The sequence below is a fragment of the Alistipes sp. AF14-19 genome (genome assembly GCF_003461645.1).
GTDB lineage: Bacteria > Bacteroidota > Bacteroidia > Bacteroidales > Rikenellaceae > Alistipes > Alistipes shahii.
In genome coordinates this window covers 1-57,671 of sequence record NZ_QTXM01000018.1, presented here as the reverse complement: position 1 = coordinate 57,671, position 57,671 = coordinate 1, and the positions used below count along the sequence as shown (strand labels likewise).

The 57,671-nt window shown below is 61.1% G+C and carries 47 protein-coding genes (1 of these 47 running past the window's edge); 23 read left to right on the top strand and 24 right to left on the bottom strand.

The features are described from left to right. A protein-coding gene (locus tag DWW03_RS13325) for a DUF6377 domain-containing protein (protein WP_022062078.1) crosses the window boundary here: on the bottom strand, positions 1 to 636 show its beginning. It extends 1,041 nt beyond the left edge of the window; the window shows 636 of its 1,677 coding nt (coding positions 1–636); the start codon lies at positions 634 to 636; its stop codon lies beyond the left edge, outside the window. A gap of 310 nt (positions 637 to 946) precedes the next feature. Here DWW03_RS13325 and DWW03_RS13320 point away from each other — a divergent pair, with 310 nt between their 5' ends. From DWW03_RS13320 to DWW03_RS13285, 8 genes are all read left to right on the top strand, one after another. Beyond that, positions 947 to 2,077, top strand: coding sequence for a hypothetical protein (locus tag DWW03_RS13320; RefSeq protein WP_022062079.1), 1,131 nt, complete (start codon positions 947 to 949; stop codon positions 2,075 to 2,077). Between the two features lie 21 nt (positions 2,078 to 2,098). Then, the gene (locus tag DWW03_RS13315) at positions 2,099 to 4,207 is read left to right on the top strand and encodes a DUF5689 domain-containing protein (protein ID WP_118406858.1); all 2,109 of its coding nucleotides are present in this window, start codon (positions 2,099 to 2,101) and stop codon (positions 4,205 to 4,207) included. A gap of 13 nt (positions 4,208 to 4,220) precedes the next feature. Continuing rightward, positions 4,221 to 5,177 carry an endonuclease/exonuclease/phosphatase family protein gene (locus DWW03_RS13310; RefSeq protein ID WP_015546008.1) on the top strand — a complete coding sequence of 319 codons (957 nt, stop codon included), beginning with the start codon at positions 4,221 to 4,223 and terminating at the stop codon, positions 5,175 to 5,177. Positions 5,178 to 5,185: 8 nt separating this feature from the next. Then, positions 5,186 to 8,290 (top strand): SusC/RagA family TonB-linked outer membrane protein, encoded by a 3,105-nt coding sequence (locus DWW03_RS13305; protein WP_118406857.1) that lies wholly within the window; start codon positions 5,186 to 5,188, stop codon positions 8,288 to 8,290. 11 nt (positions 8,291 to 8,301) lie between these two features. Next, positions 8,302 to 9,819 carry a RagB/SusD family nutrient uptake outer membrane protein gene (locus DWW03_RS13300; RefSeq protein WP_022062085.1) on the top strand — a complete coding sequence of 506 codons (1,518 nt, stop codon included), beginning with the start codon at positions 8,302 to 8,304 and terminating at the stop codon, positions 9,817 to 9,819. A 30-nt stretch (positions 9,820 to 9,849) separates the two neighbouring features. Beyond that, a complete protein-coding gene (locus DWW03_RS13295) occupies positions 9,850 to 12,285 on the top strand; it encodes a BACON domain-containing protein (protein WP_022062086.1) in 2,436 nt (811 codons plus the stop codon). A 63-nt stretch (positions 12,286 to 12,348) separates the two neighbouring features. Further along, complete coding sequence (locus DWW03_RS13290) at positions 12,349 to 14,565, top strand: DUF5689 domain-containing protein (protein ID WP_022062087.1); 2,217 nt, start codon at positions 12,349 to 12,351, stop codon at positions 14,563 to 14,565. A gap of 75 nt (positions 14,566 to 14,640) precedes the next feature. Next, positions 14,641 to 16,227 carry a beta-N-acetylhexosaminidase gene (locus DWW03_RS13285; protein ID WP_022062088.1) on the top strand — a complete coding sequence of 529 codons (1,587 nt, stop codon included), beginning with the start codon at positions 14,641 to 14,643 and terminating at the stop codon, positions 16,225 to 16,227. A gap of 149 nt (positions 16,228 to 16,376) precedes the next feature. Here the strand turns inward: DWW03_RS13285 and DWW03_RS13280 are convergent, their stop codons facing one another. From DWW03_RS13280 to DWW03_RS13250, 7 genes are all read right to left on the bottom strand, one after another. Further along, on the bottom strand, positions 16,377 to 17,012 hold the full coding sequence (locus DWW03_RS13280) for a hypothetical protein (RefSeq protein WP_022061201.1): 636 nt from the start codon (positions 17,010 to 17,012) through the stop codon (positions 16,377 to 16,379). 368 nt (positions 17,013 to 17,380) lie between these two features. Next, positions 17,381 to 18,643, bottom strand: coding sequence for an NADH:ubiquinone reductase (Na(+)-transporting) subunit F (gene nqrF / locus DWW03_RS13275; protein ID WP_044053950.1), 1,263 nt, complete (start codon positions 18,641 to 18,643; stop codon positions 17,381 to 17,383). A 25-nt stretch (positions 18,644 to 18,668) separates the two neighbouring features. Further along, entirely contained in the window at positions 18,669 to 19,277 is a 609-nt protein-coding gene (nqrE, locus tag DWW03_RS13270) for an NADH:ubiquinone reductase (Na(+)-transporting) subunit E (RefSeq protein WP_044053949.1), read from the bottom strand. A gap of 11 nt (positions 19,278 to 19,288) precedes the next feature. Then, the gene (locus tag DWW03_RS13265) at positions 19,289 to 19,936 is read right to left on the bottom strand and encodes an NADH:ubiquinone reductase (Na(+)-transporting) subunit D (protein WP_015546004.1); all 648 of its coding nucleotides are present in this window, start codon (positions 19,934 to 19,936) and stop codon (positions 19,289 to 19,291) included. A gap of 1 nt (position 19,937) precedes the next feature. After that, the gene (gene nqrC / locus DWW03_RS13260; RefSeq protein WP_118406854.1) at positions 19,938 to 20,789 is read right to left on the bottom strand and encodes an NADH:ubiquinone reductase (Na(+)-transporting) subunit C; all 852 of its coding nucleotides are present in this window, start codon (positions 20,787 to 20,789) and stop codon (positions 19,938 to 19,940) included. Positions 20,790 to 20,800: 11 nt separating this feature from the next. Next, positions 20,801 to 21,910, bottom strand: a complete 1,110-nt coding sequence (gene nqrB / locus DWW03_RS13255) for an NADH:ubiquinone reductase (Na(+)-transporting) subunit B (RefSeq protein ID WP_015546002.1) — start codon at positions 21,908 to 21,910, stop codon at positions 20,801 to 20,803. A gap of 20 nt (positions 21,911 to 21,930) precedes the next feature. Continuing rightward, positions 21,931 to 23,286, bottom strand: coding sequence for a Na(+)-translocating NADH-quinone reductase subunit A (locus tag DWW03_RS13250; RefSeq protein ID WP_022061169.1), 1,356 nt, complete (start codon positions 23,284 to 23,286; stop codon positions 21,931 to 21,933). 335 nt (positions 23,287 to 23,621) lie between these two features. On the opposite strand from DWW03_RS13250, the gene DWW03_RS13245 reads away from it, so the two are divergent. The 5 genes from DWW03_RS13245 to DWW03_RS13225 all read left to right on the top strand — a co-directional run bounded on the left by DWW03_RS13245 (position 23,622) and on the right by DWW03_RS13225 (position 27,569). After that, positions 23,622 to 24,242: a TatD family hydrolase gene (locus DWW03_RS13245; protein ID WP_118406853.1), complete on the top strand. Its 621-nt coding sequence runs from the start codon at positions 23,622 to 23,624 to the stop codon at positions 24,240 to 24,242. A gap of 9 nt (positions 24,243 to 24,251) precedes the next feature. Beyond that, complete coding sequence (locus DWW03_RS13240) at positions 24,252 to 24,989, top strand: ThiF family adenylyltransferase (protein ID WP_015546000.1); 738 nt, start codon at positions 24,252 to 24,254, stop codon at positions 24,987 to 24,989. An 87-nt stretch (positions 24,990 to 25,076) separates the two neighbouring features. Continuing rightward, positions 25,077 to 26,021, top strand: coding sequence for an NAD(P)-dependent oxidoreductase (locus DWW03_RS13235; RefSeq protein WP_015545999.1), 945 nt, complete (start codon positions 25,077 to 25,079; stop codon positions 26,019 to 26,021). A gap of 3 nt (positions 26,022 to 26,024) precedes the next feature. Continuing rightward, the gene (locus DWW03_RS13230; RefSeq protein WP_022061171.1) at positions 26,025 to 27,074 is read left to right on the top strand and encodes a glycosyltransferase family 2 protein; all 1,050 of its coding nucleotides are present in this window, start codon (positions 26,025 to 26,027) and stop codon (positions 27,072 to 27,074) included. Positions 27,075 to 27,077: 3 nt separating this feature from the next. Next, the gene (locus DWW03_RS13225; protein WP_118406852.1) at positions 27,078 to 27,569 is read left to right on the top strand and encodes a prolyl-tRNA synthetase associated domain-containing protein; all 492 of its coding nucleotides are present in this window, start codon (positions 27,078 to 27,080) and stop codon (positions 27,567 to 27,569) included. 51 nt (positions 27,570 to 27,620) lie between these two features. On the opposite strand, the gene gpmI is transcribed toward DWW03_RS13225, so the two are convergent. Next, positions 27,621 to 29,147 carry a 2,3-bisphosphoglycerate-independent phosphoglycerate mutase gene (gene gpmI, locus DWW03_RS13220; protein ID WP_118406851.1) on the bottom strand — a complete coding sequence of 509 codons (1,527 nt, stop codon included), beginning with the start codon at positions 29,145 to 29,147 and terminating at the stop codon, positions 27,621 to 27,623. 152 nt (positions 29,148 to 29,299) lie between these two features. Next, positions 29,300 to 31,924, bottom strand: a complete 2,625-nt coding sequence (alaS, locus tag DWW03_RS13215) for an alanine--tRNA ligase (protein ID WP_181989629.1) — start codon at positions 31,922 to 31,924, stop codon at positions 29,300 to 29,302. A 96-nt stretch (positions 31,925 to 32,020) separates the two neighbouring features. Here alaS and DWW03_RS13210 point away from each other — a divergent pair, with 96 nt between their 5' ends. The 3 genes from DWW03_RS13210 (at position 32,021) to DWW03_RS13200 (ending at position 34,723) form a co-directional block, all read left to right on the top strand. After that, the gene (locus DWW03_RS13210) at positions 32,021 to 33,043 is read left to right on the top strand and encodes a M23 family metallopeptidase (RefSeq protein ID WP_118406849.1); all 1,023 of its coding nucleotides are present in this window, start codon (positions 32,021 to 32,023) and stop codon (positions 33,041 to 33,043) included. 1 nt (position 33,044) lies between these two features. Beyond that, positions 33,045 to 33,995, top strand: a complete 951-nt coding sequence (locus DWW03_RS13205) for a M23 family metallopeptidase (RefSeq protein WP_022061567.1) — start codon at positions 33,045 to 33,047, stop codon at positions 33,993 to 33,995. A gap of 89 nt (positions 33,996 to 34,084) precedes the next feature. Further along, complete coding sequence (locus DWW03_RS13200) at positions 34,085 to 34,723, top strand: HAD family hydrolase (protein ID WP_022061568.1); 639 nt, start codon at positions 34,085 to 34,087, stop codon at positions 34,721 to 34,723. Between the two features lie 224 nt (positions 34,724 to 34,947). On the opposite strand, the gene DWW03_RS13195 is transcribed toward DWW03_RS13200, so the two are convergent. Then, entirely contained in the window at positions 34,948 to 37,788 is a 2,841-nt protein-coding gene (locus DWW03_RS13195; protein WP_022061569.1) for a PD-(D/E)XK nuclease family protein, read from the bottom strand. A gap of 99 nt (positions 37,789 to 37,887) precedes the next feature. Continuing rightward, positions 37,888 to 38,589 carry a GIN domain-containing protein gene (locus tag DWW03_RS13190; RefSeq protein ID WP_015545995.1) on the bottom strand — a complete coding sequence of 234 codons (702 nt, stop codon included), beginning with the start codon at positions 38,587 to 38,589 and terminating at the stop codon, positions 37,888 to 37,890. 95 nt (positions 38,590 to 38,684) lie between these two features. On the opposite strand from DWW03_RS13190, the gene DWW03_RS13185 reads away from it, so the two are divergent. From DWW03_RS13185 to DWW03_RS13170, 4 genes are all read left to right on the top strand, one after another. Then, positions 38,685 to 41,831 carry a UvrD-helicase domain-containing protein gene (locus tag DWW03_RS13185; RefSeq protein WP_118406848.1) on the top strand — a complete coding sequence of 1,049 codons (3,147 nt, stop codon included), beginning with the start codon at positions 38,685 to 38,687 and terminating at the stop codon, positions 41,829 to 41,831. After that, on the top strand, positions 41,828 to 43,525 hold the full coding sequence (locus tag DWW03_RS13180) for an ABC transporter ATP-binding protein (RefSeq protein ID WP_118406847.1): 1,698 nt from the start codon (positions 41,828 to 41,830) through the stop codon (positions 43,523 to 43,525). The genes DWW03_RS13185 and DWW03_RS13180 overlap by 4 nt, the downstream gene beginning before the upstream one ends. 129 nt (positions 43,526 to 43,654) lie before the next feature. Then, entirely contained in the window at positions 43,655 to 44,545 is an 891-nt protein-coding gene (locus DWW03_RS13175; protein WP_240046642.1) for a hypothetical protein, read from the top strand. Continuing rightward, entirely contained in the window at positions 44,542 to 44,994 is a 453-nt protein-coding gene (locus tag DWW03_RS13170; RefSeq protein WP_118406846.1) for a S24/S26 family peptidase, read from the top strand. The genes DWW03_RS13175 and DWW03_RS13170 overlap by 4 nt, the downstream gene beginning before the upstream one ends. A 216-nt stretch (positions 44,995 to 45,210) precedes the next feature. On the opposite strand, the gene tsf is transcribed toward DWW03_RS13170, so the two are convergent. The 12 genes from tsf to DWW03_RS13110 form a co-directional block, all read right to left on the bottom strand. After that, a complete protein-coding gene (gene tsf / locus DWW03_RS13165) occupies positions 45,211 to 46,041 on the bottom strand; it encodes a translation elongation factor Ts (protein WP_118406845.1) in 831 nt (276 codons plus the stop codon). Positions 46,042 to 46,077: 36 nt separating this feature from the next. Then, entirely contained in the window at positions 46,078 to 46,998 is a 921-nt protein-coding gene (rpsB, locus tag DWW03_RS13160; protein WP_022061028.1) for a 30S ribosomal protein S2, read from the bottom strand. Positions 46,999 to 47,211: 213 nt separating this feature from the next. Further along, the gene (gene rpsI / locus DWW03_RS13155) at positions 47,212 to 47,598 is read right to left on the bottom strand and encodes a 30S ribosomal protein S9 (RefSeq protein ID WP_022061029.1); all 387 of its coding nucleotides are present in this window, start codon (positions 47,596 to 47,598) and stop codon (positions 47,212 to 47,214) included. Positions 47,599 to 47,603: 5 nt separating this feature from the next. Beyond that, positions 47,604 to 48,059 carry a 50S ribosomal protein L13 gene (gene rplM, locus DWW03_RS13150; RefSeq protein ID WP_022061030.1) on the bottom strand — a complete coding sequence of 152 codons (456 nt, stop codon included), beginning with the start codon at positions 48,057 to 48,059 and terminating at the stop codon, positions 47,604 to 47,606. A gap of 224 nt (positions 48,060 to 48,283) precedes the next feature. Next, positions 48,284 to 48,937 carry an energy transducer TonB gene (locus DWW03_RS13145; RefSeq protein WP_138265530.1) on the bottom strand — a complete coding sequence of 218 codons (654 nt, stop codon included), beginning with the start codon at positions 48,935 to 48,937 and terminating at the stop codon, positions 48,284 to 48,286. Continuing rightward, complete coding sequence (locus DWW03_RS13140; protein ID WP_022061032.1) at positions 48,913 to 49,479, bottom strand: energy transducer TonB; 567 nt, start codon at positions 49,477 to 49,479, stop codon at positions 48,913 to 48,915. Before DWW03_RS13140 ends, DWW03_RS13145 begins: the two co-directional genes overlap by 25 nt. A gap of 138 nt (positions 49,480 to 49,617) precedes the next feature. Further along, positions 49,618 to 50,829 (bottom strand): sodium ion-translocating decarboxylase subunit beta, encoded by a 1,212-nt coding sequence (locus tag DWW03_RS13135; protein WP_022061033.1) that lies wholly within the window; start codon positions 50,827 to 50,829, stop codon positions 49,618 to 49,620. 4 nt (positions 50,830 to 50,833) lie between these two features. Continuing rightward, complete coding sequence (locus DWW03_RS13130; RefSeq protein ID WP_015545987.1) at positions 50,834 to 51,295, bottom strand: biotin/lipoyl-containing protein; 462 nt, start codon at positions 51,293 to 51,295, stop codon at positions 50,834 to 50,836. Between the two features lie 36 nt (positions 51,296 to 51,331). Beyond that, a complete protein-coding gene (locus tag DWW03_RS13125; protein ID WP_015545986.1) occupies positions 51,332 to 51,652 on the bottom strand; it encodes an OadG family protein in 321 nt (106 codons plus the stop codon). A gap of 30 nt (positions 51,653 to 51,682) precedes the next feature. Then, positions 51,683 to 53,248 (bottom strand): acyl-CoA carboxylase subunit beta, encoded by a 1,566-nt coding sequence (locus DWW03_RS13120; RefSeq protein ID WP_015545985.1) that lies wholly within the window; start codon positions 53,246 to 53,248, stop codon positions 51,683 to 51,685. A 4-nt stretch (positions 53,249 to 53,252) separates the two neighbouring features. Continuing rightward, the gene (mce, locus tag DWW03_RS13115) at positions 53,253 to 53,663 is read right to left on the bottom strand and encodes a methylmalonyl-CoA epimerase (protein WP_022061034.1); all 411 of its coding nucleotides are present in this window, start codon (positions 53,661 to 53,663) and stop codon (positions 53,253 to 53,255) included. A gap of 210 nt (positions 53,664 to 53,873) precedes the next feature. After that, positions 53,874 to 54,863, bottom strand: a complete 990-nt coding sequence (locus tag DWW03_RS13110) for a glycosyltransferase (RefSeq protein WP_022061035.1) — start codon at positions 54,861 to 54,863, stop codon at positions 53,874 to 53,876. 71 nt (positions 54,864 to 54,934) lie between these two features. Between DWW03_RS13110 and DWW03_RS13105 the strand changes: the two genes are divergently transcribed. The 3 genes from DWW03_RS13105 (at position 54,935) to DWW03_RS13095 (ending at position 57,453) form a co-directional block, all read left to right on the top strand. Continuing rightward, a complete protein-coding gene (locus DWW03_RS13105) occupies positions 54,935 to 55,399 on the top strand; it encodes a hypothetical protein (protein ID WP_015545983.1) in 465 nt (154 codons plus the stop codon). Between the two features lie 6 nt (positions 55,400 to 55,405). Next, the gene (gene meaB, locus DWW03_RS13100; RefSeq protein WP_022061036.1) at positions 55,406 to 56,530 is read left to right on the top strand and encodes a methylmalonyl Co-A mutase-associated GTPase MeaB; all 1,125 of its coding nucleotides are present in this window, start codon (positions 55,406 to 55,408) and stop codon (positions 56,528 to 56,530) included. Between the two features lie 83 nt (positions 56,531 to 56,613). Further along, positions 56,614 to 57,453 carry a hypothetical protein gene (locus DWW03_RS13095; protein WP_022061037.1) on the top strand — a complete coding sequence of 280 codons (840 nt, stop codon included), beginning with the start codon at positions 56,614 to 56,616 and terminating at the stop codon, positions 57,451 to 57,453. Positions 57,454 to 57,671: the final 218 nt, after the last annotated feature.

Here is a 57,671-nt window from a genome sequence, read left to right as displayed (position 1 = left end):
CGAAGCCTCGGACCAGTCCTTGCGGACGATGGCATCCATATACCCGTAGTACAGGCTCGTGAAGGTGTCCTCGCTGATTTCCGCCGCGCTGACCGCATAATAGTGCTCGCGCCGGCGGAAAAGGTCGCGGCGTTCGCCCGGCTCGGTCAGGGCGTAGAGTTCGCGGTTCATGCGATGCCGGGCGACATAATAGGATTGCAGCGCCCGGCGGCTGACGTGCACCGTGTCGCGGATACCGCTCAAGATCTCCTCGGCCTCGTAGAAACGTCCGCCCAGGCTGTAACAGAGCGCAATCCCGGAGCGGGCACGCATGATCAGGTCGTTGTCGCCGGTCTTCTCGGCCAGCGCAAGAGTTCGCCGGAGGTAGAGAAGCGCGAAGTCGCTCTGGTAGGAGTTGTAATTTTCGGCGAGCCGCTCGGTCAGGTCGAAACGCTCGCGCAGCGAAAGCCCGTCGCGGGCCAGGGCGCGCTTGAGCGAATCAATGCGGGATTCGCGCCGCGCCGTGTACTCGCCGCTGCGGGCGATCACCCGATCGAGACTGCGGAACAGCTCCTGCAGGTCGGTCTTTTCACCCGGGGAAGCCGGAGCCGCGGACAGCGCGGAGAACAACGCTGCGGCAAGAAGGAGGATTTTCATTTCAGGTTTCGGTTTAATGCAAACATAGCGTTTTAATAACACAAAAGCAAATCAGAAGAAAGGGCATGTGTATTACAAATGTATTAAAAAGTAAAATATCAAAGTTTCAGCATTTACATAACGCACGGGGGTGTAAAAATCGAACATGCTGACAATAAACAAGATAAGATTTACATTCATTTACATTTTCGGGCAAGGCCCTTTCCGCATATTTATTAAGGGCTATCTTTGTAATGAAAATATTTTCAATATTCACCCGAAATTTAGCTAAAATTTTCCAAACTTTTTCAGACCAATTAACCTAAATGCTATGAGAACAACTCTATCTCTGAAAATCCCGAAGAGGAGCGTCACCCCGCTGATCGCGGTACTGCTGCTGACCGGCACGGTATCTCTGGGCACAGCCTGCGACGACGACAAGGACTACTCCCGCAGGGAACACATCGAGTGGTCGAACTCGCCCGAGTTCGAAGAAGCGCTGACGGGAACCCTGCACATCCCCGTCAGAGCGTCGAAAGAGCAGGACGCCACTCCGTTCAAAAGGTCCATCTATATCAGAAGCAATGTGGCTTATCAGGTCGGATTCGAAGGCGAAAAGGAAGAGTCCGGAGAACTGCCGGCCGAGGAGTGGCTCAACGTCGACGAAATCAAACGCGGCGTCAGGCCCGGAATCGACGAACTGGTCCTGCTGATCACCCCGCACACGGAGTCCTACGTAGAACGGAAAGGGTGCATCTCGCTGCACACCGACGTCGAATTTCTCAATGAATTCATCGCTGTGGTGCAGGGATTCCCGAAATACACCAAAGATTACGAGGGCAACTTCGACTGGCTGAAGTACGGTTCGGCGGAACCTCTGGAGACCCGGGGCGAAACGCCGATCGACAGCTGGACCGCCGACCAGAAGAAAATGGGGCTGGAATCGACGCCCGCACAGGAGGGAGGCACGGCCTACTGCTACGGCAAAAACGGCTACGTCAAGCTCGGCGACGACGCCGGACACGGAGCCAACCTGCTGACCCCGTACGATCCGGGCATCCGGAACGACACGGCCGCCATGGTCCGTTTCAACGCCATCGCCTATGCGGCGGCCGACGGCACGAAAGACAACGACGAACTGACTGTGCGGATCACGGGAGGCGGGCAGTTCGCCGACGGAACCACCGAGAAAACCGTCCGTGTGGGACACCTCGATCCCACGGCTGCGGAGCTTCCGACGGCCATGTGGAAAAACTCCCAGCAGGAGTTCATCATCTTCTCCCACCCCAAAAATCCCTTTACGAGCAACACGCGCATGGAACTGATGGCCGGCAAATACGAGATGGAGAGCGGCAACACACGCATCTTCATCGACAACCTCTACGTGCTGCGCCTGAAATGGTACGATTTCGAAGACCTGTTCGGCAAACTCCCCTGGGAACAGAATGCCCCGCGACACTAAAAACCCAAACTACGACATACGATGAAAAAATTCTACACCAAGCGCTTCAGCCTGATCTGCGCCTTCGCCGCCTCGGCCCTATTGCTCGGGGGGGGGTGCAGCGAGGATGAAACGGAGCCGGCTATCGGCTCGAAAGGCGTCAGCAGCGAAGTCTTCGTCTCCAGCGACGCAGGCTCCCGCACCATCAAGGTAGAGACCTCCGGACCGTGGCAGGCGCGGCTCACGCCCGAGACCAGACTCTGGGTCTCGGTCGACGGCGCCGACAGCGGCGAAACGGGCGGCTCGCTCAACCTCAATTACCGGACCAACAACTCGCTTCCCCGCAAGGGAACCATCCTCGTCTCATCGGCCCGCCAGCAGGTCGTCGACACGATTTACCTGATGCAGTACGGCACGACGCCGCTCCTGGAGTTCAAGTACATCGGAAAACAATATTCGTCCGTTAGCACGATCGACTCTGTCGCAATAGACACCAACATCCCGTTGTCCAAGAAAATCTACTGGACGGTCGTTTACGACGAGAATTCCGCTGCCGAACCGTGGGCCGACAGCGTCAGCTACGCCCAGGATTTCAAATATTTCCGGTTCCGGATCGCCGACAACAAGAAATTCGAGCCTCGCACGGCGCGGTTCCGGCTCCGATTTCAGGACGACTGGGGCGAAGATCACACAACCTATTTCACAGCCTATCAGGGTATCCCGGGCGGTACGGCGGAGACCCGCGAGATGACCTTCGAGGAGCTGCGCGGGCTGATCGCGGAGGCGGAAGGCGAGATCACCCTCGATCAGGACATCGCCGTAAGCGGCACGGTCATCAGCGACTGGGCCTCGCCCAACATGGCCGGAAGCCCCATGCCCAAGGCCGCGGAGAAACCCGACCTGGGCATCAACGACTGCACGGCCTACATGCAGAACGCCGACGCCTCGCTGGGTCTCGCCCTCGTCACGACCGACGCCCAGCAGAACAACCTGCAACGATATGACAAACTCAAACTCTGGTGCAAGGGCCTCACGCTGACCAAGCGGAGCAACCCCGAGCGCTACACGCTCAGCGGCGTGACGCAGGACCACATCGTCACCAAAGAGGCCGGGACGGCCGAAGAACTGCCCGCGAAGCGACGCTTCATCGACCAGCTGACCGACGCCGACATCTACACCCAGGTGACGCTCAAACGCTGCCAGATGGCCGTGCGCACCGGACGTTTCATCCCCGTGCACATCAACTACACCAACAGTTTCAACAACTACTACCCCGCGGCCGTACTCGACCGTCACGGCGACATGATCTACCTGATGACCAACCACGGCTGCGACTGGCGTTTCAAGGAGATGCCCGACGGCGAGGGAACGATCACAGGCATCATCGTACACGAGCCTTACACCTTCTTCGAGCGGGGCGGCGACATCGGCCGTTACCAGATCCGCAACGTGACACGCGAGGACATCGCGCTGGACGAGTCGGCCGACAACGTCTTCTCGGCCGTGGCCGTGGAGTGGAGTCCCGACGGCAGCAAGGACCCCCGCGCCTACGCATTCCCGCAATATCCGCATCCGGCAACCGACAGCGGTCAGGCGCATTGCGTGGCTGCAACGACGGGTTCGGGACTCTCGTTTATGAGCACCTACGCCTGGCTGGCCGTCGGCAGCGCCTACCGGGCCGCCGAAAACGGGCTGACCATCAACAACGCCTCGTGGGGCCACAAACAGCTGTGGGACACGGCGAAGAACACGGGAAACTCCCTGATCTTCGAGTTCTCGACGCAGGGCGTCAGCTCCACGCAATGCTCCTTCGTCTTCACCTGCCGCTACCACTCGGCACAGGGCGGACTGCGCTACTGGACGGCGGAATATTCGCTCGACGGCGACAACTGGAAGAAGCTCACCGATTTCACGGTTCCCGACAACGGCAACTGGGGCAACATGCAGCTTGAGCAGCTTTCGGGCGACAAGAACGTGTGGATGCAGGTTCCCACCGAGATTCTGGGACAGAGCGTGGCATGGATCCGCCTGCGCCCCGTGCAGAACAAGATCGGCACGGCGACGACCTACGACACCGCGACCATCGCATCCAACGGACAGGTAGCCAACGCATTCACCGTCTCCTACGCAGCCCTGCGTTACAACAAATAAACCAGCGAACGACATGAAAACATACGACACGATACAGATGCTGCGCCGGCTGGCTTTCGGGGCGACGCTGCTCACGGCCACGGCCCTGCTGCCCGCCTGCGACGACGATCCCGCCGCACCGGACGAGGAACTGACGACCGATCCGGGAACGAGCGTCCAGCCCGAAACCCTGCGTTTCATCAGTTACAATATTCTCGAGGGCATGAAGCTCGACAAAGCCCAGAACTTCGACAACTTCGTCGACTGGGTGAAGGAGAAGGACCCCGACTTCATGGCCCTCTGCGAGTGCAACGCATTCACCGAGGAGTCGCTCACGGCCCTTGCCGGCCGCTACGGGCACCCCTACGCCATACTCTGCAAGGAGAGCGGATTTCCGGTGGGGCTGACGTCGAAATACCCCATCGAACTGCGCAACCGCCTGCTCGAAGACGTTCCCCTCTGGCACGGAGCCATCCACACCCGCATCAAGGACATCAACGTCGTGGTGCTGCACCTCTATCCCTTCGGAACCTATCCCAACGGGCAGGGCGCAGCCGGGACGGGCAACACCTACCGCGACCGGGAGATCAACTGCATCCTCGACAGCACCATCCGCCGCTATCCGGTGGAACCGCTGTGGCTGATGGCGGGCGACTTCAACTCCTATTCGCCCAAGGATGCCGACGCGATGCCCGCGAACACCTATTTCGAGACGCATTCGATCGTACTCAAGAGCGGCTACTGCGACGCCCTGCGCGACCGCCACAGCCAGTTCTTCCACACCGTTCCCACCCCCTACAACGGCGAATCGACGGCGGATCAACGGCGGATCGACTTCATCTACGCCTCGCAGGCCGTGATGCGTGAAATAACCGACTCGCGCATCATCTACGACGAATTTACCGCCACGCATTCGGACCACTACCCGGTGATGATCGAATTCCGCCACTACCCCTCCGGGAAGCAAGCATCAGGAGTTGCACTTAAATAAAAATTCGCATGAAACAATATATCATATTACTGATCCTGCTGGTTTCGGGAGTGCTGACGGCAGCGCCTGCCTTCGCGCAGAAAAGCGGAACCAAACATACCGTAACGGGCAAGGTTACGGACCAGAGCGGCGAGCCGCTGATCGGCGCGACCGTACTGGTGACGGGCACGACGAACGGCGCCAGCACCAACGCCACGGGCGATTATTCGATCCAGGTTCCCGAAGGCGCTTCGCTGACCTTCCAGTACATCGGCTATGAAGCCAAAACCGAAAAGGTCGGCGCGCGCACGAAGGTCGACGTGAAACTCGAACAGAGCAAGCAGACCATCGACGAAGTGGTCGTGATCGGCTACGGCACGGTGAAGAAAACCGACCTGACGGGTTCGGTGGCCAACGTCAAGATGAGCGACATCAAGGACGTGCCGGTGGTTTCGGTCGACCAGGCCCTCCAGGGCCGCATCGCCGGCGCCGACATCATGGCCACGACCGGAGAGCCGGGCGCCACGACCTCGATCCGTATCCGCGGCACGCGCTCGATCTCGGCATCGAACGAACCGCTGATCATCGTCGACGGCGTCATCGACGGCATTCACGACCTGAACGACATCAACTCCGCGGACATCGAGTCGATCTCGGTGCTGAAGGACGCCTCGTCGACGGCCATCTACGGCGCACGCGGCTCGAACGGCGTGATCGTGATCACGACCAAGAAGGGCCGCGGCATAGACGGACGCCCCAACATCACCTTCAAGACCGACCTGGGATTTTCGCAGCTCCCGCGTCAGCTCGACATCATGGATGCCACGGAGTTCGCCCGCTACCGCAACGACTACGCCTATTTCTTCTCAAGCGCCGACGGCAACGATAAAATCGAACCCGACTCACCGATGTCGAAATACCCCTTCCCCAACCCCGAGGCCAAAGGCGTCGGCACGAACTGGATCGACACCATCACGCGCACGGCGCTCTATCAGAATTACGACCTTTCGATTTCGGGAGCCTCCGCGAAAAGCTCCTACTACGCCTCGGCCGGATTCAACGAAACGCAGGGAATCATCGACAACAGCGGGCTGAAACGTTACTCGGCGCGCCTGAAGGTCGACCACGAGTTCGCCAAATGGCTCAAGGCCGGACTGAACCTGAGCTACACCTACCGCGATCAGGACGAAAACCTGGCCACCATCGGCGGAACCAACTGGTGGAACGCCGCCGTGTTCCTCAGCCCGTTCCTCTCCCCCACATCCGACATGAACGACCTGTGGTACTCGGGACAGAAATTCAACAACCCGCGCATCATGCTCGACCACTGCCTCAAGAACGCCCGGCGCATTTCGCTCAACAACAGCGCATTCGTCGAAGTGACCCCCGTCAAGGGGCTGAAGCTGCGCAGCCAGTTCACCTACTACTCCTACCAGCGCCACGGACGCTACTACGAGCCGGGATACCTGCCGGCCAAGAAGGAGAACGAAGGCGGTTACGCCAGCCGCGACGAGTACGACGACACGAGTTTCTCAAGCGAAAATACGGTCTACTACGAATTGCGCCCCAAGAGCGGCCACAATTTCGACGTGCTGGGCGGATACACCGCGCAGATCAAGTACGACAACAACCTGAGCATCACCGGGCGCGGCTACACGCTCGACGAACTCACCTGGAACAACATGGCCGCGGTTCCCGACAAGCAGAACACCTCGATCAGCACCAACCACACGGACTGGACCAAGATGTCGGTGTTCGGACGTCTGAACTACAACTACAAGGAGCGTTACTACGTTACGTTCACGGCCCGTTACGACGGCGCCTCGAACTTCGCCGCCAACAAGAAATGGGGATTCTTCCCCTCGGCGGCCCTCCGCTGGAACATCGCCAACGAGAAGTTCCTGCAAAAAGCCAAGTGGATCGACGAACTGGCCCTGCGCGCCAGCCTCGGACGCACCGGTAACGACGCCATCTCGGCCTACCGTTCGCTGGCAGCCGTCGGCAACTCGACGAGCGGCTACCTGATGGGAGGCACGCAGCAACTGGCGGTCTACCCGTCGCGTCTGGCATCACCCGACCTGACGTGGGAAACCTCCGACCAGTATACTCTCGGAGCCGACATCTCGCTGTTCGACGGACGGCTCAACGTCACGGCCGACGCCTATCTGATCAAGACCCGCGACCTGCTGCTGACCGTACAGGTAGCCTCGCAGACGGGTTACACCAACTACTTCGCCAACGCCGGACGCACCACCAACAAGGGGTGGGAACTCACCGTCGAAAGCCGCAACATCGTCCGTCCGAAATTCCAGTGGTCGACGACCCTCACCCTGTCGCGCAACAGGCAGATGGTGGACGACATCGCCTCGGAAGACTTCGTGACAGCCTACTCGTCGCCGTCGTCGTCGGGAACCACCTACATGATGTACGGCTACAAGAAGGGCTACACGCTCAACGCCCTCTGGGGATTCCGCTACGGCGGCGTATGGCACAACCAGGAAGAGGTCGAGCGCAACAAGATCACCAAGGCCTACGCCTCGGCCAGCGGCAACACCTTCAAGCCCGGATACGCCCGCTATCAGGACATCAACCACGACGGAGCGCTGAACAGCGACGACCTGGTCTACCTCGGATCGGCCGACCCGGACCTCTACGGCGGTATCCAGAACACGTTCAACATCCATAACTTCACATTCAGCTTCTTCTTCAACTACTCGATCGGCGGCAAGATCTACAACGTCGCCGAACTCTGGATGGGCAACGGTTCGCCCTATACCAACCAATACAAGTACATGCAGAACTCCTGGCATCCGGTCCGCAACCCGAATTCGAACCTGCCGATGGCCGGCAGCTACGACGCCCTGCCCAGCGACCGGCTGGTGCACGACGCAAGCTACCTGCGGCTGAAGAACATCTCCGCGAGCTACACGTTCGACATGCGCAAGGTCACCAAAAACCGCCTGCGCGACATCCGCGTAAGCGTCAGCGGCGAGAACCTCTACCTGTGGAAGAAATACAACGGATTCGACCCGGACGTTTCGACATCGAGTTCCAACTCGGCCCTGCGGCGCGTCGACATCGGCGCCTATCCCAAGCCCCGGACCATTATTTTCAGCCTCCAGATCAGATACTAACAGCCAAGACCATGAAATCATACAGTTTCCTGAAAAAATACCTGCTGGCAGCCACGGCAACCGCCGCCCTGCTGTTCAGCGCGTGCGACCTGGACGAACACCCCACGTCGTTCGTAGGGCCCAAGGAGTACTACAAGACCCGGGCGCAATGCCTGGCGGGCCTGAACGCCTGCTACATACCGATCAACAGCATCTACGACTACTGTTTCCTGATTATGACCGAAGGCGTCACCGACCTGATGTACATCGCTTCGGGGACCAAGGACGCCCAGCTCGACATATCCCCCGCGAAGCCGCTCAACGGCCAGAAGATATGGACCCAGTGCTACAAGGGCGTCATGTACTGCAACTCGACCATCGCCGCCATCGAACGTTCGCCCCTGAACGACATCAAGGAGTCTTCGGAAGCCGACAAGTTGCCGCTGCTGGCCGAAGGCGTGGTCATCCGCTCGTTCTACTACTGGCTGCTGACCTGCATCTTCGGCGACGTGCCCTTCTACACCAAGGAGGTCGCCGACCAACAGGTGATGCAGGAGATCGCCCACATGGGCCGCATGTCGGCAAAGGAGACCCGCGACTACCTGATCGACGAATTGCAGCGTTACGTGCCCTCGATGGACCAGGTGCGTTCGTCGGAGGTCGCGGACAACCGCATGGGCGCCGCGATGGGCTGGATGATGATTGCCAAGCTCGCGCAGTGGAACCACCGCTGGGACGACGCCCTCGAGGCGCTCGGCGAACTGGAGAAAATCTACGGCGACCTGCAACAGTATCCGCTCGAAGACATCATGTTCCGCAACAAGAACACCCCGGAGTCGATCTTCGAGGTGCAGCGCACCTACACGCCCGGCGGACTGTCCGTCACGACCAACGTGGCAGCCATCACCACTCCGTACCACAACGGCAAGGGCATCTACGACGGCGTGGAGATTCCCGAAATGGGCACGGGCATGACCACCTGGACCTCCATGCGCCCCAACAGCTACTTCTGCGACGGTCTCCAGACCAAAAAAAGCAACGACAAGCGCAAAACGCTGAACATGGCGTGGGAATACGACGGCAAGCCCTTCTCGGGCGTGGGAACCCGTCCGTGGCTCGGCCCGAAATTCTGGTGTCCGGGGATGCAGAACACCGCCGACTTCTCCAACCAGAAGGTATTCCGCTATGCCGACGCCATCCTGATGATGGCGGAGTGCTACGCCGAGACGGAGGACTCCGACGAGGCCGTCCGCTACCTGAACATGGTCCGGGAACGCGCCGGAACCACCGCCTACGTCTTCAAGAACAAAGATGCGCTTCTGGAGGAGATCCAGAAGGAGCGCGGACGCGAACTGCTGGGCGAATTCCAGCGCAAGTTCGACCTGGTACGCTGGGGAATCTGGTATCAGATGACCTACGAATACACCAACTACCCGACGCTCAAGGACAACATGCTCCCCTGCCACGAATACTACCCGATCCCCGACAAGGAGGTCGTCTATTCGGGCGGCGCACTCGACAACAAGGCCTATAACGAATACGGCATGTAAGGCCGACGGAACGAACAAAAAAACACAACGATGAAAAATAACCTTACAGACAGCATCTACAAAGCGTGGCGCACGGGCATCCTGCCCCTCGTCACGGCGCTGCTCCTGCTGACCGGATGCGAAATGGATTCGGACATGAACCTGCCGCTGAATGTGGATTCCAACAAATACACGCTGACTTCGGACGCCGGCTCCACCCAGGTGCGGATCTATTCCACTGGCGAATGGTCGGTCCGTCTGTCGGAAGACGTGGAATGGGCCTCCATCAACCGCCTGAACGGCTCGGGGAACACCCCCGTACTGTTCAAATACGGCGCCAACTACGGCGTGCCGCGCACCGTGGACATCATCTTCACCCGCGGCGGACTCGAACAGGCGGTACGCATGACGCAGGAGGGCGAAGACCCCATCCTGTCGTTGGAGGAGAGCCGCATCGAGATTTTCAGCAACCCCTGGGACCTCCGCATCGGGCTTGACAACAACCTCCGGGAGGATTACAAACAGATCCGGGACACCATCGTCTATTCGGTGATTCCCGACGAGGACGACGACGAAACGCCCGAGCCGGACGAGGAGTGGATCGAAAACCTGGCCGTCGGAACCGACGCCGTCACGTTCAGCACCCTGAAGAACAACTCGCCGCGCAAACGGCAGGCCGCGATCACGCTGACCTATATCGACGCCAAGGAGAAGAAACACGCCGTCACGCTGACCGTCACGCAGGCGACCGAAGAGGCCTGCATGACCTTCACGCCCTACCGCGCCAAGACCACGCGCAAGGCCACGACCATCAAGGCCGAGCTGAAGCACAACCTGGGCAGCCTGCTCGGCAAGGTGGTCTGCACGCCGACCTACGAAGGCGCGTCGGCCGACTGGATCGAGAACATCACGCTCGAAGACAAAGTGCTGTCGTTCGACGTGAAGGAGAACGACTCGGAAGGCCCGCGCAGCGCGTCGATCGCCTTCTCGCTGCCGGGAACGGCCGGAGAGCTTACGCCCGCGGCGCCGTTCGTCGTCGAACAGACCTACGAAGCCGACTACCGCACGCTGATCAAGGGCGAGAGCGGACAGGTCGTGATCAACAATCCCGAAGCCAGCTTCGAGGGCATCGTGATCAGCGACAAGGACAACGCCAACGTGGAGACGACGCCCAACACGGCACGCAACGCCACCGACTACACGGTGAACGCCAAGACGGCCTACGTGCAGATGCTCGACGGCAGCTACGGATACCGCCTGCAATTCGACGCGGCGGACGACAACACGCTGAAACGCTACTCGCAGGTGAAAATCTCGCTCAACGGCGTGACCCTCACCAAGGAGGCCGATCCCGAACGCTACACGCTCAGCGGACTGACGGCGGCCAACATCGTCAGCCAGACGCCCGGAACGGCCAGCGACCTCATCCGCAAGGAGAAGTCGATCGGCCAGCTCACCGACGAGGACATTTACACCTACGTCTCGCTCCGGGAGGTGGAATTCGCCCTGCCCGACGGCAGCTACACCAACGTCAACGAAGGCTATTTCGGAACGGCCAACCACACCAGCTGCGTGCCCCGAACGCTCTGTGACAAGGACGGCGGCGCGATCTCGATGCTGGTCAACAACAAGACTCCCTGGCGGCGCGACGGCAGCGGCATGCCTAAAGGCAAGGGCACGTTGAGCGGCGTCATCGTCCACGACCTCCAGCCCCGCTACGGCTACACCAACGAGGGGTACATCGGCCGTTACTCGGTCCGCGTGCTCGAAAAGGAGGAGATCGACCTCGCCGCTTCGGAATCGAGCTCCAACCGCCAGACGCTCGTCGAGTGGAACTGGAACAACGCCGAGGTCAGGACCAACGCCGACGGAACGATCGCCCCGGATAGGGGCAACGGCTCGCTCTGGTGCACCGACCCCGCAGCCAAATACCTCCTGGACAACGAGTACAACGGACTCACGACCAGCGCCGGGCTGAACAGCAAGAACGCCCTGAAATTCGAGAACACCTACTGGTGGGACTTCGCCGAAAACACGGGCTACGCCGTGGCGCTGAAATTCTCGACCGAGGGCGCCGGCGCGAACCTCTCGCTCAACTTCACCAACTCGCAGGGCAACGCCGGCGGCACGAGCATCTACGGCCCCGTCTACTGGCAGGTGGAGTACTCGACCGACGGGGTGAACTTCACCGTGCTGCCCGAATCGGGCTTCTGCTGCCGGCCGTTCGTCTATTGGCAGGGAGCAGGCGGCAAAGACCTCTCCTACTGCGCCGTCCCGGGCTACGCCGACCGCGTGTTCATCCTGCCGGACGCCCTGCGCAACCGCCCGGAGGTCACGCTGCTGATCAAGGCCCGGAGCACGCAGTGCATCGCCTCGAACACCGCCACGGTGGACCAGGGAGACACGGGCACGATCACATCCGACATGGCAGCCAACAAGCGTTCGCCGATGCGTTTCGGAACCATAGCCGTAAAGAGTAACAAATAAACCGCTCAGGCGGGGAGGGCGCGTCCCTCCCCCGCCGATGCGCGAAACCAAATTCAGACCACGATGAAACAGATAAAATCATTGTACCGAAGGCTGCTGCTCCCGCTGCTGGGCGGGCTGGCGCTCACGGCCTGCGAAAAAGACAACGGCGAAGAGACCCGCGTCTCCGAGTTCGGCCCCTACAAGAAAGAGATCATAGCCCCCTGGAAAGGCGGCACGGGGAGCATTCCGGTCCTCGCCAACCAACCCTACGACATCGAACTGATCAATCCCGACAACGGATGGCTCACGCTCGACACCGAGGGTCGCGGAACGCATTTCACGGGCGACGACTATTTCAAATTCCAGGCCACGACCAACGACGGCTTCCCCCGCATGGAGGGCATCCGCCTCTGGACCCACAACCGCGCGGATACCGTATACATCAAACAGGAGGGCTTCATCACCCCGAAACTGGACTTCTCGACCCGCAGCATCATGGTGCTCGGCGACGGCGGACAGGCGACGGCGCAGCTCTCCACCAACCTCGAACTGGAGGACCTCCGGCAGTCGATCGTCTACACGAGTGCCGACGAGGGCGGATGGATTTCGGACCTCGACATCAGCAACGGGTTCCTGATTCTCCAGACCGACCCCAACGCCGACCCCGAAGCCCTGCGCAACGCCCGCATCACCCTCAGCTACCGCGACGGGTGGAACCGGACCATCTCCTCGACGGTCTACCTCACGCAGGCCAACGCCAAGAACGAGTTCGGGCACGAAATCTCGTTCAGCGAGGTGCGCGACCTGGTGGGCATCGTCAACAAGGACGTCTACATCGAGGGACGCATCATCAGCGACATCGGCAACGGCAACAACGGCGAGAACATGATGACGGGACAGACCTCGATCGACTACACCGAGACCTACCGCACGGCCTACATCCAGAGCCTCGACGGTTCGCAGGGCTTCATGATCAAGACCGTGACCGAAGACGACAACATCTTCGAACGTTACAGCAAGGTCCGCATCCTGCTCAAGGGCGTCACGGTCGAAGCGGAGTCGAACCCCGAACGCTACATTCTCAAGAAAGTCACCTCGGCGATGGTCATGTCCTCGGTGTCAGGCTCGGCGGCCGACATTCCGCAGAAGGTGAAGCGCTACAACGAACTGACCGACATGGACGTATACACCTGGGTAACGCTGGCCGACTGCGAACTTCCCGTGCGCAAAGGCAGCCTGACGCCGATCAACGAAGGCTATGCACGCAGCACCAATGCCAACCGCGAAACGAAATACCCGATGCTGGTGCGCGACAAGAACGGCGACAGTTTCTACATGCTGACCAACACCACCTGCAAATACCGCCGCGACGGCAGCATGCTGCCCTACGGTTCGGGGAACATCTCGGGCGTACTGGTTCACGAGACCCACGACCGCTTCGTCTGGATGGGATCGAAGGACATGGGCGACATCGGCCGCTACCAGATCCGCCACCTCACCCGCAAGGACATCGCGCTGGAGAAGGATTTCGAGAACAGCTTCTCGGCCCTCCTGACCGAATACCGCTACGGCAAGCTCGAAAGCCACATCTTCCGCCCCACGACCGGCGACAACGGCTACCTGACCTTCACCCATCCCGACGAGAAATCGGGCGACGCAGGCTGGGGCGTGAGCGACCCGAGCTACCTCGGCCCCATCGGCAACGAATCCAACCCCGACAAAGAGAAACCCTGGGGCGGCACCAATAAAGGCAACATCAACGGAAACGGCGTCGTCGAAAACGGCAAACAAATGTGTTCTGACCCCGGAACCAACCACGACGGCAAGGGAAACCTGACGAGCACGGAATTCTCGGCCTGGACCAACAAGTGCCAGTGGTGGAACACCGAAACCGACCGCAGCGAAGCATGGCTGCTCCACTTCTCGACGCAGGGCATCTCGACCGATGTGCTCTCGATGCAGGTAGCCATGCAGAACCGCAGCATCGGAGGCCCCCGCTACATCAGGGTCGACTGGTCGGAACACGGCGACAACAACCGCGACGACTGGAACCCGATCACCGAATTCCAGGTCCCCGACATCGTGAACTGGAACTACACCCTCTACTGGCAGTGCGCCGGCTACAAGTACATCAACGTACCTCTGCCGCTCGAACTGCTCGGCAAGGACGACGTATGCATCCGCTTCTCGGCCGCGAACAAGAAAGCCGGCGGCAAGGAAGACGGCGAGTTCGACGACCAGATCATCACCACCGGAGAGATCGCCTTCTCCTACATCGGCGTACGTTACAACAAATAACCCTATCCGGAAGCACCCCGCCTGCAAACGTTTTGCAGGCGGGGCTTCCCTAACCGCTCAACCAGAATCCAAACCGTGAAACACCTTCTATTCCTGATTTTCGCCGTCCAGGCCTGTCTGCCGGGATTCGCAGCCTGCGACGGACGCGTCCGCATCGTACCCCGCCCCGCCGAGGTCGAAGAACTGCCGGGATCGTTCCGGCTGACGCCCCGAACGCCCGTCGTCATCACGGACGAACAGCTGCGCACGCCCGCGGAGATTTTCGCCCGCGCCGTCGGCAAGCTCACCGGAACCGAACCCGCCGTCACCGCCGCACCCGAAAAACATGCCGTGACGCTGCAACTGCAACCGGGCTACGAAGCCGAAGAGTACCTTCTGGAAGTCGGCAGACAGCGCATAACGGTCACGGCATCGACGCCCCAGGCGGTGCTGCACGGGCTTCGCAGCCTCCAGCAGCTGGTCGCCGGAGGAGAGATTCCCGCCTGCGTCGTCCGCGACAAGCCCACGTTCGCCTACCGCGGGGCGATGCTCGACGTCTGCCGCCATTTCTTCCCGGTCGAGGACGTGAAGACCTACATCGACATCCTCTCGCTGCACAAGATCAACAAATTCCACTGGCATCTGACCGACGATCAGGGCTGGCGGATCGAGATCAAAAAATATCCGCTGCTCACCCAGATCGGGTCCCGGCGTGCAGAAACGCTCGTCGGACGCTACGACAAGAACAAAGAGGGCGTTTACGACGGCAAACCCTACGGCGAGTTCTACACGCAGGAGGAGATCCGCGAGATCGTCAGCTACGCCGCAGAGCGGCATATCGAGGTGATTCCCGAAATCGAGATGCCCGGACACGGGCTGGCGGCGCTGACCGCCTATCCGTGGCTCGGCTGCACGGGAGGTCCCTATGCCGTATGGACCCATTGGGGCATCAGCGACGACGTTTACTGCGCGGGCAAGGAGACGACGTTCGAATTCATCGAGAAAGTGCTCACGGAGGTGCTCGCGCTGTTCCCCTCGAAGCTCATCCACATCGGCGGCGACGAGTGTCCCAAAGGACGCTGGAAGGCGTGCCCCCTCTGCCAGCAGCGCATCCGCGAGGAGGGGCTCAAGGACGAATACCAGTTGCAGAGCTACTTCATCCACCGCATCGAACGCTGGATGCACACCCACGGCCGGGAGATCATCGGTTGGGACGAAATCCTCCAGGGCGGCATTTCGAAAACCGCGAACATCATGTCGTGGAACGGAAGCGACCCCGGAATCAAGGCCGCACAGCGGGGAAACCCGGTGATTATGACGCCGAAATGGTACTGCTACTTCGATTACAGCCAGACCTCCGACCCGGAGCGTTACGAACCGCTGGGCAACACCCGCTACGTCTCGGTGCGGCAGGCTTACCGCCTCGACCCCTGCGACCGGCTCACGCTGCCCGACCAGAAACGGATCAGGGGCGTGCAGTGCAACCTCTGGACGGAGTACATCGCGGACATCCGCCACGCACAGCACATGGTCCTGCCGCGCATGGCGGCTCTCGCCGAGACGGGCTGGGCCAACGACCGCAAGGATTACAACGATTTCGTGCGCCGGATTCCGGCACTGGTCGCCGTCTACAAGGCCGAAGGCTACAACTACGCCCCCTATCTGTTCGAGGGCATCGAATGACGCGCCGGCAGCGCTTCCGAAGCCGAACACCCCGCAGGTCCTGTGACCTGCGGGGTGTTTTTCCATGCGCCGCCCGCCCAAAGCCCCGGCCACGCCCCGGACGCAGCCATGGGAACGTCGGCACGTGAAAGCGGCCCGGCCGAAAGCGGCTATTTCTCCGACACGTAAAACCACCGGCCCGTATCGAACTCGGCCCGGACCTTCCGGTTCTCCCAGTGGACGGAAAACACGAACAGGTAGTCCCGACGCCCTCCGGCGGTTTCGATCGGCAACAGTATTTTTATCTGCGTAAGCTTATCCGCATCCCGCAGGAGATTCTCGAATACCCACCGTTTGAGGTCGCGACTGTAAAAAACCCGGTTCTTGACGGCAAGCGACTCCGAAACACAGCTTCCCTTCACGACCACGGAAGGAACCTGCGCGTCGTGTCTGTCGAGCAGCTTCACACCCCGGTGAAACACCCCCTCTGCGGCATTCGAAACTCCATCCACGAAGACGGCCTCGTCCCAGATGATTCCGAAGTCGGAATCGCTCTCGTTGGTCAGGGAAAAATCGACATGCGTCGGCTCGAAGGTGAAAACGACGCGGATCGTGGAATCCCGGTAGCCGGGCGTGGTGAATCCCTGCTCATTCTCGGGATTGCCGATAACGCCGCCCCAGGCGCCATCGGTCTCGACAGATTCCAGACGAACCCGATAATAGTCCAACTCATATCCCTTCGGCCTTGCCTGCGGGGATAAGGGAAGCGACAGCAACAATGCGACAAACGCCAGGACAAGTCTCATAGCACCCTATTTGAAGTTTATCCGAATTTACGGTTTTATTTCCGATCCGCCAAATTCCGAGGCTCCGAAAGTTCCATTCGCGCCCTCATTCGCCGTAGACCATCCCGCCTCCGTCATCGCCGATTTTCGCCCCGCCGCCCGTGACTTCGGCCGCGTTCGGCAATGAATCCTCACCCCGAGCGCAAGTTACGTCGCATCGCTCGCCTCCGCTCGTGATAACCGCGCTCCGTGACTTCGGCCGCGTTCGGCAATGAACCGACAATCCCTGCGGGATCAATAAAAGAGGAAGGACGAAAGTTTCGAATCAATTCGATCTTCCGTCCTTCCTCTTTTATTCGCCTACGGCGTTTTGGTGGTCATTGCACTCACTAACTGCCGAAGTTATCGTACAAGATATTCTCCGGCGGCACGCCGAGGTTGTCGAGCATCTTGACGACCGAAGCGATCATCATCGGAGGTCCGCACATGAGGTAGATGCAGTCCTCGGGAGCCTGGTGGTTCTTGAGGTAGTTTTCGTAGAGCACGTTGTGCACGAAGCCCGGCGTGTACTTCACTCCGGCGGCGTCCGCCTCGGGATCGGGACGGTCGAGGGCCAGATTGAACGAGAAGTTGGGGAAATCCTTCTCGATCTGGTGGAACTCGTCGAGATAGGGAACCTCCTTCAGCGCACGCGCGCCGTACCAGAACGACACCGGACGGTCGGTCTTTTCGGTCTTGAACAGGTGCATCAGGTGGCTGCGCATCGGAGCCATGCCCGCACCGCCGCCGATGAAGATCAGCTCCTGCGTCGAGGGCAGATTGTCCGGCAGGAAGAATTCGCCGTAAGGACCCGAAATCGTGATCTTGTCACCCGGCTTGCGCGAGAAGACATACGACGAGCAGATACCCGGGTTGACCTTCATAAAACCGCCCGTGGCCTTGTCGAACGGAGGCGTGGCGATACGGATGTTGAGCATGATGATGTTGCCCTCGGCCGGATGGTTGGCCATCGAGTAGGCGCGGAACGTCGGCTCGGGGTTGGTCGTCACCAGATCCCACATCTTGAATTTGTCCCAGTCGGCGCGGAACTTCTCGTCCACGTCCATCGACGAGAACTTGATGGCGTCGTACTTCGGAATGTCGATCTGGATGTAACCGCCGCTGCGGAACTTGAGGTTCTCGCCCTCGGGCAGCTTCACGACGAACTCCTTGAGGAAAGTCGAGATATTGCGGTTCGAGACCACGGTGCACTCCCACTTCTTGACGCCCAGCACGGCCTCGGGAACACGGATTTTCATATTCTCCTTGACCTTCACCTGGCAGCCGAGACGCCAGTGGTCCTTGGCCAGCTTGCGCGAGATGAAGCCCGTCTCGGTGGGCAGAATGTCGCCGCCGCCTTCGAGCACCTGACATTTGCACATGCCGCACGAGCCGCCGCCGCCGCACGCCGAAGGCAGGAACACCTTGTTGTTGGCCAGCGTCGAAAGCAGCGTCGAACCGCTTTCGGTCGTGATGACCTTCTCACCGCCGTTGATGTCGATCACGACGTCGCCCGAGGAGGTCAGTTTCGCCTTCGCATAGAGAAGCAGTGCGACCAGCACGAGCGTTATGGCCAGAAAGGCCGCAATCGCTATTAAAATCGTTGTAGTCATTTATCGGAATCTCTTTTTTTAAAGGTTAGAACTGAATGCCCGAGAAAATCATAAAGGCGATACCCATCAGACCGGTGATGATGAAGGCGATGCCGGGGCCTTTCAGCGCCGCAGGGATGTGCGAATAGGTCGTCTTCTCGCGGATGGCGGCCATCATCACGATCGCCAGCCACCAGCCCAGTCCCGAGCCGAGTCCGTAGACGATCGTCTGCCAGAGCGACGTCAGTTCGCCGCCGTCGACCTTCTGCTGCATGAACAGCGAGCCGCCCATGATGGCGCAGTTCACGGCGATCAGCGGCAGGAAGATGCCCAACTGGCTGTAAAGCGTCGGCGAGAACTTCTCGACGATCATCTCCACCAGCTGCACGAACGCCGCGATGGTGGCGATGAAGACGATGAACGACAGGAAGTTTAGGTCCACGCCCTCGACGAGCGCATTGGCCTTCAGCACGTATTCGTACAAGAGGTAGTTCAGCGGAACGGTCATCACCATCACGAACGTAACGGCGGCGCCGAGTCCCAGGGCCGTCTTCACGCTCTTCGACACGGCGATGTAGGAGCACATGCCGAAGAAGAAGGCGAAGACCATGTTGTCGATGAAGATCGACCGGATAAAGATATTCAATGATTCCATACGTTATCCTCCTATTTTTCCTGTAAGTCCTTGTTGCGCGAACGGTGCACCCAGATGATGCAGCCCACGATGATCAGCGCCATCGGCGGGAAGAGCATCAGTCCGCAGTTCGAATAGAAGCCGCCCTCGGCCATGTACCAGCTCTCGGGGATGATCCGGTAGCCCAGGAGGCTGCCCGAACCGAAAAGCTCGCGGAAGAAGGCCACGATGACCAGAATCAGACCGTAGCCCAGACCGTTGCCGATACCGTCGAGGAACGACGCCCAGGGCTTGTTGGCCAGCGCGAATGCCTCGATGCGGCCCATGACGATACAGTTGGTGATGATCAGTCCGACGTAGACCGACAGCTGCTTCGAGACTTCGTAGACGAAAGCCTTGAGCACCTGGTCGACGAGAATCACCAGCGCGGCGATGACCACCAGCTGGACGATGATGCGGATGCGCGAGGGAACGCCGTTGCGCAGCAGCGACATCACCAGGTTCGAGAAGGCCGTGACGACCGTCACGGACAGGGCCATGACGATGGCGGGCTTGAGCTGTACGGTGACGGCCAGCGCCGAGCAGATACCGAGAATCTGCACGATGACCGGGTTGTTCGCCGAGAACGGACCGGTCAGGTATTTGAGGTTCTTTGCCGAAAACAAAGGCTCTTTTTCCATCTTACTCATTGTTTTCTACGTTTTCTTCGTTAGACACTTCGGCCGGAGCGGGAGCCGTAGCGTTGCGCTTGGCCTCCAGCAGGGGCAGGTAGTTCTCCAGGCTGTTGTAGAGCATCGCCGTCACGCCGTCCGAGGTCTTCGTACCGCCCGAAATGGCATCCACCTCGTGCGCGGGGTCCTTGGCACCGCCCTTGCGGAGCGTCACCGAAACGAACTTGTCGCCGTCGAAGATCGTCTTGCCGACGAAATTGGCCTGGTACTTGGGCGTCGCGATCTCGGCGCCGAGACCCGGGGTCTCGCCCTTGTGGGCCATGATGATGCCGGCGACGGTGTTCATGTCCTTCTCAAGAGCCACATAGCCCCAGACGGGACCCCAGAGACCCATGCCGGTCACGGGAATGACCACCCGGCCGTCCCGGGCCTCGAAGATCGGGAACTTGCCCGCCTCGAAGGTTCCCGGCAGGTCGTTGAGCAGCGCGAAGACATCCTCGCCGTCGACGCGCCTGCCGTCCTTGTCGACGACATAGGCGTCGATGAACTCGTCGTAGGACCGGTCACCGGCCGACAGCGACGCGAGGATGGCGTGCTTCTTCTCGTTGAGTTCGTTCTCGTACTGGCGTTTCTGGAGCCCCAGCGCGGCCAGCGCGAGCAGCGTGGCCACGATGACGACCATCACCGTCGAGTACATAATAATATAGGCATTGCCGTTCTTGTCGCTGAACAGGCCCTTCTTCTCCGGCTTCAGCTCGGTGAATTCCGAGGCGGGAACTCCGCAGACGGGGCAGTTAGCGGGCGCGGCGTCTCCTTCGTGGATGTAGCCGCAGACGTTGCATTTGAATTTTTTCGTTGCCATAACAGTCTCCCCTATTTTGCGAGTTTGACACGTTTGCGGCGGCGCGAGATGTTGGCCTCAACCACGTAGTAGTCGACCAGCGGCGCCAGCGCATTCATAAAGAGGATCGAAAGCATCATGCCCTCGGGATAGGCCGGGTTGACCACGCGGATCAGCACGGCCAGCGCGCCGGTCATCAGGCCGACGATGTATTTGCCCGTGTTGGTCTGCGACGAAGTCACGGGATCGGTGGCCATGAAGACCGCACCGAAGGCGAAGCCGCCGACGATCAGGTGATACCAGGCGGGATAGGTCGTCACGCCGAGCGCCTGGAAGAGGTAACCCATCGCCAGTCCGCCGACGAACACCGACGCCATCGTGCGCCACGAGGCGATGCCCGTGAACAGGAGGATGGCGCCTCCGAGAAGGATGGCCAGCGTCGAAGTCTCGGCGAACGATCCGGGGATGAAGCCCAGGAAGGCGTCCAGCGGCGAGTAGTTCATCGCGCCGGTCGTGCCGAGCTGTTCGAGGGCCGTAGCGCCGGTGATGCCGTCGACCTGCGCGCCCATCATCGTCCAGTCGGAGTACCACACCGTCTCACCCGACATCGAAGGGGTGTAGGCGAAGAAGGCGAAGGCGCGCGCCAGCAGCGCGGGGTTGAAGACGTTCATGCCCGTACCGCCGAAGACCTCCTTGCCGAAGACCACGGCGAAAGCCGTCGACAGCGCGACCATCCAGAGCGGCGTCGACACCGGGAAGATCATCGGGATCAGCAGACCCGTGACGAGGAAACCCTCGTTGACCTCGTGGCCGCGCGCCTGCGCGAACCCGAACTCAATGCCCAGACCCACGATATAGGAAACGCAGACCATCGGCAGCACGCGGACCAGTCCGTAGAAGAAGGCCGTGAAGCCTTCGAGTCCGACCTGGATGCCCGTGTTGTAGCAGCCGAACAGAAAAGCCGGCATCAGCGCCGCGACGACCATGATCATCGTACGTTTCATGTCGTTGCAGTCGCGGATGTGCGCGCCCTTCGAGGTCGTGGTGTTGGGTACGAAGAGGAACGTCTCGAACGCATCGAACGTCGACTCCAGAAAGCCCAGCTTGCCTCCCTTGGAGAAGGTGGGCTTGATATTGTCCATGAATTTACGAAGTCCCATCTTTAAGCCTCCCTGATCATTAAGTTAATACCGTCGCGGATGATCTGCTGAATCTCGATCTTCGAGGGATCGACGAACTCGCACAGCGCGAAGTCCTCTTCGGTGACCTCGTAGATGCCGAGGTTCTCCATCTTTTCGATGTCGCCCGCAAGGCACGCCTTCAGCAGGTACATCGGGTAAATGTCCATCGGCAGGTACTGCTCGTAAAGCCCCGTCACGACGAACGGACGCTCGCCGCCGTTCATGTTGGTGTCGAGGTTGTAGGCCTTCTTCGGGCAGAGCCACGAAAAATAGGCGCGCGACACGGAGAACTTCCCGAAACGGGGCATCGCCCAGCCCAGCAGTTCGTACTTGTCGCCCTCGGGGATGGCGGTCAGCTGATTGGCGTAGAAGCCCATGAAGCCGTCCGGCGCGGTCCGGGTGCCCGTGAGCACGTTGCCCGAGATGAAGCGGACGCTGTCGCCCTCCTTCTGTCGCTTCACGTTGCCCTTGACCAGGGAGTCGACCTTCGCGCCGCCCACCATGCGGACGTACTGCGGACGCTCGATCTCCGAACCGGCCACGGCGATGATCTTCGTCATGTCGACGCGGCCTTCGTTGAACAGGCGGCCGATGATGGCCAGATCCTGGATGTTGACCGTCCACACCACTTCGCCCTTGTTCACCGGGTCCACGTGGTGGATCTGCACGCCGACGTTGCCGACGGGGTGTTTGCCCGCAAAGGCGTGGAGTTCGGCGCCCTTGAGCGAGGGCATCTGCCCTTCGGCCTTGGCGCGCACCGAGAGATGCACCTTGCCCGGAGTGAGTTTGCGCATCACGTCGATACCCGTCTGGAGGTTCTTCTGTTCGGCTTTCAGCACGAAATTGTAATCCGGGGCCAGCGGCGCGGAGTCGAAGGCGGAGATGAAGACCGCTTTCGGCGTGTCGCTGGGGTCGGCGATGATGCCGTAAGGGCGCTGCACGATCATCGGCCAAAGGCCCGACCGGAGCAGCAGGGAGACGATCTGCTCGCGCGAAGCCGACCCGAGGTCGGTCTTCTCAAACTCCTCGTACTCCTGGGAGGCGTCGGGAGTCACCGTCACGGAGAGGACCTTGCGCTTCTCTCCGCGGTTGACGGCGGCCACCGTACCGCTGACGGGCGACGTGAAGAGCACGCGTTCGTTGTACTTGTTGAAGAACAACGGCGTGCCGGCTTTCACCCGATCGCCCTCCTTAACCAGCAGCTTGGGAGTCACGCCCTCGAAATCGAGGGGCGAGAGGGCATACTCCGAAGCCTGCGGCGCGTCCGCGAGCGACTCCTGGGGTTTGCCCACCAGATTGATGTCTAAACCCTTGCGTAGTGTAATGATTTTCGACATGGTTAATGATTTTGATTGTTATGTTTGGAATTCAAGTTCGGCTGTTAGTGAGCTAACAATTAATTCGCGTGCGAAAGTACGAAATTTTTCCCGAAATTCCCCATGCGCAAACCATTATTTCTTAAATTTAATTAAGATTTGGAACGCCCGCTTTCGGGACAAAATAAGAGCCTTACGAATACTTCCGATGCGAAAGGGTTTCGAAAGAATCCGGAGCGGAAACAACCTCCGGAAAACATCCCCGCGTCCCGCCGGCCGGCAGCCGGAAGCGAAGGTTAAAAAATTGGCTCCAAATTCGCAATGCTCCCGCTAAAATTCCTACATTTGCAATCCGGATGCTCCCTTACGTCAACATACACACCCATCGCCCGACCGGTTCGGGGATCGAACTCCGCACGGCGGGCGTGCACCCGTGGGACGCCGCGACGCAGGACGCCGCAACGCTCGGCCAGCGTCTCGGCGGGGCGCAGGCCGTGGGCGAAACGGGACTGGATTTCGTGCGAGGCGCCGACCGTGCGGCCCAGCTGTCCGCACTGCGGACGCAGTTGCGGCTGGCCCGCGAGCGGGGACTTCCCGTGGTGCTCCACTGCGTCAGGGCCTTCGAGCCGCTGATGCGCGAACTGGCGGCCTCGGAACCCCGGGCCGTGATTTTCCACGGCTTCATCGGCTCGCCCGAGCAGGCGCGGCAGGCCCTGGCGAAAGGTTACTGCCTCTCGTTCGGCGAACGCACGTTCGCATCGCCCAAGACCCTTGCGGCGCTGCGCGGGACGCCGCTTTCGCAGCTCTTTCTGGAGACCGACGACAGCCCCGTGCCCATCGCGGAAATTTACGCCCGGGCGGCGGAGGCGAAAGGGGTGCCGGAGGAGGTGTTGCAACGGGCAATTTTAGATAATTACAAACGAATATTCACAGGCGGCGAGTACGAAGGACCGGGCCGGACGAAGGGCGACAAATGACAATGACAAATGGAAACGCATACGCATAACTGGCTGGAAAGAACCGAATTGCTGCTCGGCAGCGAAAAACTGGAGCTGCTGCGCAACGCCCACGTGCTCGTGGTCGGGCTGGGCGGCGTGGGAGCCTATGCCGCGGAGATGATCGCCCGGGCGGGCGTGGGACGCATGACCGTCGCCGACGCCGACACGGTGAACGCGACCAACATCAACCGCCAGCTGGTGGCCCTCCATTCGACCGTCGGCCGCCCGAAGGCCGAGGTGCTGGCCGAACGCCTGCGCGACATCAACCCCGGAATCGGACTCACGGTGGTCGACAAATATATCAAGGACGAGGAGACCTATATCTTATTGGACGCCGCGCGCTACGACTACGTGGTGGACGCCATCGATACCCTCTCGCCGAAACTGGCGCTGATCGCCGCCTCGCTGGAGCGCGGGCTGCCGCTCGTCAGCTCGATGGGCGCCGGAGCCAAAACCGACCCCACCAAACTCGAAATCGCCGACATCTCGAAAACCCACCACTGCCCGCTGGCCCACATGCTGCGCAAGCGGCTCCACAAGATCGGCATCCGCCGGGGGTTCCGGGCCGTATTCTCTCCCGAGCCGATGCGCGAAGGGGCCATGATCCTCTGCGAGGAGCAGAACAAGAAGTCGAACGTCGGAACGATCTCCTACATCCCCGCGCTGTTCGGAATCGGATGCGCTTCCGTGGTGATCAGGGATTTAATCGGCGAACTGGAGGGCTGAAAGCCCTCTTCAAAGGGCGGCGGACCGAATCCGCATCCGGGAACCGAGTCCGCGCCGCCGAACGCAATTTACAAAAACACAAAGGATATGCAACCGAACATCGTATTTCTGGACGAATACTCGCTCGGCGACGCCGACCTCGGGTCCATCCGCGCGCTGGGCAACTACACGGGTTATCGGACCACGGTCCGCGAAGAGGTCGCCGACCGCTGCCGCGAAGCCGACGTGGTGATCACCAACAAGGTGGTTTTCCGCCGCGAAACCCTCCGGCAGCTCCCCCGCCTGCGGCTGATCTGCGTGGCGGCGACCGGCATGAACCACATCGACCTCGAGGCCGCGGCCGAACTGGGCATTGCGGTGAAAAATGCCGTGGGCTACTCGACCCACGCCGTGACGGAGACCACCATCGGCGCGGCCATCGGCCTGCTGCGACAGACGGTCTATTACGACCGCTACGTCAAGACCGCATATGCAGGATCGCCCCTGCAATACCACTTCGGGCGCACCACACACCAGCTTTACGGCTCGAAATGGGGCATCGTCGGGCTGGGCAACATCGGCCGCAGCGTCGCCCGCGTCGCCGAGGCGCTGGGATGCCGCATCGCCTATACCTCGACCTCGGGCGTCGTGCGCGAGGAACCCTATCCCGAAAAGCCGCTCGACGAACTGCTCCGATGGGCCGACGTGGTGTCGGTCCACGCCCCGCTGAACGACCGCACGCGCAATCTGATCGGCGCGCGCGAACTGGCGCTGATGAAGCCTTCGGCCATCCTGATCAACGTGGCGCGCGGCGGCATCGTGGACGAAGCGGCGCTGGCCGCGGCCCTCGACGCCGGACGGCTCGCCGGAGCGGGGCTCGATGTTTTCACGCACGAACCGCTCGAAGCGGGCAATCCCCTGCTCTCGGTCCGTGAACCGGACCGCCTGCTGCTCTCGCCCCACAACGCCTGGTCGCCCGTCGAGGCGATCGAAATACTCGTGGAGTGCATCGCACGGAACATCCGGGATTTCTATACTCCTCAAAACCAATAGCCGATGTCCCAGCCCGAACCCAACCTCACGGTCGTAATCCCGGTCCACAATGCAGCGCCCCACCTCGGCGCATGCGTGGAGAGCCTGCTGGCCCAGAGCTACACCGATTTCGAACTCATCCTGGTCGAAAACGGCTCGTCGGACGATTCGCGGGAACGCTGCGCCCGCTACGCCGCGGAACACCCCGGGCGCATCCGCACCCTGACGCTCGACGAAGCGTCGGTCTCGGCGGCCCGCAATGCGGGCATCGACAACGCCCGCGGGCGTTTCATCACCTTCATGGACGCCGACGACTGGGCCGAAAAGGAGTTTCTGGCCGAATTTTTCCGCGATCCCGCCCCGGGTCCCGGAACGATCGTCATGCAAGGCATACTGCTCGACTTTTCGGAGGCCGAGCCGCCGGGGCCGAACGAGGCGTTTTTCAGCTACGACGACGGGGCGCTCGCCATCGGCGACGATCCTTCGGCAGCCGTGGGACAGCGGTTTCTGCAGGACGGATGCAGCGTCTGCAAACTCTACCACACGGAGACGCTCCGCCGCCTCGGAATCCGCTTCATCGAACACCTCTGCTCCCGCGAAGACCACCTTTTCTTCTTCACCTGCATCAGCCGGATGCAGTCGGTCGTCTGGCGCAGCGGCCTCTACATGCACTACATGCGCCGCGGACGGAACACGCTCAGCACACGCCCCATGCCGGCCTGCGAACTCGTCGAGGCCGCCGAGCGGCTCGACCGCTTCATCCCGCAGCTGGCCGAACGCTTCGGCATCACGGACAAGGCCTATCTCTTCGCCCTGCGGCAAAACCTGGTCCGCGACACGCTGCTACGGGCCGCAAACAACATCCGTTTCGGCGACCGCCGGAGCGTCCTCGGAGCCATTGCCGCCCGCCCGGAGCTGTTCGGCGCAGAGACCTACACGCCCCGCTGGCATCCGCTGCTGAAACGCCCGCTGCTCGACCGCATTCTGAAGGGAAGGGAGTGTCACACGCTCCTCTATCTCCGAATCGCGCTGCGCAGGTCGTCGCTGCGCCTGCGCGGACGTTTTAACGCCTGAATCATGGACCGCAAACAACCTGTTTTCGACTTTCTCGACGCCCGCGGCATCCGCTACGAATGGTATGAACACCCCGAGGCCCCGACCATCGAAATCGCCCGCCAGTGGTGGCGTGACGACGGTTCGAAACACTGCAAGAACCTCTTCTTCCGCAACCACAAGGGCGACCGCCACTACCTCGTGTGTTTCGATTCGGAGCGGTCGCTGGCCATCCGCGACCTCGAAGCCCGCCTGCGCCAGGGCAAACTGACGTTCGCCTCGCCCGAGCGCATGGAACGCTGGCTGGGACTGCGCCCCGGCTCGGTCTCGCCCTTCGGGCTGATCAACGACCCGGAGAACCACGTCCACCTGTTCCTCGACGTCAACCTGCGCGACTGCCCCGCCTACTCGTTCCACCCCAACGACAACCGCGCGACGGTGGTCATCCCGCAGGAGGAGTTTCTGAAATACCTCGCCGCCGTCGGCAACTCCTACGAATTCATCGAACTGTACTGAAACGAAAAACCCCGGCCTTCCGGCCGGGGTTTTTCGCAATGCAGGGAGCGGTTATTTCATCTCCACCAGCGCTTTGCCCGTCATTTCGGCAGGCTGCTCCAGCCCCATCAGCTTCAGCACCGTGGGAGCCACGTCGGCCAGAATACCGCTGCGGACGGACTTCACGCGGTCCGACACCACCACGATGGGAACCGGATTGAGCGAGTGCGCCGTGTTGGGCGTACCGTCGGCATTGACGGCGTTGTCGGCGTTGCCGTGGTCGGCGATCATCACCACCTCGTAGCCGTTGGCCCTGGCGGCCTCCACGACCTCGGAGACACACTTGTCGACAGCCTTCACGGCCTTCACGATCGCCTCATAGACGCCCGTGTGGCCCACCATGTCGCCGTTGGCGAAGTTCAGGCAGATGAAGTCGAATTTCTTTTCACCCAGCGCAGCGACCAGTTTTTCAGCCACTTCCGGGGCCGACATTTCGGGCTGGAGGTCATAGGTCGCCACCTTGGGCGAGGCGACGAGGATACGCTCCTCGCCGTCGAATTTCTCCTCGCGGCCGCCGTTCAGGAAGAACGTCACGTGGGCGTATTTCTCGGTCTCGGCGATACGCAGCTGTTTGAGGCCCTGCTTCGAAACCCACTCGCCGATGGTGTCGGGCACGTTCTCCTTGTCGAAAAGGATGTGCAGGCCCGTGAACTTGGCGTCGTAGGGGGTCATGCAGCAGTAGTAGAGCGGCATGGTGTGCATTCCCTCGGCGGGCATATCCGCCTGCGTCAGCACGATGGTAAGCTCCTTGGCGCGGTCGTTGCGGTAGTTGAAGAAGATCACCAGGTCGTTCGGACGGATCATGCCGACGGGCTGTCCGGCAGCGTCGACGCGCACGACGGGCTTGATGAACTCGTCCGTAACTCCCTCGTCGTAGGATTTCTGCACGGCCTCGACCATGTCCGACGCCTTCTCGCCGACGCCGTCGACCAGCGCGTCGTAAGCGATTTTCACCCGCTCCCAGCGTTTGTCGCGGTCCATGGCGTAATAACGGCCGATGACCGTGGCCACCTTGCCCGTCGATGCGGCCATGTGCTTTTCGAGGTCGGCGACGAAGCCCTTGCCGCTGCGCGGGTCGGTGTCGCGGCCGTCCATGAAGCAGTGCACGAACGTATTTTCGATCTTATATTCGGCGGCGATGTCGCAGAGTTTGAAAAGATGCTCCAGCGACGAGTGCACGCCGCCGTCCGACACGAGGCCCATGAAATGCACGTTCACGCCGTTTTTCTTGGCGTATTCGAACGCGGCTTTCACCTCCGGGTTCTGCATGATCGAGTTGTCGCGGCAGGCGCGGTTGATCTTCACGAGGTCCTGATAAACGACGCGGCCGGCGCCGATATTGAGGTGTCCCACCTCCGAGTTGCCCATCTGTCCGTCGGGCAGGCCGACGTTCTCGCCGTCGGTGCGCAGTTCGGCATGGGGGTATTTTTCGGTCATGGCCGAAATGTATTCGGGATGCACGGTCGAAATGACGTCCGCCTTATCGTGACGGCCGTTTCCCCAGCCGTCGAGAATCATAAGTAATACCTTGTTATTCATATCTTACTCTGTTTTAATTACTACCGTTTTATTGCCTCCGGAGGCTGCATTCGTCGCCTGTGGCGCCGTTTACAAATCTGACCCCATCCCAAACCCTTCCCTCGGGAAGGGCTTATCGCATCGCGACCGGAATGCGGACGGAAACCACACAATTATTTCACCTGCGCCCCGATCAGCTCCACAGCCTTGTCGATGGCGGCCTGCAAACCGTCGGGGTTCTTGCCGCCGGCCGTCGCGAAGAAGGCCTGTCCGCCTCCGCCGCCCTGCATCAGCTTCGCGGCCTCGCGCACGACGGCTCCGGCATTCACGCCGCAGGCCGTGATCTCGTCGCCCAGCATCACCGTCAGCGTCGGTTTCCCGTCCCAGACGGAACCCACGACGAAGACCAGCCTGGGCGAACGCTGGCGCAGGTTGTAGGCCAGGTCCTTCACGAAGTCGGGACGGCGGTCGGTCTGCGTGGCGAAAAGCTGCATGCCGTGACGCTCGGGCGTCGATGCGGCGATCTTGTCGGCCCACTGGGCCACCTGCTCGCGGCGCATCGACTCGACCTCCTTCGAGAGGGTCTCGTTGCTTTCGAGCATCTTCTTCACGGCCTGCACGACCTGCGGGTTATTGAGGTATTCGGCGATGTTGCGCATCGTGTCCTCGGCGGCATAGAGCACCTTCTCGGCCTGCTCGCCCGTAACGGCCTCGATACGGCGCACGCCGGCCGAAATGGCGCTCTCCGAGAGAATCTTGAAGAAGCCGATATTGCCCGTGGCGCCGGTGTGCGTACCGCCGCACAGTTCGACCGACGACCCGAAGCGGACCATGCGGACCTTGTCGCCGTATTTCTCGCCGAAGAGCATCATCGCACCGCACTTCTCGGCCTCCTCCTTCGTAGCCTCGCGGTTCTCCACGAGCGGATAGTTGGCGCGGATGGCCCGGTTGACGAGTTGCTCCACCTTGCGCAGCTCCTCGGGCGTCACCTTCTGGAAATGCGAGAAGTCGAAACGCAGGATTTCGGGCGTCACCAGCGAACCCTTCTGCTCGACATGCGCGCCGAGCACCTTGCGCAGCGCCTCGTGCATGAGGTGCGTGGCGGTGTGGTTGTTGGCTGCGGCCTGCCGTTTTTCAGGGTCCACCCGGGCCGTAAATTCGGCCGCGGGGTTCTCCGGGAGCTGGTTCACGATATGGATGATCAGGCCGTTCTCCTTCTCGGTGGCCACGACCGGAATGCGCTCGTTGGCGCTCTCGATCATACCGATGTCGCCGACCTGGCCGCCCGAGTTGCCGTAGAACGGCGTGCGGTCGAAAACCAGCTGGTACGACGTCTTGCCCTTCGACGTGACGCGGCGGTAGCGTGCGATGCGGACCTTCTCGGTCAGCGTGTCGTAGCCCGTGAAGATGCTCTCGCGGATGGGGAACAGCTCCACCCAGTCGTCGGTGTCGACGGCGGCGGCGTTGCGCGAACGCTCCTTCTGGGCCTGCAACTCCTTCTCGAAGGCGGCGAGGTCCACGCCGACGCCCTGTTCGCGGGCGATCAGCTCCGTGAGGTCGATCGGGAAACCGAACGTATCGTAGAGTTCGAAGGCGTCCTTGCCCGAAATAAGCTCCTTGCCTTCGCCTTTGGTTCTGGAGATCACGCCGTCCAGCAGGTTGATGCCCGTGGCGAGCGTGCGCAGGAACGAGGACTCCTCCTCCTCGATCACTTTTTCGATCAGTCCCTGCTGGGCCTTCAGCTCGGGGAACTGGCCGCCCATCTGCCCGACCAGTCCGGGAACCAGGCGGCAGAGCGTCGGCTCGGTAAAGCCGAGGTAGGTGTAGCCGTAGCGCACGGCGCGGCGCAGGATGCGGCGGATGACATAGCCCGCCTTGACGTTCGACGGCAGCTGGCCGTCGGCGATCGAGAAGGCGATGGCGCGCAGGTGGTCGGCGATCACGCGCATGGCCACGTCGGCCTTCCGGTCCTCGCCGTATTTCTTGCCCGACATCTCCGCGATGCGGCCGATCGTGGGCTGGAAAACGTCGGTGTCGTAGTTCGACTTCTTGCCCTGGAGGATCATGCAGAGGCGCTCGAAGCCCATGCCCGTGTCGACGTTGCGCGCGGGAAGTTCCTCCAGCGAGCCGTTTGCCTTGCGGTTGAACTGCATGAAGACGAGGTTCCAGATCTCGATCACCTGCGGATGGCTCGCGTTGACCATCTCGCGGCCCGGTTTGGCGGCGATCTCCGCCTCGTCGCGCAGGTCGAAGTGGATTTCCGAGCAGGGTCCGCAGGGTCCCGTCTCGCCCATCTCCCAGAAATTATCGTGCTTGTTGCCGCGGATGATATGGTCCGCGGGCAGGTACCGGAGCCAGTAGTCGTAAGCCTCCTGATCGAACGGCACGCCGTCCTCCTCCGAACCTTCGAACACCGTGGCGTACATCCGCTCGGCGGGCAGTCCGTAGACGCCGTGGAGCAGTTCCCAGGCCCACTCGATCGCCTCCTTCTTGAAGTAATCGCCGTAGGACCAGTTGCCCAGCATCTCGAACATCGTATGGTGGTAGGTGTCGTGGCCGACCTCCTCCAGGTCGTTGTGCTTGCCCGAAACGCGCAGACATTTCTGCGTATCGGCCGCACGCGGATACTTGCGGGGGGCGTTGCCCAGGAAGATGTCCTTGAACTGGTTCATGCCCGCGTTGGTGAACATCAGCGTGGGGTCGCCCTTGACGACCATCGGGGCCGAAGGCACGATAGCATGCCCTTTCGACTCGAAGAAGTCGAGAAAGGCCTGACGAATTTTATTTGACTCCATGATATATTGATTTATCCTATTTTCACGTTCTTGATTTCGGGTTGCAAAATTACACATTTTAAACTAAATTTGCATCCTATTAAAGGAGATTTTTCCGCGATGGGCGAAAAAGGACACAGATTCGGAACCGAAACGCTTCGGACAGGCGCAGAGGAGCTGACACACGAGGCGCAGGTTCTCACGCACGGCGTGATGACGGCCCCGTTCCGGCTCCGCACCTACCGTCTGATCCGCAAGATCCTGATCGGATTCATCCTCGTGTCGATCGCCAACGTCCTCTTCTCCTACTTCTTCTACACGCCCAAGATGTACCGCATCCTGCGCGACAACCGCGAGACGGTGATCAAATACCGCATTCTCCAGGACCGCATCCGCACCGCCCAGCAGCGCGTCGACGAAATACGCCACCGCGACAACTACGTCTACCGCTCGCTCTTCTCGACCGACACGCTCTCGATCCCGGGCGTGTGGCAACCCTACCCCGATTCGAAATACGCCCCGCTCGCCGACGACGACTACGCCCCGCTGATGGTCGGGACATGGCGGCAGCTGGACGCGCTGGCCCGGACGATCTACCTCGAATCGGTGTCGTTCGACGAATTGCAGCAGTTCTCGAAGAACAAGGAGCAGCTCTCGGCAGCCGTCCCGGCCATCTGGCCCATCGACCGCTCGGCGCTGCACAACAACCACATCGGCGCCTTCAGCGCGCGCCGCATGCACCCCGTGCTGGGCTACATCCGCCCCCACACGGGCATCGACTTCGGCTGCGACCGCGGCACTCCGGTCTATGCCACGGGCGACGCCGTGGTCGAAACAGCCTCGGCCAGCGGCTTCAACGGCGGCTACGGCAAGCAGGTGCTGCTCAACCACGAATTCGGTTACAAGACGCGCTACGCCCACCTGAACGAGGTGCTCGTGAAACCCGGCGAGCGCGTCACGCGCGGCCAGATCATCGCCCGGACGGGCAACACGGGGCGTTCGACGGGTCCCCACCTCCACTACGAGGTGATCCACAAGGGCGTGCCCGTCAACCCGATCAACTATTTCAACCGCAACATGACCCCCGAGGAGTACGAACGCCTGATGGAGAACATGCGCGAGACCAACTTCGAAAAGCTCTGACATGGCAGGTAAAAAGGATTTAGAGCGTCTGCGCAGGCGCAGGCGGCGCAAGCAGCGGATCATCCGCGCCACGGTCCACCTTTTCGTGTGGCTGGGGATGGCGGTGCTCTACTACGTGGGCTTCTCGGTCTTCTTCGACACGCCGTTCGAATACCAGATGAAGCACTCGACCGACCGCCTGCGCCGCGAATACGAGGCGCTGTCCGCCCGGTACGACTCGCTCTCGACCGTTCTGGGAAACCTTTCGGAACGCGACCGCAACGTTTTCCGCATCCTCTTCGAGTCGGAGCCGTACGATTTCGACTCGGAGCACGAACAGCGGCAGAGTTCGACCTACGAAAAGATCGTGGGCCGCTCGACGCGCCAGCTCAAACGCGAACTGCGCGAGAGGGTGAACGAGATGGAACGACAGCTCGAAACGCTCAACGCCTCGTACCTCGAACTGCAGGCGCGCATCGACACGGCGGGCCGCAGGTGCGACAACATCCCCTCGATCCAGCCCGTGATCAACAAGCAGCTGACGCTGCTCACAGCCTCCTACGGCATGCGCATCCACCCCTTCTACAAGACGCTGCAATCGCATCAGGGCGTGGATTACACCATCCCCGAGGGTTCGCGCGTCTTCGCCACGGCCGACGGCGTGGTGCGCGACGCGGCGCAGCGCAACTCGACGCAGGGCCAGACCGTGGTGATCGACCACGGCAACGGCTACGAAACCTCGTACAGCCACCTCTCGAAGATCAACGTCCGCAAGGGCCAGACCGTGCGGCGGGGCGACATCATCGCCCTCTCGGGCGACACGGGCCTTTCGCTGGCCCCCCACCTCCACTACGAAGTGCGGCTCGACGGCATGCGCGTCGACCCGATCCACTATTTCTTCATGGAGCTGACCCCCACCGAGTACCAACGCCTGATGCGCATCGCCCAGACCGGCATGCAGTCGTTCGACTGACCCGGCCAAGAGCCGGGATTCAGGCGGCAACGAGCCTTTGGAACGAGTCATAGCCGATACACGCCTTCGACCGAATAGCAAACCGAAAAATGGAAAATTCTGAAATCCGCCTTCTTCTGCTCGATTTCGACGGCACGCTGGCCGACACCCGGCGGGCCAACACGCTCTCCTACGTCGCGGCCCTCGGCGAGGCGGGCTACACGCTCACCGAGGAGGAGTACGCCGCCAATTACTTCGGAATGCGGTGCAACGAGTTTCTCACACGCTTCGGAATCGCCGACCCCGCCGAACGCGAGCGGCTGCGGCTTCGCAAGATCGCCCTCTACCCCACGTTTTTCGACACCGTGCGGCTCAACGAACCCCTGTGGACGTTCTGCCGGCAGTTCCGCGCCGGCAGCGGCCGCGTGTGGGTGGTCTCGACGGGCAGCCGGGCCAACATCGACAACGTGATGCGCCACCTGGGAATCGGCGGCCCCACGGCAGAGGGCGGGGTCTCCGAAACGGGCTTCCATTCCGGCGTAACGGACCCCGCAGCGCCGCTGGGCCGTGTCGACGGCATTCTCTCGGGCGCCGACGTGGAGCGTCCGAAACCCGCTCCGGACTGTTTTCTGGAGGCCATGCGCCGCGAAGGCTGCACGCCGCGCGAGACGCTGATCTTCGAGGATTCCGCAATCGGCATCGAGGCGGCACGCCGCAGCGGAGCGTCCTATTTCGTGGTGAAATTGTAGACTTAAATCTTGGAGACAATCCGATCCCGACTCGATGCCGGGGCCGTTAAGCGACGGACCGGCTAAAAGCGCAAGCGGAAGGGACGGGGCGCGTGCGCCCCCGCGAATAGTCGCCCGGAGCCAGCGTTAGCCGGTTCGTCGCAGGCAAAGGCATCCGTCGGGGAGTTTTTGGTACTTTTTGCGGAAAAAAGTACATGAAATCCCGCGGCCGCAGGCCGCAAAAACTACCTCTTGCAAATCACGTTGAAATCGCAGAAGTTGCAGGTGTCGGCGTCCTCGCACTGGCGGAAGGGCACCGAGGGATCGTAGAGCTCCGCCAGCGTTTGGCGCACCAACTCCTCGAACCGTTCGGCATAAAGCGTGTAACGTCCGCCGCGGACGCCCGTTTCCCGGTCGTCGAGCGTCGGCAGATAGTCGGGACGGTTCATCGCCCGCACGTAGTAGAGCGCGGGTTCGGCGTCGACGCCCCGCGTACGGTAGAGCATCATGGCGTAGAGCAAGGTCTGGAGGATGTTCGAAAGCCGCTGTTTGCCCTCGCCGCGGAAAAGGCTCTCCACCCCGGCGAACTCCAGGTGCGGCGCCCCGGTCTTGTAGTCCACCACACGCAGCGTTCCGTCGTCCAGCGCGTCGATGCGGTCGGCGATGCCCGCGAACTTCATGCAAAGGGGGCGACCCGCCGCCGTGAAATCGAATCCGTATGCCACTTCCCGCTCCAGCCCCGTGACCGTGAAACCGTCGTGCGCCGCATCGTAGGGCATCACCCCGCCCCGCAGATAGCGTGTAACGATGTCTTTGACCAGCAGCAGGTTGCCCGTATAGTCGTCGGTCGTGGCCGCGGGGTCCTGCAAATAATTCTCGTTGATCGCCGCCTCGACCGCCGCGGCGATCTCACCCGTGCGGATCATCGCCCGCAGGGTCTCGCCGGGGTGCGCCTCGCCCACGATCCGGGCATAGAGTTTCTGCACCGCGGCGTGAAGGATCGTGCCGAACATCGGGGCGTCGACCTCCTCGGCGATCTCGTCGTCGGCCTGGAGACGCGCCACGGAGTGAAAATAGAACCGCAGGGGACAGGCCACATAGCGGAAGAAAGCCGTCGGCGAGAGCGTGGCCTTCGATTCTGGGTCGGTGAAGCGTCCGAGACGCTGCATGATCCCCTCGTCCTTGGCCACCTCGATCGGATCGGTCTCGGCGAGGTTGACATCCACACCCACCTCGACCTTCCGGACGGGAAATCCGCTCTCGTAGTCGAGCTGGTAGATGTAGCGGCTCGGTTCGCCCGTCGATTTGTCGTCGGCGTGCGAGCAGTAGAGCATCCACACCCGCCGGGCGCGCTGCACGAGGCGGTAGAAATAGTAGGCGTAAACCCCTTCGTGGTGCTCGGGCGTGGGCAGTCCGTAGGCCGCCCGCAGGTTGTAGGGCACGAACGACGCCTGCGCCATGTGGTTGCCCGGGAAGTTGTCGTCGTTCATCGAGAGCAGAACGACGTTTTCGAAATCGAGGTTGCGGGTTTCGAGGATGCCCATGACCTGCACCCCTTCGAGCGGCTCGCCCTCGTAGGGGATGCGCACGGTCTGCAAATGGCGGCGCAGCAGCGAGGTGTAAACCTCCGTCGTCAACTCGATGTCGCACTCGTCCAGCGAATTGCGGAGTTTGGAAATCTCCTCCGAAATCACGGCCAGAAACTCCACGCGCTGACGCCGGTCGTCGCCCTCGTAGGGCGTCCGGGCCACGGCGGCGACGACCCGCAGCAGCCAGTCGGACAGCTCGCGCCACGCGGCGGCGGGCGAAAAGATCATCCGCAGCAGGTCGTTGCGTCCCAGCCATGCGGCGTCGACCGAAATGCGCCGTTCGCGCACGATCTCGTCCTGCATGGCGCGGGTCTCGCGGGCATCGCTGTCCGCGACGTAGGGGTGCGCGAGAATGCCCACGGCGTCGGCATGGTAGAAAGTGCATCCTGCGCCCTTCGTGCGGCGGTGAGCCTGCAACTCCACGAGGCGTTCGACGAAGGTGTAGGCCAGGCTGGCCCGCAGCGGATAGCCCATCGTGACGTTGACCTTCCCGATCTCGGGCGGCAGGGCGTAGAGCAGCGGCAGGAGCAGGTTTTCATCGGTCAGCACCACGGCGGTGCGCTTGTCCAGCGGCCCCCGTGCGGCCAGTTCCCGCAGGATCGCAGCGGCGTGCTTGCACTGCACGGCGTTCGACACGGCGGCCACGGCGGTCAGCTCCTTCGGACGCTCCATGTTGTCGTGCGACACGTCCCCGCGCGGCGGGAACTGCACGACGTTCTCGCGCACGAACATCCCGGCCTCCTGCTCGGGGCGGTCTTTATAATAGGAGTCGTAATCCCAGTAGAAATCGGTCTCGGCAGCCGTCGAGAGGAAGCGGAATAGCTGTTTCTCGCACTCCGACAGGGCGTTGAATCCCGCCACGACATATTGCCGCGCCTCGGGAAAGGCATACCCCTCGCCGCGGATGCGGTCGGCGGCGGCCCGCTGGACCATGCCGTTGTAGGCGATGCCCAGCTCGGAGAGCCGTTCGCGGAAGCGGGCGTAAACCGGCCCCAGGGTCTTCCAGATCGCCAGGAAGCGGCGCTTCTCCTCCGAGAGATCGGTTTCGTCGGCGAGCGTCGACCAGAAACGCAGGATTTGCAGCTGCGCGGGAGTGAGGTACGAAATGTCGGCCTCGATCTCCTTGATCTCCGAGATGTTGCGGAACAGCATCGCGGCGTCGATCCGGTATTTGTCGATGGTGTCGAAATCCGTCAGGAGCATGTCGCCCCAGAAATAGAACTTGTCGAACGGCTCGGCGTGGTATTCCGAATAGATTTTGTAGAGTTCGGTGATCAGCCGCACGCGGTCCCCGGTGCGGAGTCCCGAAATCTCGGTCGTCAGATCGTCGACCGTCACCCACCGGGGCTGCCACATCGGACGCCCGGCGATGCCCGTCAGGGCGTCGACGAAGAACAGCCGCGCACGCCGCGACGGAAAGAGGATCGCCCTTTCGGAAAGCCCTTCGCCGTAACGGGCATAGAGGTCTTCGGCAACTTCGTGGAGAAAGGTTTTCATATAATGCAAAATTCACAATTCACAATAATTTAGTTTGCAGACGTTCAAAACCGACTTCAGCAAAGTCAAAATTGTGAATTATGAATTATGAATTGCGAATCACTCCACCCTTGTGATGTCGCCGCCCATGAACTTCGCGCCGCTGCGCACAATGGGCGGAGCGCCCTTGTAGGTGATCTTGCCCCCGGTCGAGGTCTTGCCCTGGAAACGGTCGGTCACCCACAGCGCAGCAACGCCCGAACTGGTGACGTTGGCCTCGGCGGCCATCACCTCCAGCCCCGCTGCTTCGAGTTTTCCGGTCGAGACGAACAGCGAAAGGTAGCGCACCGCGCCCGTCAGCGTCGCCGTGCTCTTGCCCGTAAGCTCCATTTTCAGGTCCTTGACATCCATCCGGGCCGTCACCTGCGCCATGCCGCCCACGGTCAGGTCGAGGACCGTGGCCACCAGCGTGCTGTCGAACGTCGCCACGGCGTCGGCAATGGCGACGCGCTCCAGCGAATTGTAATAAACCGTCACCGAAGTGCGGTCGGGCCGGCGGGCGTCGGAGCGTTCCGTGATGCGCAGCACCTTGTCCTTCACCTCGGCGCGGAATTTGGTCGTATAGGAACCTTTGGTGTCGTAGACGATCTTGGGGGCTTCGGTGTCGGGAACCTGCACGAATTTGACGTCGAGCGGCGCCGACACTTCGACGGCTGTAAACGACGTGAGCCATTCGCGGCGTTCCCCGGTTTCGGCGGGCTGCTGCGCCCGGCAGAGCGCTGCGGCGGCCAGCATCACGGCCGTCAGAATCATTTTCTTCATAACAAGATCTTGTTTTAGCTCCGCTAAATTACAAAATTATTGCGAAGTTCGGGATTTGTTTTGTATTTTTACCCATTAAAACGAAATTTCGGACAGTGAGAGCGAAGATTCTGAATGCAAGCGCCGGATCGGGAAAAACCTACCAGCTGGCCTACAAATACGTCCGCGACGTGATCGACCAGCCGGGCCTCTACCGCCACATCCTCGCCGTGACCTTCACGAACAAGGCCACCGAGGAGATGAAATCGCGCATCCTGAAGGAGATCCACCGTCTGGCCTCGGGAGGCGCAAGCCCCTATCTGGAAAACCTCTGCCGCGAGCTGTCGCTCGACGAGCGTTCGGTGCGCAAACGCGCCGCCGAGGTGCGTTCGAAAATCCTGCACGACTACTCGCGCTTCACGGTGCTGACGATCGACACCTTCTTCCAGCGCATCCTGCGGGCCTTCATCAAGGAGCTGGGCATCGACCTCAATTACAACGTCGAGATCGAGACGGCGTCGGTGCTGTCGAAGGGCGCCGACACGCTCATCGAGCAGATCACCGTCGACCGCGACCTGCAACGCTGGCTCACGGAGTTCGTGCAGGAGCGCATCGACGAAGGCCGCAAATGGGACATCCGCGACGGCATCCTTTCGCTCGGCGGCGAGTTGTTCAAGGAAAAGAACAAGGACGCGCTGTCGGTGCCGCGGTCGCGCGAGGAACTGGGCCGGATCGTATCGCGCGCCGCGGCGCAGGCCGAGGCGACCAAAAAGCAATTGCAGCAGACCGCCGCCCGGGCCGTTGCGATCATCTCCCGGGCCGGACTTACGGCCGCCGACTTTTCGGGCAAGAGCCGCAGCTTCGCCAATTATTTCTTCACCGTCGCCGCGGGCGAACTGAAACCCTACGGCGCGACGGTGGCCAAGATGGCCGCCGCGCCCGAGGGCTGGGGCGCCAAGGGATCGCCCGCGCAGGCGCTGGCCCCCGAGCTGCAACCCCTGCTGCGCGAAATGTGCGACATCTACGACGCCAACCGCAAGAGCTGGAACACCTGCGACCTGCTGAAGGAGAACTACCGCAGCTTCGCCCTGCTGTCGGACCTCTACAAGCGGGTGCAGCAGCTGTGCGACGAGCAGAACATGATGCTCCTCTCGGAAACCAAATACGTCCTCTCGGAGTTCATCGGCCACAACGACGCGCCGTTCATCTACGAGAAGGTGGGCAACCGTTTCGAGCGTTTTATGATCGACGAATTCCAGGACACCTCCCTGAAGGAGTGGGAAAACTTCCTGCCCCTGCTGCAAAACGCCATGGCGCAGTCGGAGGAGACCTCGGTGCTGATCGTGGGCGACATCAAGCAGTCGATCTACCGCTGGCGGGGCGGCGACTGGAAAATCCTCCACGGCGAGGCCCAGCAGGCGCTGGGCGCGGGCGACACCCAAGTCGAGGTGCTGCGGGAGAACTGGCGGAGCCTCCCCGCGGTGGTCGCCTTCAACAACCGCATCATCGAACGGATCGTCGCCGCGGACAACCGTGCGCTGAACGAAACCCTCGCAAAGGCCTCCGAGGAGGGTTCCGTCGATCCCGCGGAGGCCGCCGCGCTGCGCGACACCCTCGCCGACGCCTACCGCGGACATGCCCAGCTCCCGCGCCGCAAGGCCGAACACCCGGGCTACGTCTCGGTCGAGACCTTCGCCGAGCGGCCGCCCGTCGTGGAGCGCATCTGCGCGCTGATCGACAAGAGATTCCGGCCGTGCGACATTATGATCCTCGTGCGCGGGGCCACCGACGGCGCGAAGGTCGCCGCCGAACTGCTCGACTTCAAACGCCGCAACAAAGACCCGCGCTACCGTTTCGACGTGATGACCCAGGAGGCTCTGATCGTGGGCAACGCCCCCGTCAGCTCGTTCATCGCCGCGGCCCTGCGGCTGGCGCTCAACCCCGACGACTCGCTCTCGCGCGCCGTCTACAACCACTACCTCGGCCGCCCGTTCGACCGGCCGCTCGACGATTCGGAACGCGATTTTTTCCGCTCGGTGCGGCTCCTGTCGCCCGAGGAGGCGTTCGAGCGGATCGTCATGCGGCACGCCCTGCAAGGCGACCGTCGGCAGACGGCCTACCTCCAGGCCATCCACGAGCAGATCATCTCGTTCTGCGCGACGAAAATCGCCGACATAGCGCTGTTCCTCCGCTGGTGGGAGGAGACGGGCAAAAACCGCTCGCTGTCGGTCGAGGAGAGCGCCACGACGGTCGAGATCACCACCATCCACAAGGCCAAGGGGCTTGAAAAGCGGGCCGTGCTCATCCCCTACTGCTCGTGGTCGCCGGACCCCAAGTCGAGCGGTACGGTGCAGAACATCGTCTGGGCCGAGGCGCGCGGCGACGGAGCCGAAGCGATCGGCCGCTTCCCGGTGAAGTACAAGAAGGCGATGGCCGAATCGGGCTTCTCGTCGGAGTACTACCGCGAGCTGGTCTACGCCCACGTCGACAACGTCAACCTGCTGTACGTGGCCCTCACGCGCGCCGCCGAGTCGCTGCACGTCTTCATCCCGCAGAAGGGCGGCCGCACGGTCGGGGGGCTGCTGCTCCAGAGCATCGCAACCGACGGCGACAAGGCCCTGCTGGGCGACTTCGAAGGCCGCTGCACCATCGACGAAGCGGGCGAACACTTCGCTTTCGGGGAGTTCGCAGGCCCCGTCGCGGGCGGTTCGAAACGCTCCGAGGCCGAGCACGTCATTCTGGAGGAGTACCCCACGGCGCAGGCCGACCTGCGGCTGCGGCTCCCCTCGCAACGCTATTTCGAGGACGGCGGCGAGGTCGAGCTCTCGCCCCGGAACCTCGGCATCCTGATGCACAGGGCCTTCGAGCAGGCCGACGACGAGGCCGGAATCCACGAGGCCGTGCGCGGCATGCAGGCCGACGGCACGCTGTCCGAAGCCGATGCCGCGACCCTGCGGCAGATGATCGCCCGGGCCTTGGAACACCCCGAGGTGCGCGAATGGTTCGGCGGAGGCTGGGAGCGCGTGCGCAACGAAAACGAAATCATCATCCCCGGAAGAGGGTCGACGCGGCGTCCCGACCGCGTGATGATCGACGGACGCCGGGTCGTCGTCGTCGACTACAAGTTCGGCCTGCGCGACGCCGAACGCCACCGCCGGCAAATGCGCGAATACCTCCGCCTGCTGGGCGAAATGGGTTATGCCCCGGCCGAGGGGTATCTGTGGTATGTGAAACTGGGTAAAATCGAAAAAGTGGAGCCATGAGAAGCATCCTCCGAAGCCTTCCCGCCGCATTCCGCCGCCGGGGTCTCCGCATCGCCGCGACCCTCGTGCTGCGCGCCGTGCTGAACCTGGCGGGACTCGCGGCCCTGCTGCCGGTGCTGACGCTGGTGCTCGACCCCGCGGGATTCGAGGGCGACGGGCCGCTGGCGACGGTCTACGTCTGGTCGGGCGTCGCCTCGCCGCGCACGTTCGCACTCGCGGTCTGCGGGGCCGTCGTGGGGTTCATCGTCCTCAAATGCGGCGTCAACTTCCTGCTGGCACGCGCCGAACGCCGCTACATCTACGACCTCTACCGCACCCTTTCGCGCCGCCTCTACATCGCCTACCACGACCGGGGTCTGGCCTTCATCAACAATTCGAACTCCTCGGTGCTGGCGCGCAACGTCAACGTCGTCTGCCTGGCATTCGCCGCCGGGGTCCTGCGCCCCGCCGCCGCGATGATCGCCGAGGCGATGCTCTTCGTCCTGCTGTTCGCCTCGCTGGCTCTCTACACGCCCCTCGCGGCGCTGCTCTCCGTCGTGATCTTCCTCCCCGCGGTGTGGCTCTACTACGCGCTGGTCCGCAACCGCATCAACCGTTACGGCGAACAGGAGAACCGCGCCCAGCGCGAGAAGTCGCGCCTCGTGGCCGAGACCTTCCGGGGATACGCCGACATCGAGTTGAGCGACGCCTTCCCGGGGATGCTCCGCGCCTTCGACCGCACGATGGACGAAGTGGTGCGCACCCGCTCGCGCGAGGCCGACATCGGCCAGCTGCCCCAACTCTTCACCGAGATCGGGCTTGCCGTGGGCATGGCCCTGCTGGCGGCCGTGAGCTTCGGCGGCGGGCAGTCGCAGCTGCTGTTCGGCGTCTTCGCCGTGGCGGCCCTGCGGCTGATGCCCTCCGTGCGCGGCATCATGTCGGGCTGGGCCACGATCCGCTACAACCGCTACACCATCCCCATCCTGCGCGAAGCGGCCCTCCACGAGCCGGCCTCCGCGCACCCCGGGGTCCCGACGCGCGAAACGCTGCCCTTCGAGCGCGAAATCTCGGTCCGCAACCTCTCGTTCCGCTTCACCGAAGAGAGCCGGGAGCTTTTCCACGGCCTCACGCTGACCATCCGCAAGGGCGAACGCATCGGCATCCGCGGGGCGTCGGGCGCAGGCAAGACCACCCTTTTCAACCTCCTGCTGGGCCTTTACGAACCCACGTCGGGAGAAATCGCCGTCGACGGCACGCCCCTCACCGCCGCAAACCGCCGGGCATGGCAGAACCGCATCGGCTATGTCTCGCAGCGTCTGTTCCTCACCGACGGAACATTCGCGGCCAACGTCGCACCGGGCGTCCCGGCCGCCGAAATCAACCGCCGGCGGGTCACCGAAGCCCTCGAAGCGGCCCAGCTGGGCGAATTCATCGCTTCGCTGCCCCTGGGGATCGACACCCCCGTCGGCGAATGCGGCAGCCGCCTCTCGGGCGGACAGCGGCAGCGCATCGGCATCGCACGCGCCCTCTACCGCCGCGCCGACGTGCTTTTCTTCGACGAGGCGACCTCGGCGCTCGACAGCCGCACCGAAGGGGAGATCAACCGTTCGATCGCCGCGATCGCCGCACGGAATCCGGGCCTTACGCTGCTGGTGATCGCCCACCGCGAAACCTCGCTCGAATACTGCGACCGAATCATAACGCTGGAAAAATAAGATGAAGAACCGGAAGCCGTCCCTTATTCCCATCTGCCAGCCGCGACCCACTCCCAGCGAGGGAGAGGGCCTACGATTCACCCGGCTCGTACGGCAGAGTATATCCTTGCACCGCCGGCGCGAAAAAAAATGAACGCTAACAACCGCTTTATGAATTATACGATCGCCAATATCCGCGTCTCCCTGCCCGACGCCTGCACGGGAGAGCATTTCACCCGGGCCCTGCGCCCGTTCCTGACACTCGGCGCCGGCCCTGCGGACCTCGCGCTGGAAATCGTCCCCCGGATTCCGGCCGAAGCCGATTACCGCGAACTCGACATCTTCGAGTTTCCCGACGCCGACGCCGACTGCCGTTTCGGGACCGACGCGGCGGGCTACCTGCTCGAAATGACGCCCCGCGACGGCAGCGCCCCGGCCCGCTACCGCATGGCCTACGGCGCGGCGGCGGCCCGGAGCGACATCACCCCCGGACACAATCCCGCGCTGTTCCGGTTCGGGGTCTGGATCCTTTTCAACATCGCGGCGCTGCCCCTCGGAGCCGTGGCCTTCCACTCCTCGGTGATCAGCTACCGCGGCCGGGGAGTGCTGTTCCTCGGCGAATCGGGAACAGGCAAAAGCACCCACACGCGGCTGTGGCGGGAGCATATCCCGGGTGCGGAACTGCTCAACGACGACAGTCCGATCATCCGGGCCACGGACAGCGAAGCCCTCGTCCACGGATCGCCGTGGAGCGGCAAAACGCCCTGCTACCGCAACGAGAGCTGCCCGATAGCCGCCGTCGTACGGCTCTCGCAAGCCCCGCACAACCGCATCCGCCGCCTGCGGCCGATCGAGTCCATCGGAGCGTTGCTCCCCTCCGCACCCCCGGCCTTCGCCCGCGACGAACGGCTTTCGGACGACACCTGCGGCCTGCTCTCCCGGCTGATCGCACAGGTTCCCGTCTACCACCTGGAGTGCCTGCCCGACGCGGCGGCGGCGCAGCTCGCCTGCCGAACGGTTTTCAACGACGCGACGCTATGATCCTGCTCCCCAACCAACTCTTCTTCGCCGAGGTCGAGGCGATGCTCTCCGAAGGCCGCGAGGTTCAGATCCGCATGAAGGGCCACAGCATGCGGCCCCTGCTGCGCAGCGAGCGCGACCAGGTCGTGCTGACGCCCTGCACCGACCCCGCGCGCCTGCGACCGGGCGACGTGGTGCTGTTCCGCTGCTGCGGCCGCCACATCCTCCACCGCATCGTCCGCCGCGACGGCGACCGCCTCACACTCGCGGGCGACGGGAACTACCGCATCACGGAACAGTGCACGACACGCGACGTCGCCGGCATCGCCGTCCGGATCATCCGCGCCTCGGGCCGCGTCGTCGGCTGCGACTCCCCCGGCTGGCAGCTCCGGTCGCGCCTCTGGCTCGCGATCCCGCCCTGGCTGCGACGGCAGGTGCTGCGCGTGCTCTGGCATTCGGGCTGGAAATGAAAAAGGCAGGGCTTTCGACAGCCCTGCTTTTTTACGGCAGCCCACGGAAGAGACCGGGAGAGAAAATCCCCGGACGGGTAACGCCGGAGTGCGTCCCGTCCGGGGATTTCGAGGGATGTGCGGAAATATCCGCCGTGGTTCCTGCGGAGAACCGCAAATGGCAACAAAAAAACAGACCGGATCGCTCCGGTCTGTTTTCACATAAATCGGCCTGGACTATTCGCCCAGAGCGAACCGCTTGTAAGCCACGACCGTGGCATCCTTGTCGGCCTTGTGGATGTAGTCGGCGATCGACTCCTTCTCGCCTACCACCGGCTGGGCCAGCAGCGTGTTCTCCTCGAAGAACTTGCGCATCTTGCCTTCGGCGATCTTCTCCAGAATGGCCTCGGGTTTGTTGGCGTTCTTGGGGTCCTGCTTCATGGCCTCCACGGCGATCTTGCGCTCGTGCTCCACAACCTCTGCGGGGCAGTCCGCCTCCGAGATCGAAACGGGAGCCATGGCCGTAGCCTGCATGGTCACGGTGTGTGCGACCTCGGCGGGAATCTCCTTGTTGAAGCCCAGGATCGTACCCAGCTTCTTGTTGAAGTGCACGTAAGCGGCGCAGTAGGGAGCCTCGATGCGGCCGTAGTAAGCCAGCTCGATCTTCTCGCCCGTCTGACCCGATTTCTCGGTCACCATCTCCTCGACGGTGCGGCCCTCTGCGTTTTTCGCAGCCATCAGCGCATCGCGGTCGGCAGCGTCGTTCTTCACGGCGACCTCCAGCATGGCCTCGGCCGAAGCCGAATACTCGGAGTTCTGGGCCACGAAGTCGGTCTCGCACGCCAGGCAGAGGATGTAAGCCTTCTGGCCTACGATCTTCGTAACGACGACACCCTCGGTAGCGGTGCGGTCGGCGCGCTTGGCGACGATGAGCTTACCTTTCTCGCGGATAATGTCCTGAGCGCGGGCAAAATCACCTTCGGCTTCGATGAGGGCCTTCTTGCAGTCCATCATACCGGCGCCGGTCATCTTGCGGAGCTTCATTACATCAGCAGCTTTGATTTCCATAATCTTGTCCTTTCTCTATAAGGTTCGTAAATACAATTATTCTGCCTTTTCCTCGGCGGTCTCGGCTGCTTCAGCAACAACTTCGGCTGCTTCTGCGGGAGCGGCAGCAGGCTCCTCGTAGGGAGTCTCGACAGCGGCGACAACCTCTGCCACGGCAGCCTCCTCGGCATCAATCGCAGCCTTCACGGCCTTCTTGATGCGGGGCTTGCCCTCCTTCTTAACGGTTGCACCCTCGGCGTCAGCCTCCTGTGCCTCCTTCTCCTTTTCGAGCTTGCGCTCCTCGGTGCCCTCGGCGATAGCGGCGCACATGGCTTCGAGAACCACGGCGATCGACTTGGTGGCATCGTCATTTGCAGGGATAACGTAATCAATGTCGGTCGGATCACAACAAGTGTCTACCATTGCAAATACGGGGATGCTGAGGCGTTTGGCCTCCTTCACGGCGTTGGCCTCCTTCTGTACGTCGACGACGAACAGAGCCGCCGGAAGACGCGTCAGGTCGGCGATCGAGCCGAGGTTCTTCTCCAGTTTCGCACGCTGGCGGGAGATCTGGAGTTTTTCGCGCTTGGAGAAATTATCGAACGTGCCGTCGGTCGCCATCTTGTCGATGGTGGACATTTTCTTGACGGCTTTACGTATGGTGGGGAAGTTTGTCAGCATACCGCCGGCCCAACGCTCGGTGACGTAAGGCATACCGACGGCTGCCACCTTTTCGGCAACAATGTCCTTGGCCTGTTTCTTGGTCGCTACGAACAGCACGCGGCGACCGCTCTTGGCGATCTGCTTGATGGCCGCAGCAGCCTCATCGATCTTCAGGACGGTTTTGTGCAGGTCGATGATGTGGATGCCGTTCTTCTCCATGAAGATGTAAGGAGCCATTTTGGGGTTCCATTTGCGCTTCAGGTGACCGAAGTGCGCACCGGCTTCCAATAATGTATTAAAATCTGTACGTGACATTTTAATTCAATTCGTTGATTAATTTTAATTCTCTTTTCTTCAACCCTCCGGGTAGCGGCCTGGCCGGTCCCGGGGAGTTTTCCGCGGCGCGGCAACCAGATAGTAGACTAATTAAAAATTAAGAATTAAAAATGAAAAATTCCCAATATATAATAAGTATCCATGTGGTTTGAGAACCGTCGCCGTGCGTTGCCGAAATTCCGGTCGTGCGTATTAACGCTTGCTGAACTGGAACTTGCGGCGTGCACCGGGCTGACCGGGCTTCTTACGCTCAACCTCGCGGGAATCGCGCGTGAGGAATCCGGCCTTCTTCAGCACCGGACGCATCTCCGCGTCGATTTCGCACAGTGCGCGTGCGATGCCCAGACGAGCGGCCGAAGCCTGTCCCGTAATACCACCGCCATCGAGGTTGATGACGATGTCGTAATTCTCCGCCGTGTTGGTGGCCAGCAGGGGCTGCTTCACCTGGTACTGGAGAATTTCGAGCGGGAAGTAAACTTCAAGCGCTTTGCGGTTGATTGTAATCTGACCCTTGCCCGGCTTCACGTATACGCGAGCCACAGCGGCCTTACGACGACCTACGGTGTTTACAACTTCCATAACTCTTACTTAATCTCGTTTAATTTAATAGTCTTCGGGTTCTGTGCGGCGTGAGGATGCTCTGCGCCGGCATAGACCTTCAGGTTCGACAGCAGCTTGTCGCCCAGACGGGTCTTGGGCAGCATGCCTTTGACGGCCTTCTCGATGAGGAAGGTCGGTTTCTTTGCCAGATAGTCGGCAGGCGTAGCGAAACGCTGGCCGCCGGGGTATCCGGTGTGACGCGTGTAGACCTTGTCGGTCATTTTGTTGCCCGTGAGCTTCACCTTCTCCGCGTTGATGACGATGACGTAGTCACCACAGTCGACGTGGGGTGTGTAGCTGGGCTTGTTCTTGCCTCGGAGGATCTTCGCGACCTGCGATGCAAGACGTCCCAATACCTCGTTCGTAGCGTCGATCACCACCCATTCCTTGGTGACGGTCGCAGCGTTCGCCGAGATAGTCTTGTAGCTTAATGAATCCACTGTTTTTACGTTTAATTTAACTTATTGTAATCCGTTCCCCGCACATTGCGGGTGCGCAAAGGTACGAAAAAGTTTCTGATCTGCAAAAACAAATGAAAATCAAAATCGAAAACCGCGCAAAAAAACCGCAACGGCCCCGTATTCAGGAGAGTTGCGGCATTCCGAAGCAGGAGCGCGGCGTTAGCGGGCGCCCTTGGCAGGCAGGCGGCAGGCGGGCGGCTGTGTCAATACGAACGGGATGAACCCCGGTTCCGGCCGGCGGCGCCGCTCGGGAACCGCAGTTCCGAGCGAATTTTGAAATCGACCGGCAGCGTGTATTCCACCCGGACGAGCGCACCGTCCTGCCTGCCCGGCGTCCACCGCGGCGCACGTCCAAGCACGCGAGCGACCGCTTCCGAAAATTGCGGATGCGGCGACTCGAGGATCTCCACCATCGTAATCCGCCCCTCCTTGTCGACGACGAATGCCGCGACCACACGCCCCTGCACGCCCCGTTTCAGCATGTCCGACGGGTACCTCACTTCAGCCATCACCCAACTCCGGAATTTATCCAGCCCGCCTCCGAAGAACTTCGGCATGACCTCGACCACCCGGTAAGCGTCTTTATCGCTGTATTCCGCTCCGGCGGCCCCGGGACCGAAGGCGACCGGCATCGAGACCCCGAAACGAACCCGCTCTCCGTCAATCGTCGCCGGAGTCCACGCAGGAGCCGCGGCAATGGCCTGACGCACCGTCTGTTCCAAAGCATCCTCGTCCCGGTATTTCGGTTTGGGGGCAGGAGTCACCCGCCCGTCCTTTCCGACGACAAACCGCAGGATCAGTTTCCGCGGCTCCGTGAGCGCACCCGGACCCATCAGGCTGTCGACCTGCCGCTGCACCCACGCACGAAACCCGTCCGGACCGCGCCGCAGAACAGGGGCATCCTATCGGCCGTCGTATGGATGTCGCACTCCTCGGCGCAAAGCCCCAGCTCCTCCTGTCCCGCAGGAGGGGCGACCAGCCGGAAGACGAATCGCATCTCCAGCTCCGTTTTTACAGGTTTCCCCTTCGTCCGTCCGGGCGACCATTTCGGCGACAGGGCGATCGTCTTGCAGAGCCGGTCGGCAAAATGCCGCTCCTCGCAATGCGTGACCTTCAGATCGGTCAGCGTCCCGTTTTTGTCGATGGCGAACACAACTTCAACCTTCGCCTCATCCCCGACATCGTAGCGATCGGCCGGAAACCGCAGGTTGCGGATCACCCAGATTTTGAAGCATTCCGGACGGCTTCCCTGAAAAGAGGGGTCCATCTTTTCGGGCCAAAGGCTGGCCGCCGCACCGGCGTTTTTTCCGGGGGTCTTTTCCTCTCCGGCGGTTTTCGCGGCGGTCGCAGCCGCATGCAGCGACGCAAGGCCGAAAAGCACCATAAACAAGCGTTTCATAATAAGGCAGGAGTTTTAGGTTTCATAAATATAGCGAAAAATGCGAGACTTGCAACGGCACAGGCGCAAAAAAGAGGGTCCGGCGAACCGAAACCCTCTTGCAACCGTATCGGGCCGTGCGGCCCGGAACGCGATTCCCTATCCGAGGAACGAAAGCAGAATGCCCGCGGCGACCGCCGAACCGACCACGCCGGCCACGTTGGGACCCATGGCGTGCATCAGCAGGAAGTTCGAGGGATCGGCCTTCTGGCCCTCGGTCTGCGACACGCGGGCGGCCATCGGGACGGCCGAAACGCCGGCCGAACCGATCAGCGGATTGATCTTGTTGTCGCCCTTCGAGAAGAAGTTCATCACCTTGGCGAGCAGCACGCCGCCGGCGGTTCCCATCGCGAAGGCGATCACGCCCAGCACGAGGATGAACAGCGTCCGCGGATTGAGGAACGCCTCGGCCGTAGCCGTAGCTCCCACCGTGAGACCCAGGAAGATGACGACAATGTTCATCAGTTCGTTCTGCACCGTCTTCGACAGACGGTCCACCACGCCGCACTCCTTCATCAGGTTGCCCAGCATGAGACAGCCGACGAGCGGAGCGGCCGACGGCAGCAGCAGCGCGATGATCACGGTGATGATCAGCGGGAAGAGGATCTTCTCGGTCTTCGACACCGGACGCAGCTGGCGCATCTTGATCTTACGCTCCTTCTCGGTGGTCAGCATGCGCATGATCGGCGGCTGGATCACCGGCACGAGGGCCATGTAGGAGTAGGCGGCCACGGCGATCGGGCCGAGCAGCTCGGGAGCCAGAATCGCGGTCAGGTAGATCGACGTGGGACCGTCGGCGCCGCCGATGATGCCGATCGAACCGGCCTCGGCTGGCGAGAATCCGAGCGCATAAGCGCCGATGAACGTGAGGAAAATACCAAGCTGCGCCGCGGCTCCCAGCAGGAAGCTCTTGGGGTTGGCGATCAACGGGCCGAAGTCGGTCATGGCGCCCACGCCCACGAAGATAAGGCAGGGATAGATGCCGAGCTTCACGCCCAGATAGAGGTAATCGAGGAGTCCCGCCTGGGCGACGAAAATATCCCAGTGGACGTGCCCCCCGGCAAAAAGTTCCGTATGGTAGAGGTTCGCTCCGGGAAGGTTCGTCAGCAGCATGCCGAACGCGATGGTCAGCAGCAGCAGCGGTTCGAACTTATGTTTGATGGCCAGGTACAGCAGAAAGAAGGCCACACAGATCATAATCAGACTGCCCCACCCCATGTTGGCTATCAGACCGGCCACGCCCGTCGATTCGGCAAAGGTTTCAAGGCTTTCCAGCACGAAATTGGAGCTGGAAGTCAATGCATTCCACATAGTCCTACCCGATTACGATTAAAACGTCGCCTTCCATGACCGTAGCGCCCTGCTGCACGAGAATCTGCTTCACGACACCGGCGCGGTCGGCGTCGATGTTGTTCTCCATCTTCATGGCTTCGAGCACGACGAGCGTCTGTCCTGCCGCGACGGTATCGCCCACGGCCACCTTCACGCTCAACACGGTGCCCGGCAGCGGGCATTTCACGCTGGAACCCGACGTCGAAGGCGCGGGAGCGATGCGCGGCGAAGGAGTGGCCGTCGAGGGAGTGATCATGGCGCTGTTGGCCGACTTGGGGGCCGGGGACACCTGGGGTTTGGAGACCGTCGAGGCTTTCGCGCCCTCGATCTCGACTTCGTAATCCACGCCGTTGACCACGACGTGCGCTACCGTCGAGGCCTCGTTCACGTCGTCGATCTGGACGTTGTAATTATGTCCGTTGATTTTCAAAGAGTAATCTTTCATTTTCTTTTTTGGGTTGTCTTGTTCCGACGCAGGGTCCTATCTCCGGTCGGGAAGCTGGGTTAAACCGTGAATTTTCGAATTCCAGGGCGAATAGGCCCGCTTGATGTTGAGAATGGTCAGCACCTCGGACTCGCGGTCGTGCAGGGCGCCCTTGTAGATCTTGAGCGCCGTAGCGATGGCTGCGATCTCCTCCTCGCTGATCATCGGCTGGGCGTCGACCTTCCTGCCGCTCGCCGGACGGACCCGGAAGCAGGCCCCGAAGGCCTTCATAATGAAGATCAGCGCCACTAGCAGGATAAACACCAGGCTGAACCCGATCAGCGACACCCAGAGTATCTCGGACCATCCCCAGTTCATAACTGTCAGTATTGTCATCTTTTCAGTCTGTTAGAGAGGAATGTTCGAATGTTTCTTCGCGGGGTTCTGCAAACGCTTCGTAGCCAGCGACTGCAAGGCGCGGATCACACGGAAACGCGTGTTGCGCGGCTCGATCACGTCGTCGATATAGCCGTAGCGTGCGGCGTTGTAGGGGTTGGAGAACTTGTCGTTGTACTCCTGCTCCTTCTCGGCGATGAACTTCGCCTTCTCCTCCGGTTTGTCGGCCAGCTCCTTCAGCTCCTTGCCGTAGAGCACCTCGACGGCGCCGCTGGCGCCCATCACGGCGATCTCGGCCGTCGGCCATGCGTAGTTGATGTCGCCGCGGATGTGCTTCGACGACATGACGATGTATGCGCCTCCGTAAGCCTTGCGCAGCGTCACAGTGATCTTCGGCACGGTGGCCTCGCAGTAGGCGAACAGCAGCTTCGCGCCGTGGGTGATCACGCCGCCGTACTCCTGGGTCGTACCCGGCAGGAAGCCCGGAACGTCCACCAGCGTCACGATCGGGATGTTGAACGCGTCGCAGAAACGCACGAAGCGCGCAGCCTTGCGGCTGGCGTTGATGTCCAGCACGCCGGCCATGAACTTGGGCTGGTTGGCGATGATGCCCACCGACTGGCCGTTGAAACGCGCGAAGCAGGTGATGATGTTCTTGGCATAGCCTGCGGCCGATTCGAGGAACTCGCCGTTGTCGACGATGGCCTTGATCACCTCGGTCATGTCGTAGGGCTTGTTGGCGCTGTCGGGAATGATCTCGTTGAGCGAATCCTCCAGACGGGTGATCTTATCGGTGCAGACGGCCAGCGGAGCGTCCTCCATGTTGTTCTGCGGCATGTAGGAGATCAGCTTCTTGATCAGCCCGATACCCTCCTCCTCGGTGTCGACGGCGAACTGCGCCACGCCCGACTTGGTGGTGTGCATCAGGGCGCCGCCCAGCTGCTCCTGCGTCACGTCCTCGCCCGTCACGGTCTTCACGACCTTCGGGCCGGTGAGGAACATGTTCGAGGTCTCCTTCTTCATAATGATGAAGTCGGTCAGCGCGGGCGAATAGACCGCACCGCCTGCGCAGGGGCCGAAGATGGCCGAAATCTGCGGAATGACGCCCGACGACATCACGTTGCGCTGGAAGATGTTGGCGTAACCGGCCAGGGCGTTGACGCCCTCCTGGATACGCGCGCCGCCCGAGTCGTTCATGCCGATGCAGGGCGCGCCGTTGCGCATGGCCATGTCCATCACCTTGCAGATCTTGTCGGACATCGACAGCGACAGCGAACCGGCCGTCACGGTGAAATCCTGTGCGAAGACATAAACCAGACGTCCGTCGATCGTGCCGTAACCCGTCACCACGCCGTCGCCGAAGGTGTGCTTGCGATCCATGCCGAAATCGTAGCAGCGGTGGGTCACAAACATATCGAACTCCTCGAACGAACCTTCGTCGAGGAGCATCTGAATACGCTCGCGGGCCGTGTACTTGCCCTTATCGTGCTGTTTGTCGATCGCCTTCTGGCCGCCGCCGAGACGCGCGGTTTCGCGGTTCTCGATCAGTTTGTTGATCTTTTCCTGTATCTGGCTCATAATCCTATTTGTTTTTGTTTTCGCAAAGCTCCGTCAGAATGCCCTGGGTCGATTTCGGGTGCAGGAAGGCGATGGTCATGCCCTCGGCGCCCTTGCGGGGGGTCTTGTCGATCAGACGGATGCCCTTGGCCTCCGCGTCGGCGAGCTGCTCCTCGATGTTTTCGCAGGCCAGCGCCATGTGGTGAATGCCGACGCCGCGGTTCTCGATGTACTTTGCGATCGTCGAATCCTCCGAAGTCGGCTCCAGCAATTCGATCTTGGTCTGCCCCAGCATGAAGAACGCCGTGCGGACCTTCTGGTCGGCGACCTCCTCGATGGCATAGCACTTCAGGCCCAATACGTTCTCCCAGTAGGGAATCGCCTCGTCGAGACTCTTCACGGCAACGCCAAGATGCTCGATATGAGAAACTTTCATAGCAAAATTTAAATTTAAGTTAGTGGATATTCGTATGTTGTTTCGTTCGTTGTTATTTTGCGAACACAAAGATAGACGAATCTTTCAGAACCGCCAAAATTCGGAGTACTTTTTTTGGCAATAACTTCGGGTTCGGAATTCGCAGGAAATGTCCGGAAAGGCGATTCGTTCCGGCGGAGCCTCCGGCGGCCTGCGGTTTGAAAGCCGGGGTTACAGCGACGTGTAAATCTGCATCAGCCGTTCCGCCACGGCGTATTCGGAGAACAGTTCGGCGCGGCGGCGTTCGCGCTCCTGCATCGTGCGGCGCCACGACACGTCTTCCAACGCGTTTTCGAGCGCCGCGAGAACCTCGCCCCGCGCCTCCGGACGCACATAGGCGGCGGCCTCTCCGGCGGCTTCGCGATTGACCTGCGTGTCGCTCAAGACCATCGGCAAACCCGCCCGCAGGGCCTCGACCACGGGGACGACCGACGCCTCGGCATCGGCGTCGGGCAGATAGGCGAAGACCCGCGCCAGACGGAACAGCGCCGGAAGGTCCGAAGGGGTCAGTTCGTAGATGAAATCCACCCGTGCGGCGATGCGGCGGGCGCGGGCATAGCCCAGCAGATAGTCGGACCAGGCCGTGCGGCGGCCGCAGACGACCACCCCGGCCGGGGACGCAGCGTCGGCCAGAGCCGCGAAAACCGCCTGATGGTTGTGCCGCGGCTCGACGGTCCCTATCATCAATATAAAATGCTCTGGAAGAGCATACTTGCGGCGCACGTGTTCAAGTTCCGCTTGAGATGGATTTCCGCGCGGAGCCGGAACCGCCAGCGGCACCATGACCTCGATCTTCGAAGGGTCGATATTGAGGCGTTCCGACAGCTCCTCGCGGGCCGGAGCGCTGACCGTGATGACCCGGCCCGCCCGCCGGAGCGCACGGCGGTAGAGCGTCAGGACGAAAAGCCGTTCGGCAAACGTATAGAGATGCGGATAGCGCAGGAAATTGAGATTCGGGACCGTCATCACCGAAGGCACGCGCCGCAGATGCACGGACAACGGCAGCGACGACCTAAAGCCGTGGTAGAGGTCAACACCATCATTCACCTCTGCGCCAATGATATATTCATGCTCCGGAGCGTAGCGCGCCAGCACGCTGGCGAGGTGCTGGAAGTAAGTCCCGCGGAGTGCGGCGGGAGCCGTGTCGAGTCCTATTTTCATAACTTGATTCTAAAAAATTGGTCCATATGCCAAATAATTGTTATCTTTATCGAATAAAACAAGGCTCTCTTATGAAGAAAGTGCTGCTTATATGGCTGTTGGCCGCAGGTTTCGCATCCGCGGGAGCCACGGCCCAGAACATCGCCCTCGGCGAACGCGTTCCCGAACTCAAAATCCAGACGTGGCTCGACAACCGCCAGCCCGAACCGGCCCCGACGACCTACATCGAATTTTTCCATTCGACGAATCCCGCGTGCAAAACCTCGCTCGAACGCCTGAAGGAAATCACGGGCAAATCGGGTACCAAACTGCGCGTGATCGTCGTGACGAAGGAGGACCCCGCGAAAATAGCCCCGCTGCTGCGCCCCTACCTCTCGGAACGGATCTCCGTGGGCCTCAACGCCGAAAAGAGTTTCACGGCGTTCGGCGTCAGCTACCTGCCGTTCGGCGTGCTGACCGACGCCAAGAACCGCACCCTCTGGATGGGCAATTCCCTGCAAATCAACGAAAAACTGATCGAACAATCAACACGCTGACACACCATGTCGTTCACCAGGATAGACCATTACGAAAAAGAGTACGCAGACACGCATCACGACACAGCCCTCAACGTCACGCAAGGCGTTGAAGAACAACCGATAGTAAGCCCCTACTTCAAGCGGCGCAAGAAGCGCGCTCTCTCCACCGGAGAGTACGTCGAGGGCATTCTCGCGGGCAATATCACCACCCTCTCGCAGGCCATCACGCTCGTCGAATCGTCAAACCCCAACCACTATGCACAGGCGCAGGAGATCATCGAAGCGTGCCTCCCGCACGCCGGGAAATCGGTCCGCATAGGCATCACGGGCGTCCCGGGAGCCGGCAAATCAACCTTCATCGAAGCCATCGGCAACATGGTCGCGGGGCTGCGCCACAAGCTGGCGGTGCTGGCCATAGACCCTTCGTCGGAGCGCAGCGGCGGCTCGATTCTCGGCGACAAAACCCGCATGGAGAGCATCTGCAACAACCCTTCGGTCTTCGTGAGGCCCTCGCCCTCGGCGGGATCGCTCGGCGGAGTGGCCCGAAAGACTCGCGAGACGATCGTGCTGTGCGAGGCCGCGGGATTCGACGTCATCTTCATCGAAACGGTGGGCGTCGGACAGTCGGAAACCGCCGTGCACTCGATGGTGGACCTCTTCATGCTATTGCAGATTTCCGGTGCGGGAGACGAACTGCAAGGCATCAAGCGCGGCATCATGGAGATGGCCGACCTGATGGTCATCACCAAGGCCGACGGAGAGAACATACACAAGGCCGAACTGGCACAGACCCAGTTCCAGGGGGCCTTGAGGCTTTTCCCCGTACCCGAATCGGGATGGCGGCCCAAGGTCTACACCTCGTCGGCGGTGGCCCGGACGGGGCTGGAGGAGGTCTGGAAAGGCGTGGAGGAGTACCTCGACCACATTCAGAAAAACGGCTATTTCCAGCACAACCGCAACCGGCAGAACAAATACTGGATGTACGAGTCGATCAACGAGGCGCTGCGCGGAAGTTTCTACCGCGACCCGGCCGTGGAGGCGTGCATCGGAGCGTACGAGAAACGCGTGCTGGAGGACAAAATCTCATCGTTCATCGCCGCCAAGGAGTTGCTGGAGATCTATTTCAAGGACGCCCGGACGCTGGAATGACCCGTGTCACAGTCCGGCGGGCGGGTTGCCGGCAGGTGGATATGCCCATAATACAGCCCTTATAATCGTTAAAATTTCGAGCCATGAAACAAGGACGCTTTTACCTGGCTGCGGCGATATTGCTGCTTGCTTCAGGTTGTGAAAAAGAGGACGGAGAGAACACAGACGACTCTAAATGGACACACCCGCTGACAACGACCCTTCACAGAACCGATCCCGGAGGAGAGCAGAGTACATATGTGATAACGTACACCTACGACGCAAAAGATCGGCTGACCGGAACCCGGAACTCGAGAGACGGCGTTACGGAAACGACAACTTCGGACTACGTATATGACGGCAAAACGGTGACATACACGGAAAAAACATGGGCCGGTGAAACCCTGTGGAATTCGCAAAAATTCAAACGCACTTATCTGGATGACGCTCTCGAAAAGGTTTTGGAAGAACGGATAACGGACAAGGACGACCATATCATCCAACGGATTTGCAACGAATACGACCAGCAGGAACGGCTGGTCCACAGTTTGGAATATTCCAGAGGGAATAGTAAAGTATCCGAAACAAAATACACCTACGACGGAAAACTGGTAATCTGTGACAAATATTGGCTCAAGAATACAGGCGAAGTATCGGCTGTAAGCAAATACATAATCACATACTCCGACGATGAACTGACGAAACTGCTTATTCACGGCTGTCTGGCTGCCGAAGAAACGGCCGAACGCCCATGGGATTGGGTAAGACATTACAGTTACGATTACCGGGGACGCCTCAACGGAATTACGTACGAAGCGGAAGGTAAGCTCGTCTGGGAGACCCGCAACTACGTATATGGGAACAAATCCCTCACTTGCGAAAACCGGGAGGTGCATTATGGCACGGATATTATAACCATATCTGAAACAACCTACAAACACTGACACCGATCTCCGGCAAAACAGCCCCGCCCTCCCGGAGATTTCCGGGGATAAAAAACAGAGGTGTAAAAAAGTGTAAAGCAAAAGATAATCAAATAATTATACACTTTTCTTCAGTGCCTTTGTTTTAGAGAAAAAGTAGAATAAGGTAATGTTAAACGAGGTTTCGGTTTCCAAATCGTTACCTCGTTTCTTTCGCTCTATTATTCATAGAAACGTGA

Excerpts from the sequence above, each read along its gene's own strand:
- DWW03_RS13180 (WP_118406847.1), top strand. The coding sequence starts at position 41,828 with ATGAGAAGCATCCTCCGAAGCCTTCCCGCCGCATTCCGCCGCCGGGGT.
- DWW03_RS13210 (WP_118406849.1), top strand. The coding sequence starts at position 32,021 with ATGGGCGAAAAAGGACACAGATTCGGAACCGAAACGCTTCGGACAGGC.
- rpsI (WP_022061029.1), bottom strand. The coding sequence starts at position 47,598 with ATGGAAGTTGTAAACACCGTAGGTCGTCGTAAGGCCGCTGTGGCTCGC.
- nqrF (WP_044053950.1), bottom strand. The coding sequence starts at position 18,643 with ATGACTACAACGATTTTAATAGCGATTGCGGCCTTTCTGGCCATAACG.
- DWW03_RS13200 (WP_022061568.1), top strand. The coding sequence starts at position 34,085 with ATGGAAAATTCTGAAATCCGCCTTCTTCTGCTCGATTTCGACGGCACG.
- DWW03_RS13195 (WP_022061569.1), bottom strand. The coding sequence starts at position 37,788 with ATGAAAACCTTTCTCCACGAAGTTGCCGAAGACCTCTATGCCCGTTAC.
- DWW03_RS13225 (WP_118406852.1), top strand. The coding sequence starts at position 27,078 with ATGGACCGCAAACAACCTGTTTTCGACTTTCTCGACGCCCGCGGCATC.
- rpsB (WP_022061028.1), bottom strand. The coding sequence starts at position 46,998 with ATGTCACGTACAGATTTTAATACATTATTGGAAGCCGGTGCGCACTTC.
- DWW03_RS13095 (WP_022061037.1), top strand. The coding sequence starts at position 56,614 with ATGAAACAAGGACGCTTTTACCTGGCTGCGGCGATATTGCTGCTTGCT.
- DWW03_RS13230 (WP_022061171.1), top strand. The coding sequence starts at position 26,025 with ATGTCCCAGCCCGAACCCAACCTCACGGTCGTAATCCCGGTCCACAAT.
- DWW03_RS13235 (WP_015545999.1), top strand. The coding sequence starts at position 25,077 with ATGCAACCGAACATCGTATTTCTGGACGAATACTCGCTCGGCGACGCC.
- DWW03_RS13290 (WP_022062087.1), top strand. The coding sequence starts at position 12,349 with ATGAAACAGATAAAATCATTGTACCGAAGGCTGCTGCTCCCGCTGCTG.
- DWW03_RS13120 (WP_015545985.1), bottom strand. The coding sequence starts at position 53,248 with ATGAGCCAGATACAGGAAAAGATCAACAAACTGATCGAGAACCGCGAA.
- tsf (WP_118406845.1), bottom strand. The coding sequence starts at position 46,041 with ATGGAAATCAAAGCTGCTGATGTAATGAAGCTCCGCAAGATGACCGGC.
- DWW03_RS13240 (WP_015546000.1), top strand. The coding sequence starts at position 24,252 with ATGGAAACGCATACGCATAACTGGCTGGAAAGAACCGAATTGCTGCTC.
- nqrB (WP_015546002.1), bottom strand. The coding sequence starts at position 21,910 with ATGGACAATATCAAGCCCACCTTCTCCAAGGGAGGCAAGCTGGGCTTT.
- DWW03_RS13170 (WP_118406846.1), top strand. The coding sequence starts at position 44,542 with ATGATCCTGCTCCCCAACCAACTCTTCTTCGCCGAGGTCGAGGCGATG.
- nqrC (WP_118406854.1), bottom strand. The coding sequence starts at position 20,789 with ATGGCAACGAAAAAATTCAAATGCAACGTCTGCGGCTACATCCACGAA.
- DWW03_RS13105 (WP_015545983.1), top strand. The coding sequence starts at position 54,935 with ATGAAGAAAGTGCTGCTTATATGGCTGTTGGCCGCAGGTTTCGCATCC.
- DWW03_RS13130 (WP_015545987.1), bottom strand. The coding sequence starts at position 51,295 with ATGAAAGATTACTCTTTGAAAATCAACGGACATAATTACAACGTCCAG.
- meaB (WP_022061036.1), top strand. The coding sequence starts at position 55,406 with ATGTCGTTCACCAGGATAGACCATTACGAAAAAGAGTACGCAGACACG.
- mce (WP_022061034.1), bottom strand. The coding sequence starts at position 53,663 with ATGAAAGTTTCTCATATCGAGCATCTTGGCGTTGCCGTGAAGAGTCTC.
- DWW03_RS13305 (WP_118406857.1), top strand. The coding sequence starts at position 5,186 with ATGAAACAATATATCATATTACTGATCCTGCTGGTTTCGGGAGTGCTG.
- DWW03_RS13175 (WP_240046642.1), top strand. The coding sequence starts at position 43,655 with ATGAACGCTAACAACCGCTTTATGAATTATACGATCGCCAATATCCGC.
- DWW03_RS13280 (WP_022061201.1), bottom strand. The coding sequence starts at position 17,012 with ATGAGACTTGTCCTGGCGTTTGTCGCATTGTTGCTGTCGCTTCCCTTA.
- DWW03_RS13140 (WP_022061032.1), bottom strand. The coding sequence starts at position 49,479 with ATGAAACGCTTGTTTATGGTGCTTTTCGGCCTTGCGTCGCTGCATGCG.
- DWW03_RS13245 (WP_118406853.1), top strand. The coding sequence starts at position 23,622 with ATGCTCCCTTACGTCAACATACACACCCATCGCCCGACCGGTTCGGGG.
- DWW03_RS13320 (WP_022062079.1), top strand. The coding sequence starts at position 947 with ATGAGAACAACTCTATCTCTGAAAATCCCGAAGAGGAGCGTCACCCCG.
- nqrE (WP_044053949.1), bottom strand. The coding sequence starts at position 19,277 with ATGGAATCATTGAATATCTTTATCCGGTCGATCTTCATCGACAACATG.
- DWW03_RS13265 (WP_015546004.1), bottom strand. The coding sequence starts at position 19,936 with ATGGAAAAAGAGCCTTTGTTTTCGGCAAAGAACCTCAAATACCTGACC.
- DWW03_RS13300 (WP_022062085.1), top strand. The coding sequence starts at position 8,302 with ATGAAATCATACAGTTTCCTGAAAAAATACCTGCTGGCAGCCACGGCA.
- DWW03_RS13295 (WP_022062086.1), top strand. The coding sequence starts at position 9,850 with ATGAAAAATAACCTTACAGACAGCATCTACAAAGCGTGGCGCACGGGC.
- DWW03_RS13205 (WP_022061567.1), top strand. The coding sequence starts at position 33,045 with ATGGCAGGTAAAAAGGATTTAGAGCGTCTGCGCAGGCGCAGGCGGCGC.
- DWW03_RS13135 (WP_022061033.1), bottom strand. The coding sequence starts at position 50,829 with ATGTGGAATGCATTGACTTCCAGCTCCAATTTCGTGCTGGAAAGCCTT.
- DWW03_RS13315 (WP_118406858.1), top strand. The coding sequence starts at position 2,099 with ATGAAAAAATTCTACACCAAGCGCTTCAGCCTGATCTGCGCCTTCGCC.
- DWW03_RS13310 (WP_015546008.1), top strand. The coding sequence starts at position 4,221 with ATGAAAACATACGACACGATACAGATGCTGCGCCGGCTGGCTTTCGGG.
- gpmI (WP_118406851.1), bottom strand. The coding sequence starts at position 29,147 with ATGAATAACAAGGTATTACTTATGATTCTCGACGGCTGGGGAAACGGC.
- DWW03_RS13125 (WP_015545986.1), bottom strand. The coding sequence starts at position 51,652 with ATGAACTGGGGATGGTCCGAGATACTCTGGGTGTCGCTGATCGGGTTC.
- DWW03_RS13250 (WP_022061169.1), bottom strand. The coding sequence starts at position 23,286 with ATGTCGAAAATCATTACACTACGCAAGGGTTTAGACATCAATCTGGTG.
- DWW03_RS13110 (WP_022061035.1), bottom strand. The coding sequence starts at position 54,863 with ATGAAAATAGGACTCGACACGGCTCCCGCCGCACTCCGCGGGACTTAC.
- DWW03_RS13190 (WP_015545995.1), bottom strand. The coding sequence starts at position 38,589 with ATGAAGAAAATGATTCTGACGGCCGTGATGCTGGCCGCCGCAGCGCTC.